Annotated in this window: 44 protein-coding genes (1 of these 44 running past the window's edge); 19 read left to right on the plus strand and 25 right to left on the minus strand. The window is 65.8% G+C overall.

Going from position 1 to position 57,671, the window contains the following annotated elements; genetic code table 11:
- Positions 1-39 precede the first annotated feature (39 nt).
- Genes AWB80_RS31880 through tssK form a run of 5 tightly spaced genes read right to left on the minus strand, consistent with a single transcriptional unit; the run spans position 40 to position 8,411 of the window.
- Positions 40-1,335: a serine/threonine protein kinase gene (locus AWB80_RS31880; protein WP_244206843.1), complete on the minus strand. Its 1,296-nt coding sequence runs from the start codon at positions 1,333-1,335 to the stop codon at positions 40-42.
- A complete protein-coding gene (gene tagF / locus AWB80_RS31885) occupies positions 1,332-2,087 on the minus strand; it encodes a type VI secretion system-associated protein TagF (protein ID WP_061178672.1) in 756 nt (251 codons plus the stop codon). The genes AWB80_RS31880 and tagF overlap by 4 nt, the downstream gene beginning before the upstream one ends.
- Positions 2,084-5,713, minus strand: a complete 3,630-nt coding sequence (gene tssM, locus AWB80_RS31890) for a type VI secretion system membrane subunit TssM (RefSeq protein ID WP_061178673.1) — start codon at positions 5,711-5,713, stop codon at positions 2,084-2,086. Before tssM ends, tagF begins: the two co-directional genes overlap by 4 nt.
- A 1-nt stretch (position 5,714) precedes the next feature.
- Complete coding sequence (locus tag AWB80_RS31895) at positions 5,715-7,031, minus strand: DotU family type VI secretion system protein (protein WP_061178674.1); 1,317 nt, start codon at positions 7,029-7,031, stop codon at positions 5,715-5,717.
- Positions 7,032-7,064: 33 nt separating this feature from the next.
- Positions 7,065-8,411 carry a type VI secretion system baseplate subunit TssK gene (gene tssK, locus AWB80_RS31900; protein WP_061178675.1) on the minus strand — a complete coding sequence of 449 codons (1,347 nt, stop codon included), beginning with the start codon at positions 8,409-8,411 and terminating at the stop codon, positions 7,065-7,067.
- A 358-nt stretch (positions 8,412-8,769) separates the two neighbouring features.
- Between tssK and AWB80_RS45075 the strand changes: the two genes are divergently transcribed.
- Together AWB80_RS45075 and AWB80_RS31910 are read left to right on the plus strand one after the other, a co-directional pair.
- Complete coding sequence (locus AWB80_RS45075; protein ID WP_244206845.1) at positions 8,770-9,234, plus strand: hypothetical protein; 465 nt, start codon at positions 8,770-8,772, stop codon at positions 9,232-9,234.
- Between the two features lie 10 nt (positions 9,235-9,244).
- Positions 9,245-9,661 carry a DUF4279 domain-containing protein gene (locus AWB80_RS31910; RefSeq protein ID WP_244206846.1) on the plus strand — a complete coding sequence of 139 codons (417 nt, stop codon included), beginning with the start codon at positions 9,245-9,247 and terminating at the stop codon, positions 9,659-9,661.
- Positions 9,662-9,670: 9 nt separating this feature from the next.
- On the opposite strand, the gene tssJ is transcribed toward AWB80_RS31910, so the two are convergent.
- Positions 9,671-10,183, minus strand: coding sequence for a type VI secretion system lipoprotein TssJ (gene tssJ, locus AWB80_RS31915; protein WP_061178678.1), 513 nt, complete (start codon positions 10,181-10,183; stop codon positions 9,671-9,673).
- 172 nt (positions 10,184-10,355) lie between these two features.
- Here tssJ and AWB80_RS31920 point away from each other — a divergent pair, with 172 nt between their 5' ends.
- The 6 genes from AWB80_RS31920 (at position 10,356) to tssC (ending at position 23,682) form a co-directional block, all read left to right on the plus strand.
- The gene (locus tag AWB80_RS31920) at positions 10,356-12,542 is read left to right on the plus strand and encodes a CHAT domain-containing protein (RefSeq protein WP_244206848.1); all 2,187 of its coding nucleotides are present in this window, start codon (positions 10,356-10,358) and stop codon (positions 12,540-12,542) included.
- A 49-nt stretch (positions 12,543-12,591) separates the two neighbouring features.
- Entirely contained in the window at positions 12,592-14,319 is a 1,728-nt protein-coding gene (locus AWB80_RS31925; RefSeq protein WP_061178734.1) for a ShlB/FhaC/HecB family hemolysin secretion/activation protein, read from the plus strand.
- Positions 14,320-14,331: 12 nt separating this feature from the next.
- A complete protein-coding gene (locus tag AWB80_RS31930; protein WP_061178680.1) occupies positions 14,332-20,415 on the plus strand; it encodes a two-partner secretion domain-containing protein in 6,084 nt (2,027 codons plus the stop codon).
- Positions 20,416-20,426: 11 nt separating this feature from the next.
- Entirely contained in the window at positions 20,427-21,452 is a 1,026-nt protein-coding gene (gene tssA / locus AWB80_RS31935; RefSeq protein ID WP_061178735.1) for a type VI secretion system protein TssA, read from the plus strand.
- 162 nt (positions 21,453-21,614) lie between these two features.
- Positions 21,615-22,145 carry a type VI secretion system contractile sheath small subunit gene (gene tssB / locus AWB80_RS31940; RefSeq protein ID WP_061178681.1) on the plus strand — a complete coding sequence of 177 codons (531 nt, stop codon included), beginning with the start codon at positions 21,615-21,617 and terminating at the stop codon, positions 22,143-22,145.
- Between the two features lie 19 nt (positions 22,146-22,164).
- Positions 22,165-23,682 (plus strand): type VI secretion system contractile sheath large subunit, encoded by a 1,518-nt coding sequence (gene tssC / locus AWB80_RS31945; protein WP_061178682.1) that lies wholly within the window; start codon positions 22,165-22,167, stop codon positions 23,680-23,682.
- Positions 23,683-23,898: 216 nt separating this feature from the next.
- On the opposite strand, the gene AWB80_RS31950 is transcribed toward tssC, so the two are convergent.
- From AWB80_RS31950 to AWB80_RS31980, 7 genes are all read right to left on the minus strand, one after another.
- Positions 23,899-24,675 carry a PP2C family protein-serine/threonine phosphatase gene (locus tag AWB80_RS31950; protein WP_061178683.1) on the minus strand — a complete coding sequence of 259 codons (777 nt, stop codon included), beginning with the start codon at positions 24,673-24,675 and terminating at the stop codon, positions 23,899-23,901.
- A gap of 28 nt (positions 24,676-24,703) precedes the next feature.
- Complete coding sequence (tagH, locus tag AWB80_RS31955) at positions 24,704-26,023, minus strand: type VI secretion system-associated FHA domain protein TagH (protein ID WP_061178684.1); 1,320 nt, start codon at positions 26,021-26,023, stop codon at positions 24,704-24,706.
- Between the two features lie 3 nt (positions 26,024-26,026).
- A complete protein-coding gene (tssH, locus tag AWB80_RS31960; protein ID WP_061178685.1) occupies positions 26,027-28,663 on the minus strand; it encodes a type VI secretion system ATPase TssH in 2,637 nt (878 codons plus the stop codon).
- Between the two features lie 87 nt (positions 28,664-28,750).
- Positions 28,751-29,833 (minus strand): type VI secretion system baseplate subunit TssG, encoded by a 1,083-nt coding sequence (gene tssG / locus AWB80_RS31965; protein WP_061178686.1) that lies wholly within the window; start codon positions 29,831-29,833, stop codon positions 28,751-28,753.
- Positions 29,809-31,698, minus strand: coding sequence for a type VI secretion system baseplate subunit TssF (gene tssF / locus AWB80_RS31970; RefSeq protein WP_061178687.1), 1,890 nt, complete (start codon positions 31,696-31,698; stop codon positions 29,809-29,811). The genes tssG and tssF overlap by 25 nt, the downstream gene beginning before the upstream one ends.
- 22 nt (positions 31,699-31,720) lie before the next feature.
- A complete protein-coding gene (gene tssE / locus AWB80_RS31975; protein ID WP_061178688.1) occupies positions 31,721-32,227 on the minus strand; it encodes a type VI secretion system baseplate subunit TssE in 507 nt (168 codons plus the stop codon).
- 18 nt (positions 32,228-32,245) lie between these two features.
- Positions 32,246-32,836, minus strand: coding sequence for a type VI secretion system tube protein Hcp (locus tag AWB80_RS31980; protein ID WP_061178736.1), 591 nt, complete (start codon positions 32,834-32,836; stop codon positions 32,246-32,248).
- Positions 32,837-32,986: 150 nt separating this feature from the next.
- Here AWB80_RS31980 and AWB80_RS31985 point away from each other — a divergent pair, with 150 nt between their 5' ends.
- The 9 genes from AWB80_RS31985 to AWB80_RS32025 all read left to right on the plus strand — a co-directional run bounded on the left by AWB80_RS31985 (position 32,987) and on the right by AWB80_RS32025 (position 44,114).
- A complete protein-coding gene (locus AWB80_RS31985) occupies positions 32,987-33,469 on the plus strand; it encodes an Hcp family type VI secretion system effector (protein WP_061178689.1) in 483 nt (160 codons plus the stop codon).
- A 27-nt stretch (positions 33,470-33,496) separates the two neighbouring features.
- Positions 33,497-35,917: a type VI secretion system Vgr family protein gene (locus tag AWB80_RS31990; RefSeq protein WP_087131756.1), complete on the plus strand. Its 2,421-nt coding sequence runs from the start codon at positions 33,497-33,499 to the stop codon at positions 35,915-35,917.
- A 15-nt stretch (positions 35,918-35,932) separates the two neighbouring features.
- Positions 35,933-36,277 (plus strand): hypothetical protein, encoded by a 345-nt coding sequence (locus AWB80_RS31995; protein ID WP_061178690.1) that lies wholly within the window; start codon positions 35,933-35,935, stop codon positions 36,275-36,277.
- Between the two features lie 213 nt (positions 36,278-36,490).
- Positions 36,491-36,871: a PAAR domain-containing protein gene (locus AWB80_RS32000; protein WP_061178737.1), complete on the plus strand. Its 381-nt coding sequence runs from the start codon at positions 36,491-36,493 to the stop codon at positions 36,869-36,871.
- A 28-nt stretch (positions 36,872-36,899) separates the two neighbouring features.
- A complete protein-coding gene (locus AWB80_RS32005; RefSeq protein ID WP_061178691.1) occupies positions 36,900-40,331 on the plus strand; it encodes a DUF6531 domain-containing protein in 3,432 nt (1,143 codons plus the stop codon).
- Positions 40,288-40,950 carry an SMI1/KNR4 family protein gene (locus AWB80_RS32010; protein WP_143328180.1) on the plus strand — a complete coding sequence of 221 codons (663 nt, stop codon included), beginning with the start codon at positions 40,288-40,290 and terminating at the stop codon, positions 40,948-40,950. The genes AWB80_RS32005 and AWB80_RS32010 overlap by 44 nt, the downstream gene beginning before the upstream one ends.
- 12 nt (positions 40,951-40,962) lie before the next feature.
- Positions 40,963-41,559, plus strand: a complete 597-nt coding sequence (locus AWB80_RS32015; protein ID WP_061178693.1) for an SMI1/KNR4 family protein — start codon at positions 40,963-40,965, stop codon at positions 41,557-41,559.
- A gap of 64 nt (positions 41,560-41,623) precedes the next feature.
- On the plus strand, positions 41,624-42,655 hold the full coding sequence (locus tag AWB80_RS32020) for a pentapeptide repeat-containing protein (protein WP_061178694.1): 1,032 nt from the start codon (positions 41,624-41,626) through the stop codon (positions 42,653-42,655).
- A 43-nt stretch (positions 42,656-42,698) separates the two neighbouring features.
- Positions 42,699-44,114: a DUF2169 domain-containing protein gene (locus AWB80_RS32025; protein ID WP_061178695.1), complete on the plus strand. Its 1,416-nt coding sequence runs from the start codon at positions 42,699-42,701 to the stop codon at positions 44,112-44,114.
- Positions 44,115-44,126: 12 nt separating this feature from the next.
- Here the strand turns inward: AWB80_RS32025 and AWB80_RS32030 are convergent, their stop codons facing one another.
- From AWB80_RS32030 to AWB80_RS32075, 10 genes are all read right to left on the minus strand, one after another.
- On the minus strand, positions 44,127-46,385 hold the full coding sequence (locus AWB80_RS32030; protein WP_160147493.1) for a M48 family metalloprotease: 2,259 nt from the start codon (positions 46,383-46,385) through the stop codon (positions 44,127-44,129).
- Between the two features lie 7 nt (positions 46,386-46,392).
- Positions 46,393-46,878, minus strand: coding sequence for a hypothetical protein (locus tag AWB80_RS32035; protein ID WP_061178697.1), 486 nt, complete (start codon positions 46,876-46,878; stop codon positions 46,393-46,395).
- 227 nt (positions 46,879-47,105) lie between these two features.
- Positions 47,106-48,320: an SAM-dependent methyltransferase gene (locus AWB80_RS32040; RefSeq protein ID WP_061178698.1), complete on the minus strand. Its 1,215-nt coding sequence runs from the start codon at positions 48,318-48,320 to the stop codon at positions 47,106-47,108.
- Positions 48,317-49,087: a DUF1365 domain-containing protein gene (locus tag AWB80_RS32045; RefSeq protein ID WP_061178699.1), complete on the minus strand. Its 771-nt coding sequence runs from the start codon at positions 49,085-49,087 to the stop codon at positions 48,317-48,319. The genes AWB80_RS32040 and AWB80_RS32045 overlap by 4 nt, the downstream gene beginning before the upstream one ends.
- Positions 49,084-50,385: an NAD(P)/FAD-dependent oxidoreductase gene (locus tag AWB80_RS32050; protein ID WP_061178700.1), complete on the minus strand. Its 1,302-nt coding sequence runs from the start codon at positions 50,383-50,385 to the stop codon at positions 49,084-49,086. The genes AWB80_RS32045 and AWB80_RS32050 overlap by 4 nt, the downstream gene beginning before the upstream one ends.
- A 91-nt stretch (positions 50,386-50,476) precedes the next feature.
- Positions 50,477-51,073, minus strand: coding sequence for a lipocalin family protein (locus tag AWB80_RS32055; protein WP_061178701.1), 597 nt, complete (start codon positions 51,071-51,073; stop codon positions 50,477-50,479).
- On the minus strand, positions 51,070-52,173 hold the full coding sequence (locus AWB80_RS32060) for an SAM-dependent methyltransferase (protein ID WP_061178702.1): 1,104 nt from the start codon (positions 52,171-52,173) through the stop codon (positions 51,070-51,072). The genes AWB80_RS32055 and AWB80_RS32060 overlap by 4 nt, the downstream gene beginning before the upstream one ends.
- A complete protein-coding gene (locus AWB80_RS32065; RefSeq protein ID WP_061178703.1) occupies positions 52,170-52,973 on the minus strand; it encodes a DUF1295 domain-containing protein in 804 nt (267 codons plus the stop codon). Before AWB80_RS32065 ends, AWB80_RS32060 begins: the two co-directional genes overlap by 4 nt.
- A gap of 90 nt (positions 52,974-53,063) precedes the next feature.
- Complete coding sequence (locus tag AWB80_RS32070) at positions 53,064-53,798, minus strand: anti-sigma factor (protein WP_061178704.1); 735 nt, start codon at positions 53,796-53,798, stop codon at positions 53,064-53,066.
- Complete coding sequence (locus tag AWB80_RS32075) at positions 53,795-54,400, minus strand: sigma-70 family RNA polymerase sigma factor (RefSeq protein ID WP_061178705.1); 606 nt, start codon at positions 54,398-54,400, stop codon at positions 53,795-53,797. Before AWB80_RS32075 ends, AWB80_RS32070 begins: the two co-directional genes overlap by 4 nt.
- A gap of 96 nt (positions 54,401-54,496) precedes the next feature.
- Here AWB80_RS32075 and AWB80_RS32080 point away from each other — a divergent pair, with 96 nt between their 5' ends.
- Positions 54,497-55,036 (plus strand): SRPBCC family protein, encoded by a 540-nt coding sequence (locus AWB80_RS32080; RefSeq protein WP_061178706.1) that lies wholly within the window; start codon positions 54,497-54,499, stop codon positions 55,034-55,036.
- A 6-nt stretch (positions 55,037-55,042) separates the two neighbouring features.
- On the opposite strand, the gene AWB80_RS32085 is transcribed toward AWB80_RS32080, so the two are convergent.
- Positions 55,043-56,101, minus strand: coding sequence for an extracellular catalytic domain type 1 short-chain-length polyhydroxyalkanoate depolymerase (locus AWB80_RS32085; protein ID WP_061178738.1), 1,059 nt, complete (start codon positions 56,099-56,101; stop codon positions 55,043-55,045).
- 34 nt (positions 56,102-56,135) lie between these two features.
- A complete protein-coding gene (locus AWB80_RS32090; protein ID WP_061178707.1) occupies positions 56,136-56,552 on the minus strand; it encodes a hypothetical protein in 417 nt (138 codons plus the stop codon).
- A 296-nt stretch (positions 56,553-56,848) separates the two neighbouring features.
- On the opposite strand from AWB80_RS32090, the gene AWB80_RS32095 reads away from it, so the two are divergent.
- A protein-coding gene (locus AWB80_RS32095; protein ID WP_061178708.1) for a hypothetical protein crosses the window boundary here: on the plus strand, positions 56,849-57,671 show its 5' portion. Its footprint extends 1,040 nt past the window's final position; 823 of the gene's 1,863 nt are visible here — the first part of the coding sequence; its start codon is at positions 56,849-56,851; the stop codon falls past the right edge of the window.

Below are 57,671 nucleotides of genomic sequence, written 5' to 3' on the forward strand. Positions count from 1 at the left end.
GCCTGAGCAAGGCAGATGTCGAAGCGATCAAGCTCGCCGTCAGCGAACTCGCGCAGATTGCCCGGCCACGACCGCCGATGCAGCCACGACCGCCGAGGCCGGCGCACTCGCCTGACTGACCTCACTGGCCGGACGGTCCGAAGACGGCGCATGCGCCATGAACTTCGGCGCGAACCATCCGAGCGCGGCGGCCATCGCGAGCAGGCATGTCGCGCCCAGCGCCCAGCCGATGCGCCGCCGCCCCGCCGATGCGCCCGCGCCGCCGGTCGCGCGTGACTGCTGCGCATCGTCGAGCGAGATGCCGAGTTCGGCGGCGAACTGCCGGTCGGTCTGCGGCCGGTTCGCGGGCGAGACCGCGAGCGCGTGATCGATGGCCTTCAGAAAGCGGTCGGAATAGCGGCCCGCCGCGAGTCTCGCGAGCGGCTGATAACTGTCGCTCACCACGCGCCCGACCGATGGCGGCGGCGTCCTTCCGGTGATCGCGAAATACACGAGCGCGGCGAGCGCGTAATGATCCGTCCACGGCCCTTGCCTGAGCGACGGCACTTCGGCGTACTGCTCGATCGGCGCATAACCCGGCTTGAGGATCACCGTGAGCGCCTGCGTCATGTCGCCGATCACGCGCCGCGCCGCGCCGAAGTCGAGCAGCACGGGCCGATGGCTCTCCTCCAGCAGGATGATGTTGTCCGGCGCGATATCGCGATGAAAACAGTCCGATGCGTGCAGCACCGCGAGCGCGTCGATGAGCGGCGTGAGCAGCGCGCGCAGCCACGCTTCGTCGGGCGGCTTTTTCATGGCCTTGAGCGCGTCCTTGAGCGTCACGCCCTTGTAGTAGGGCATCGCCATGTAGGCGGTGCCGTTGGCTTCCCAGAAGCGGTACACCTTGACCAGCGACTGATGATCGAAGCGCGCGAGCAGGCGCGCCTCGTCGTTGATGAAGCTCTTGAGGCCGGCGCGGAACATCGCCTCGTAGCGCCCGGATTTGACCTGCACCTGGGTCGTGCCGACGCGCGAGGCGAGCGCCGCCGGCATGTACTCCTTCACCGCGACGTAGCGGTCGAGCGAAGTATCGAACGCCAGATAGACGATGCCGAAGCCGCCTTCGCCGATCAGCCGCACGATCTCGAATTCGCCGAGCCGCGTGCCGGGCGGCAGGATGTTGTGCGGCGGCGGCGCGTCGGATGCGTTGGGTGCGTCGAGCGCGGGTGGGTTCGGTGCGCTCGCACGCGCGCCGCTCACGATCACCGTCTTGTCGTCGCCCGGATTGGTTTCGGTCTTTTCGCCCTTGCCGGTCGTGCCGCCGTTCGTGTCCGGGATGCGGCCGGTCGCGTTCATGATCCGCAATCCCGCAGCAGGGTGGTGAAAAGCGCAGCGTCCGGCAAACCGTACACGGGCCAGATGGTGAACGGGCGCGGCGAAGGTTCCTGCGGATCGTTCGGGTCACGGGCCTCGTCGTGCGCGGTCTGCGCGGCGGTCCACATGCTCATGCCGTAGACCTCGGTCTGCCAGACCGGCGCGAGCGTGCGGGCGAGCGCGTCGGGCAGCGACGCGGCCGACTGCACGATCCACGGTTCCTGCAGCACGGCGGCGCGCGTGGCGGCGCGCACCGGCTGCGGCACCGGCAGTGCGGCGAGCTGCGCGTCCAGACGTTCGATGCTGTGATCGAAGTCGAGCGCGGCGAGCGCCACGCCTTCGATCGCCGACAGCCATTGCCAGAGCGCGGCGACTTCGCCGCCCGTCGACGGCGCCGCGGGCAGCGACGCCGCCACGGTCAACGGAAAATGCCGCCCGACCCGATCCACCGACGCCATCACGACACCCGTCCAGCAGGTGCCGAGCGTCGGCGCGATGGCGCCCGGCATCGCGAAAAAGCGCCACACCGGACAGGTGAGATAGAGCGAGAGCCACGCGTCGCCGAGCGCATGCTGCGTTTCCGCGACGCGCTGCGCGAGCCACGCGTCCCAGGGCGCGACGAACGCATCCGAAAGCCGCCGCGCCGCGAAATCGCCGAGCGAGGGCAGCTTGCCGTACCAGCCCGCGATCGTCGCGCCGTCATCGGCAAGCGCAATGCCTCCCGCGTCGCTCATAGCCGCTCCGGACAGGAAAACGCGCGCAGGTCGGCGAGCCGGAACGGATTCTCGACACTGTTCGCCGTCACTTCGAAGCGCGTCTTGCGCCCTTCGACATCGAACGTGACGATGAAGCGCTCCGGCTGATCGGTCGGCTGGACGTCGAGCCGGTCGAACATGCGGAACAGCGCCCACGGTCCTTCGAACACCAGATTGCTCGCGCCGCTCGTCGGCGGCGGCGTCAGTTGCAGGCTCACGCGGCCCGAACCGCGCGTGCCGGGCCACTGGATGGCCGTCGCGATCTGCGGGCCGTGCGCGTAGGTAAGCACCTGCCCGTCGACATCGAGCGTGAACGAAAGAATCGTCGGGTCCATGTCGAGCGGCTTGAACTGCAACGCGAGCGCGGGCGTCTTGCCGCCTGCGCGGAAGAACACACTGCGAATCGTCGCCGCGCGCTCGAACTGCGCGAGCCCGGCGGGGCTGATCTGCGACGCCGACGAATCGGACTTCTTGAAGGCCCACGGTTTCGCGGAGACATCGACGTCCGGCGCGAGGTTTTTCTGGAAAAAATCGTCGAACTTGCCACCCGGCGCGAACAGCGCGCCGAAGTCCTCCGGCAGCACGTCGCGCGCGGAGTTCGGCCTGAACGGATAGCGCCCGCTCACCGCGCGATCGCAGAACGCCGAGATCGACTCCTTAAGATCCGCCGACAGATTCACGCGCCGCGCCTGCTGCGTCTGCGCCGCGCCCTGACTGCCGAGATCGAGCAGCGCGGTGCGGATCGGTTCGGGCATGCGCGCCGCCTGCCCGCGCAGCTTGGCCGGCGCGTCCGACGGCGGCGGCGCGGTCTTCTGCTGCAAGGCTTCGTCGGTGGCGCTGAGATAGGTGTAGACGTCGTTGATGACCGCGAGCGTCTGCGTGATCGGCGCAGGCTGCCCCGCGCCCGGACTCGTGACGAGCGCGCGCAGGCCGGTGAAGCGGTCATCGACGATGCTTTCGAGCTGCGCGCCCGGCGCGACCGGCGCAATGCGCGTGGGATCGGGCCCGCCGATGATCTTCAGCAGCTTCTCGCGCGCCGCGCCGAGCTTGTCGTTGGCGCGATCGACGACGGTGGTTTCGTTTTCCGGCCGGGTGCCGAGCGTCGTTTCGCGCGACGCCGCCTTCGAGAGCGTGGCGAGCGGCGAATCGGGCGCGGACAGGATGCGCGCGATCTGCGTCGATTGCGACAGCGTATCGGCATGCACGATGCGGATGTCGTTCAGGAACTCCGTCCAGATGCGCGCGTAGTCCTGCAGATACAAGAGCCGCACGTCTTCGGTCAGGCGCTGCATCGCCGCCGGATCGCCGCGCGGCAGGCCGCTCTGATCGCGGATGCCGAGCACCCACGGCTCTTCGGCGGCGAGCTGCGCGGCGGTTTCATCGACGGCTTTCAGAAACGCCTTGTGATAGCCGTCGAACGAATAGAGGCCGGGCACGCCTTGCGTGAGCGGTGCGCCGCTTGCCCGCACGAACACGAGCGACGCATTCGGCCCGCCCGCGCGCGCCACCGTGAACGCCGGATATTCCGCGCCGACGCCTTGCTGCTTCACGCGCCCGTAGACGCGCTGCGCGAGCGTGCTCGCCGCGAGCATGCCGCGCAGATGCGCGACGAGCCGCTCGTCGAACGGCAGATTCGGATGCACGACGCCGCGTGCGAACAGCGCGTCGAGATGCCCGGCGAGCGCGGCGCGCTGCTCGTTGCCGACTTCACGCGGCAGCGAGCGGTCCCAGTCGGTGACGATCCACGCCTTGAGCGCATCGGCATCCTGATGATCGGGCTGGTTCAGCATCAGATAGGCCTTGAGCGCTTCATAGCCGTAGCCCGGATTCGACGGATTCGCGCCGCGCGCCTGTTCCTCGATGCGCGCGGCGAGCTTCGGCAGGAACAGATCGGTCAGCAGACGCTCGTAGGCGTCGTCGGTGGCGTCGTCGAGTTTCGCGCCTTGCCACAGGCCCCATTGCATCGAGAGCGGCGGATGCGCGGCATCGACCTGCGGCGTCGAGGCGAGATGACGCACCGCCGAGAGTATCGGCAGCAGCGCGACGAGCGTCGTGCCCGCCGCCGAGGTTCCCGCGACGGCTTCCCTGGCCGCGTGCGCCGCCTGATCGACGCTCGCCACATACGCGCGATTGCGCAGATAGCTCGTGCCCCACAGCGCGAGCACGCAGACCGTCACGGCCGAGATCGCCGCGTACGCGCCGAGCCGCCACAGATACCGCCGGCGCGCCCATTGCAGGTTCGATCCGGCGAGACCCTGTTCGGCGAACACGACCTGCGTCAGCAGCCGTTCGAGAAAGAAGCTGCGCCCGCTCGACGGACGCGGCGGCTGCACGCCTTGCTCGATACCGAACGCGCGCGCGAGCGAGCCGAGCACGCGATCGATCGGATGGCCTTCCTGCGTGCCGCTCGTGAAATAGACGCCGCGCACGAGCGGCACGTCGTCGTGCTTCGACTGGACGAAGGTCGAGCGCAGCGCGTCGGCGAGCAGAGGCTTCAGCGCCGCGAACTGCTGCGGAAAACCCATCATCGCCGCGCGCTGCGCGAGGCCGCTTTCCGCGTTCAGGCGCTCCGGCAGACGCGCGACGAGCCGCGCTTCGAGCGCGTCGAGTTCGGCGTCGATGCGTGCGCCGAATTCCGCTTCCGTGAGCGGACGCTTCGGGTCGTAAGGGAAGGTGAAGCCGAAGACCTGCGCGCGCTCCTCCTTCGACATGTCCGCGAAGAATTCCGTGAAACCCGCAAGCAGATCCGTCTTGGTGACGAGCACATAAACCGGAAAGCGCGTGCCGAACGCCTGCATCAGCTCGCGCATGCGCGCGCGCAGCGTCGCCGCTGTGTCGTCGGCGCTCGCGGGCGTCGCGGCGAGCAGATCGGGGACGGCGAGCGTCATCAGCACGCCGTTGATCGGCTGACGCGGGCGCGTCTTCTTCAGCAGCGCGAGAAAGCCCTGCCAGGCGGTCTGATCCGTGTCGCGGTCGCTTTCGTGGGTCGTGTAGCGACCAGCCGTGTCGATGAGCACGGCGTCGTTGGTGAACCACCAGTCGCAATTGCGCGTGCCGCCGACGCCGCGAATCTTGTCGGTGCCGAATCGCTCGGCGAGCGGGAAGCGCAGGCCCGAATGAACCAGCGCGGTGGTCTTGCCCGCGCCCGGCGCGCCGATGAACATGTACCACGGCAACTGATAGAGATATTGCCTGCCCGACAACGTGATCCAGTCGCGCCAGCCGGGGCGTCCGCCGGAAGCGCTGATGCGCGCTTCGCGCAGCACGGCGAGCGCCTCGTCGAAACGCTTGCCGAGCGTCGCGACTTCCGCTTCGCCCGCGCTCGGCGCGGCGGTTTCGCGGCGCGGCGCATCGCGATGCGCGGCGAGCCCCGCCGACAGCGCGGCCTGCGTGCGCCGCGCGCGCCACGCGACCCAGAGCCGCCGCAACACGAGCAGCAGCACGACACAGCCGATCGCGATGAAACGCGCCGTCGGCGTTTCGAGCGGATAGGTGCGCGCGAACGACAGCAGCGGCCCGGCGATCCAGATCGCGGCCGAAATCAGCAGCAGCCCGACGATCAGCAACAGCAACGGATGAAACAGGATCGCGAGGAGTTTTTTCATGTCAGGACCCGGGCTTCGCGAACAAGGTCACTTCGACGCGCCGGTTGCGCGCGCGGCCCGCGGGCGAATCGTTGGGCGCGACGGGATCGGCGTCGCCTTTGCCTTCGGCCTTCAGACGGGCGGGCGGCACTGTCGCGGCGAGCAGATCGCGCACGTTCGCCGCGCGTTCCTGCGACAGCTCCCAGTTCGACGGAAAGCGCCCCGAGCGGATCGGCCGGTCGTCCGTGTGGCCGGTGACGAGCACGTTGCCGGGCACCGCGCCCAGCGCCGCCGCGATGCGCCCGATCAGCGGCCGCGTTTGCGCGGACACGTCGGCGCTGCCAGGGCTGAAGACGTTGTCGCCGTGCAGCGTGACGACGGAGCGATCGACGCGATCATCGACGGCGACGAGGCCATCGCGGATGTCCTGCGCGAGGAATTCGGCGAGCCGGGGCCGCGCTGCCTGCGTGACGACGAGCGGCCGTTGCGCGCCCGCGCGGATCGACGCGAGCGTGTCGAACGGCGGGTCCGAAAGGCGGCCGAGCTGGAAGCTCATCGCCAGCCAGGCGGCCACGAGCAGCAGCAGCGCGAACGCGCCGACGACCCAGACCGGCAGCACGTCGGTCGTGCGCCGTCGCGCCGTCGGCACGCCTTGCCAATGCGGCGACAGCGCGCGCTCGGGCTCGCCGCGTTCCTTGCGAATCAACTGGTAGAGCCGCGTGCGGATCGCGTCGAGGGTTTGCGCGCCTTGCGCCGCCACGCGATAGCGTCCCTCGAAGCCGAGCGCGAGCACCATGCTCGCCAGTTCCAGCAGATGAAGATGCTGCGCGGGCTTTTGCGCGAGCCGCGCGAGCAACTGGAAGACTTTTTCGCCGCCCCACGCCTCGTTGTGGAACGTGACGAGCAGGCTTTGCCGCGCCCACACGCCCGCGCCCCACGGCGTGCCCGAGGCGGCTTCGTCGAGCATCGTGCAGACCATGTAGCGCGCCGCCGTCACCTGTTCCGTCGCGATGCCGCCTGCGCGCGCTTCGGTCTCGAAGCGGCGCACGCCGGCCGCGAGCGCATCGCGCAGCGCGGCGGGATCGGCGCAGGCGCTCATCGTGCGGATACGCGGTGCGAGTTGCAGCAGCGGCGCACAGGCGGCGACCAGCGGATTGACCGCGCCGCTCTGCGTGAAGGCCGCGTCGAAGGCGCGCTGGTTCGACGCGGGCGCCGCGCCCGGCGCGAACGGGCCTTCGGTGCCGCCGCTGCCCCCGCCGCGCCGTCGCGCGCCGGGGTTGGGCTTGATCATCGTCTGGTCGGATTCGAATCCGGCGAAGGGATCGTCGTCGTTCGTCATGTCGTTTCGATGACCTCGGTGTCCTCAGTGTCCTCAATGGCGGATGGCCCAGAACTCCAGCTCGAGCGCCGGAAAGTCGCCGGCGATGTACATCGCCAGATTGCCGGTCTGCTCCAGTTCCTTCCACAGCTCGCCGCCGCGATCCAGCTCGAAGTAGGAGAAGCCCGCGTGAAACGGCAACTGGCGCGGCGCGACCGGCATCGCGCGCAGACCGATGCCCGGCAGCGCGAGATTGACGAGATCGCGCAGCTTTTCGGCGGGCGCGATCTTCACCTGCGTCGGGAAGCGCGTGCGCAACGCTTCGCCCGGCATCTGCGCGTTGGCGGCGAGCACGAAGCCCGCGCTGCGCACGAGTTCGAGGTCGTTGATCATCGCGACGCGCACGCCGGGCTTGCGGCTTTGCAATTCGATCGCGATGGCGTCCGGCTCGCGCACCAGATTGAGCACTTGCCGCACGTCGCGCATGAGCGGTTCGAACGACGTGGCGACATCGTCATGGCGATAGGGCGGATACGCGCTCACGCGACGGCGCTCGTCGAACGCGGCGAGATCGCCGGCGAGCGCGAGCGTCGTCTGATACAGGCGCTCGGGATGCAGCAGCGGCACCTGCAGCAGATGCGCGTACTGCGGCTCGAAGCGGTTGAGTGTCTGCAGCAGCAGAAAATCCGCGATTTCCGCGACGCCGCCGCGCCCCGGATTCGCGAGCCGGCTCGCGAGGCGGTCCGCATGCTGATGCACGAGTCCGGCGAGTTCCTGCGCGTAGCCGAGCAGGCGCGGGTTCGCGTGTGCATGGAGCATCGGCGGGATGAAGGCCGGATCGAGCAGCACGCGGTTGTCGGCACGCCGTTCGGACACGCGTGCGAGGGCGATGGTCGCGAAGGCATCGGTGGCGTCGCGCGCGAGCATGAGGCGCACGTTCGGCGCGCCGACGCGCATCTGCGCGACGCGATCCGTGCTGGTCGTGACATCGGCGACGGCGGTGTCGGTGGTGCGAAAGCGCAGGTTGTCGTTGGCGTTGGTTCCGTCGATCGGACCGTCGGCGTCGAACTCTTTTGCGCCGGCTCGCGCGAGCGGCAGCGCGAGCAGCACGATTTCATCGCGCGTGCCGATGGGGATGTCGAGCGGCGGCGGCGCGGGGGCGTCGTCGGGAAACGAGAACGCGGTGCCGTCGGGCAGCACGCCGAACGCGGACGCGAGCGCGATCTTGCCGAGCCCGAGGGCGATGTCGTCGAGCATCACGGCAGCCCAGCCCCACGACCACGCCTCGGTCGCGCGCGCATGCGAGCGCACGAGATGCTCGATGAAGCGGTCGTGCTGCTGGAAATGCTGAGGCTCGAGGAACAGTCCCTCGGACCAGATCATCCGTTGGTGCCAGGTCATGGTGGCTCGTATCCGCTTGGGCTTGTTGCGGTGCCGCGCACGGCGGAGCCGGGCGCTACGTTCAGAGAACGATCGAGGGAGGGGATTTTGGAAGTGGGGCACCATGCGCGGCGGGTTGCGCGTGTCGTCGCGCTCGATAAATCTCCCGGACGGGTGAACGCCTGCGCATGCCTTCGTGCTACCCATTACGCCTTCGACATCGACGGAGGAGAAATTGGGAAACAGATTCAGACTCGACGATTGGCGACTTCCCCCGATAGGTGAGCGCAGTTCCTTGCTTCCAGGCAAAGACGATGAGCGCAGCGCCGCTCGAGCGCTGACACGCTCGTTGCGTTCAGGCGTGCGGTGTGGATGGGGCGTGGGAGCCAGTGGCGCAGATGTCGACGCTCCAGAGCGGCGCTCCGGCCCGACCTTCACACCGTCTCAGCTTTATGGCGGCGCCAGGGCGGCAAAGAGAATTGCTCCGCTCGTGCGCCCGACATTGCCAAGACTGCCCGCCGAAGACGGTCTCGCCATCTGGAATGCCGAGCCGGGCGACGTGTTGCCGGATGGCAGGATCGCCACGGCGTTGAGCGTCGCGCAGCCGTTCGAGTATGTGGCCGGCCAGATCGGCGGCGTAACAGACGAATTGGCCGTCACGACACGCAACCCGCGTTACGCGGCCCAAATGCTCGGCTATTCCAGTCAGCAGTTCAGAGAGATGGTGCACAGATTCAAGGATGAAAACACGATCGGTCCGACCGACGACCTGACTTGGCATGACAATGGGGACGTATATTTCCAGAACATCTACATCGACAATTTCCATGGCTACAAGGATTAAGACGACGGGCGTGAGCGCTGAAGTTCGGCTCGCCTACGCTAGCTTCACTATCGGGGGCGAAGGTGTCGTACCTCAATTCTGGACCGACTACTTCGGGGTGAAGCCCTCTGTCGCCAAGTCGAAAGGCGATCCGATCCGGGGACCGGGCGGTTTAGGCACGATGGGGCGTCGAACGGGCGTATGGAGTGTGAGCAGTGCGTCGGTCATATCCAGCGACCAACTCGCGCCGCATCTTCGATACCTGACGAGTTACCTGGCCCTTCCACGTGCTGATCTTCGCGTGCTACTCGAGCAGGCTGGCGTGTCGGCGCGCATGTTCTGCTTTTGGGTTAACGAATCAGGCGATCGCATCCCCGACATACCCGCCGACATTCGCAGCACGATGGAAGCCATCGGCGGGACCATCGAGATCGACGAGTATCGGTAGACCGAACCCTCACTTCCCACTCTTCTTCCCCGCCGCCGGCGCAGGCTGCACCACAATCGAAACATCAGCAGCCTCAACCCGCACGTTCATCACCGTCGTCTGATTCAGCGGCACCGGCGCGCTCGCGCGCCAGCGTGATCGCTCGATATCCCGATAAGCCGCCACCACCGCGACGAACTTCGTGCCCGGCTGCACCGTCTGTTCGACGCTGCGGCTGTCGCCCGGCCTGAGCAGAAACTCGTTCTTCGCGTTGAGATCGCCGCCGAGCGTCGCCTGATCCTTTCCATAGAGCGTGAAAAAGTCGGCGCTGTCGAAGGCGGCGGTCGTCTTGAGTTCGTACACGCGCACGACGACGGGCGACGGCCGCCCCGTGCGATCGGGATTGACGCCATCGAGCGCGTTCACGCTGATGCGCACGACGGTCGGCGCGGGCGGTGGCGGCGGCGACTTGCAGGCAACGACCAACGCGCAAAGCCACAGCCCGCACAGACGCAAACCAAAGCGCAGATACAAGCGGTCCATGATCGGATCGAACGCCTCGCATGAGAGATCTGTGTGACTGCCAACAGATCAAAAAACGAACGATACCACCGCGTTTTTCAAAACAGCGACGGTGTTTCGTCTAGTCAAGGCACCGCGCCGGCTGCCCGCCGGTTGTGCCGGTGCAAGGCGACGGTCTTCGAGGAGCGCATTCGTGAAACCGATCGAGCGGATCGCGCCGGCCCGTGTCATGGCCGGTGCGCGCATGTCCACGAACAGCGCTGCATGGCGGCTTGGCGCGGCGCTCGCGCTGCTCGCGGCGCTGACCGCCGCCGCGCCGCGCGTACTTGCGCAAGGCACTCAGAATCAGGCGCTCACGCCCGCCGCGCGCCAGGCCGAAGCCCGCGTGCGCGACGCCGAAACCATCGCCACGCTGTCACAGGAAGGGCGGCTCCTGCTCGCGCGCGATCAGGTCCGGCTCGATGGCTACGCCTACTGCAGCATGTCGGTGGCGGCGGCCGAGCGCGGCGATTTCCGCGAGAGCATCGAGGCGGCGTCGCGCGCGCTCGTCGTCGCGGGGCAGACGGACAACGCCAATCTCGCCGCGCTGTCGCGCCGCGATCTGGCCATCGCCTACAGTTACGCGGGCGATCTCGACGACGCCGAACGCTACGCGAAGGAAGCCATCGCCGCCGGCGCGAAGAATCCCGAACAGGTGCTGGCGCCCGCGCACAAGGTGCTCGGCGACATCGCAGCGCGCCGTGGCGATCCTGCCGCGGCGCTCGCGCAATATCGCGCGGCGCTCGAAACCGCTTCGGCGCGCTATCGGCCGATGGTGCTGCTCTCGATCACCAACGCGCAGATCGCGACCGGCGACGCAGCGGGCGCGCGCGCGACGTTCGAGCAGACGGGCGGCGTGCAGGAGACCCTGCTCGCGCCGTTGCGCAAGCGCATCGAAGGCAATCTGCTGCTCGCCGAAAACAAGCCGCAGGCGGCGCTCGACGCATTCGCCGCGAGCGCGACGAAAGGCGGCTCGGACGCGAGCTACGACAACCTGTGGTCGCATGAAGGCATGGGTCGCGCGTACCTCGCGCTCGGCGATCGCCGCAAGGCGCGCGACGCATGGCTCGCCGCGCTCGACGAATCCGAATCGATCCGCGCGCGCTTTCGCAGCGACGAGTTCAAGACCGGGCTCTTCTCCGATACACAAACCGTCTTCGAGGAAACGATCGCGCTCGTCGTCGAGGACGGCGACTATCCGCTCGCGTGGACGCTCTCCGAAAAAAGCCGCAGCCGCGCGCTGCTCGATGTCGTGCGCAACCGGCTCGCATCGAACGTCGACGAAACGCAACTCAATGGCCGCGCGCTCTCGCTCGACGACGTGAAGAGCGCGCTCAAACCCGGCGAGGCGATCGTGGAATTTCACGGCCTGCCGGACCGGATGATCGCGTGGGTCGTTCGCAGTGACGGCCTGCAGGGCTTCACCTTGCCGATCGCGCGCCGCGACATGACGCTCGCCGTGAGCGATTTCCGCAGCGCCATCATCCGCGGTCGTCCGCAGGCGCTGACGTATGGCGCGAAGCTCGACGCGCTGCTGATCCAGCCGCTCGGCGTGCGTCCCGGCGAGCGGCTCGTCATCGTGCCGAACGGCGCGCTGCACTACATGCCTTTTCAGGCGCTCAGGAATGCACAGGGATTCCTGATCCAGCGCCATGCGATCGCGCTCGCGCCCTCGGCGAGCATCGCGGTGCAGCTCGTGCGGCGCCCGCAGCGCATCGCGAGCAATCTCGTCGCGTTCGGCAATCCGCGTATCGCGCCGGAATTCGATCTGCCGGGCGCCGAAGCCGAAGTCCGCGCGATCGGACCGCTCTTCGCGCAGCGCGAGACCTTTCTGCAAGGCGACGTCACGCGCAAGACCTTCAGCGACAACGCTCCGGCGGGCCGCATCGTCCATGTGGCGACGCACGCGCAGGCCGACACCATCGATCCGCTGCATTCGCGCGTGCTGCTCGCGCCCGCCAGGCAACCCGCAGACGGTCCGGACCCGATGCTCGCGCAGGACATCTACAACCTCAAGTTCGATTCGGTCGCGCTCGTCACCTTGTCCGCGTGCGAGACGGCGCTCGGGCGCATCGAGCGCGGCGACGAAATCATGGGCTTCACGCGCGCGTTCTTCTACGCGGGCGCATCGGCGCTGCTCGTGTCGATGTGGCCCGTCGCCGACGAATCGACCGCGCTCACGATGCGCACGTTCTACGGCGCGCTCACCAAAGGCGAGGAAGCCATCGACGCGATGCGCGACGCGCAACTCGCGGTCCTCGCCGACAGCAAGTTCGCCCATCCGTTCTACTGGGCGCCCTTCGATTTGATGGGCAACTGGCGGCTCTCGGTCGCGCGCTGAAGCGCAACGGCCCGTTTCGCCCGATGAGGATGCAGCAGTGAACGACGCCATGAAAGCCGAATCCTTTTCCCGTCTTGCGCGCGCGGCCGGCGTGACCATCGCCTGTGCGGGCGCGTGTGTGGGTCCATTGCAGGCGTGGGCGCAGCAGGTGCCGATGCCCGGCACGCAACAGGTGCCGAGCGCCGGCACGCTGCTCAACGAGCAGCCGCGTCCGTCCACGGCAGCGCCGCCGCCCGGCACAGCGGGCGCGCTGCCCGCGCCGCCGGCCGCCGCGCCGGAAGCGCCGGAAGGCAAGAAGTTCACACTACGAAGCATCCATCTCGCGGGCAACGAAACGCTGCCGTCCGACATGCTGCTCGCGCTCGTCGCCGACAGGATCGGCCAGGAAGTGTCGATCAACGATCTCAACGCGATGAGCGCGCGCATCGCGCAGGCGTATCGCGAACGCGGCTTTCCGCTCGCGCAGGTCGTGATTCCGCCGCAGGACGTGACCAGCGGCGACGTCACCTTCACCGTGCTCGAAGGCAAGATCGGCCGCGTCAGGCTGACGATGGCGCCGGGCGCGCCCATCAAGGAGTCGATGGTGCGCGCGCGGCTCGCGGCGATCGAGCCGGGCAAGCCGCTCAGGCAGGCCGAGCTCGAACGCACGATGCTGCTGCTGTCGGATCTGCCGGGCATTCGCGTGACGTCGGCGCTGGAAACCGGCAGCGCGCCCGGCACCGTCGATCTGAACGTGACCGTCGAGCCGACGCGCCGCTTCAACTTCGCGGTCTCCGGCGACAACTACGGCTCCGCGCCCGCCGGACGCTGGCGGCTCGGCGCGGTGGGGCGGCTCGCGTCGCCGTTCGGCATCGGCGACAACCTCGACATCAATCTGCTCGCCGCCGAGCGCGCCGATACCGTGTATGGGCGCATCGGCTACGACGCGCCCGTCGATGCGAGCGGCACGCGCGTGGGCATCGCGTATTCGCATCTGTACTACTACCTCGGGCAGGACTTTTCGGCGTTGCAGGCGCATGGCGATGCGGATGTCGTCACCGCGTCGGTCTCGCATCCGCTGATCCGCTCGCGCAGCCAGAACCTGCTCTTGCGGGGCGCGCTGGAATATCGCTCGCTGACCGACAAGATCGACGCCGTGAGCTTCGACAATCCGCAGAAGCTGTATGTCGCGAGCGTCGGGCTGTCGTACGAGAGCCGCGACAGCTTTCTGGGCGGCGGCTTCAACAGCGCGGACGTGCAGTTGGCGTTCGCGCATCTGAATATCGACTCGGCGCTCGCGCAGGCGATCGACCAGAGCCCGGTCGGGCGCAACACGCAGGGCAACAGCGTGCGCCTGACCATGCAGGCCAACCGCCTGAACGCGATCACGCGCAACACGAGTTTCTTCGTCGGTGTATCGGGGCAATGGGCGAACCAGAACCTCGACAGCTCCTCGCGTATCACGCTCGGCGGTCCGCGCGCGGTGCGCGCGTATTCGCCGTCGGAATCGGTGGTCGACGAAGGGCTGATCGCCACGGCCGCGTTCCGTTATGCGGTGATTCCGTCGCTCACGCTGTCCGCGTTTTTCGATATCGGCGTGGGGCGCTACAACGCGCGCTCGATTCCGGGACAAGGCGCCAACACCGTGACGCGCAGCGGCCCGGGCCTCGGGCTGTTCTGGACCGGACCGTACGGCATCACCGTCGATGCGAGCATGGCCTGGCGCACCACCCGCGCCGACACCACCGGCGACGACAAGCTGCCGCGCGTCTACGTGCAGGTATCCAAATCGTTCTGAGAGGAGTTCGACATGAGCGACATCACCTGCCTTCGGACCCGCCGACATCGCCGGGAGTGGGAGCGCGCGATCCGGCGTTTCGCGAAACGCGCGGCGCGTCAGGCCGGGCTCGATATCAAGGCGTCCGCGCTGTTGCCGCTGCTCGTCCTGATCGCGTCGCCGGGCGCGCTGGCGTTGCCGGTCGGCGAGCAGGTGCAGGCCGGCAACGTCACGATCAATCGGCCGAACGCGAGTTCCATGACGATCACGCAAGGCTCGCAAAAGGGCGTCGTGAACTGGAACGGCTTCTCGATCCAGACCGGCGAGCGTGTCGATATTTCTCAGCCGTCGGCGCAGGCGGTGCTGCTCAACCGCGTCGTCGGCAGCGAGGCGAGCCGCATCGCCGGACAGCTCAACGCCAACGGCCAGGTGTTTCTCGTCAATCCGGCGGGCGTGGTGTTCGCGCGCGGTGCGTCGGTGAACGTGGGATCGCTGGTGGCTTCGACGCTCGGTATCTCGACCGACGAATTCCTCGCGGGCAAGTATCACTTCAATCAGGGCGCGGCGCCGGGCGCGAAGGTATCGGTGGAATCCGGCGCGAAGATCACGGCGGCGTCCGGCGGCGCGGTCGCGCTGCTGGGCGCGCAGGTCGACAACAGCGGTTACGTGAGCGCGACGCTCGGTAAGATCGCGATCGGCGCGGGCAGCGACATCACGCTCGATTTCGCGGGCGACGGCCTCACGATGCTGAAGGTGAACAAGGACGTCGCGAACGCGCTCGTCAGCAATGCCGGCACGCTCGAAGCGGACGGCGGCGTGATCGTGATGTCGGCGCGCGCCGCCGACGACGCCACCGCGAGCGTGCTCAACCAGACGGGCACGGTGCGCGCGCGGACCGTGGCGTCGCGCGGCGGGCGCATCGTGCTCGATGGCGGAACTTCGGGCGAGACGGACATCGGCGGGAGCATCGACGCCAGCGCGCCGCAGGCGGGCAAGGGCGGGCAGATCGACGTGACGGGCTATCATGTCGCGGTGAACGACGGCGCGCGCATCGACGCGAGCGGCGCGCAGGGCGGCGGCCGCGTGCGCGTGGGCGGCGGCGCGGCCGGCAAGGCGACGGACATCGCCAACGCGCAGGCGCTGTGGATGAGCCCGAACGCGCACGTGAACGCCGATGCGCTCGTTGCCGGCGACGGCGGCAATATCGTGATGTACGGGACCGAGGCGGCGCGCGTCTACGGCGAGCTTTCGGCGCGCGGCGGGCCGCAGGGCGGCAACGGCGGGCTGGTCGAGACGTCCGGCGAGTATCTGGAGACAAACGGCAAGAACATTCACGTCGACGCACCGATGGGCCACGGCGGGCAATGGCTGCTCGATCCGGCGAGCCTCCAGATCGTGAACACGATTCCGTCGAGCGTAAGCACGAGCACGAGCACGAGCACGAGTGTGAGTACGAGCGTCAGCACGCCGATCCTCACGCTCAGCACCGGCCTGAGTCCGCTCGCCGTCACCAACCCCGCGGTCTTCGCGCCCGGCGCGACCGACACGCTGGTGCTCGCCAGCGACATCACCTCGCAACTGAATCAGGGCGTATCGGTCGCCGTGTCGACGAGTTCGGCGGGCACGGGCACGTTCAACGGCGCCATCACGATGCTGGGCGGCACGGTCATCACGAAAACCGCGCCCGCCGCGTCCGCCGATGCGACGCTCACCTTGAGCGCCTACGGTTCCATGACCTTGCTCGGGCGCATCGGCGGCGCGGCGGGCCCGCAGGACGCGACGCCGAACGCGCCGCCGAGCGGCAGGCTCAACGTCGTGCTCGACGCCAACAAGAGCAACGCGGCGCCGGGCACGAACAACATCGTGCTGTCCGGTGCGACGATCAGCACCAACGGCGGCTTTCTGACCATCGGCGTGAACGCGGCGGATGCCGGGACGGCGGCGGCCGCGAACAGTTTCGATGGCGCCGCGATCGGCATCAGCGGATCGCGGCTCGATACGACCGTGCCGCCAGGGCCGGGCGGTCTCGCGAGCGGTTCGGTGACGATCAACGGGCGGGGCGCGCTCGACATTCCCAGCGTGATATACGGCATCAGCGATGCGTCGGTCGGCTTGCCGAAGAACACGCCGCTCGCGGCTGTCACCATCGACAGTTCGAGCATCGCGACGTCCGTCGGCGCGATTTCCATCAACGGCGAGGCCGGCAATGCCGCGCCGCTCGCATTGGGCGGCGTCTCGATCAGCGGCGCCACCCAGATCAGTTCGGTGAGCGGCAATATCGCCATCCGGGGCGTCGCGCAAGCGGTGCCGAGTCTGCCGGCGAGCGTATCGACGGGCGTCTCGGGCATCGGCGTCGCGCTGATTCCGGCCGGCGTCAGCACCGTGCAGAGTCCCAGCGTGCAGTCGCAGTCCGGCAACATCAGCATCGACGGCACCGCGCCGGACGTGCAAGCCTCGACATCGGTCAACGGCGCGGGCGTGCGTCTCGAAGGCGCCAGTATCAGCACGGCGAGCGGCAGCGTGTCGGTGACGGGCCGCGCGAGCGCCTATCCGGCGAACGTGTCCACCGGCACCAGTTTCGTCGATGGCGTCGACATCATCGGATCGACGCTCACTTCCGGCGGCCGCATGCTGGTGCAAGGCACGGTGCAGCCCGGCGGCGTGATCGGCGGAGGCGTGTCGATCAGCGGCAACGCCAACGCGCCGACGGCGATCACGTCGAACACGCAGGACGTGCGCATTTTCGGCGTCGGCAATGGCGTGCCGGGCATCGCGTTGCAGGGCGGGCTCGTGGCGGGCAACACGCGGCAGGTCGATATTCGCGCGCTCGCCGGCGACATCGATATTCGCGGCTCCACCACCAACCAGCCCTTCGACGCGGTGTTCTTTCCCGGCGTGCAGATGAACGACGCGACGGTGACGGTGCAGGGCAACAACCATCTCCTGTCGATCACCGGCAGCACGCCTGGCAGCGCGGCGGGCATCGGCATGAACAACAGCGTCGTGTCGGCGGGGCGCGATCCGGTCGCGTACCCCGGAACCGCCGACACCGGCAACACGCTCGTGCTGCGCGCCGACAACGGCGGCAACACGCCGCCCGTCACGATCACGACGACGCCGATCGCTCAGCAGCCGGCGGCGGCGACATCGCTCTACGCGCCGGGCGGCTCGCTCGTGTTCGTGCCCGGCAGCATCGATCCGCTGACGCTGAACATCGTCGCGGACAACGCGAGGGCGATCAACGTCGGCGGCGGCGCGACAGGCTTCACGCTCACGCAGGCGGTGCTCGGTCAGATATCGCCGAGCGTGCCGCATGTGATCGTCGGATCGTCGACGCATACCGGGCGCATCACGCTCAACAGCGCCACGCCGACCACGGGCATCCAGTCGCTGACGCTCGCCAATGGAGGCGCGGGCAGCGGCGGCATCGGGCTGCCGCTCGGTTTTCTGTCCGGCAACGTGCTGACGTTGCAGTCGGCCGGAACCGTGACCGAGGGCGCGACGGGCATTCACGCGGCGCTCGACCTGGTCGGTCCGGGCGACTTTCAGTTGACGAGCGCGGGCAACGGCGTCGGGACGCTCAGTCTCAATGGAACCCGCAACGTGCAGTTCACGACCGCGGGCAACCTCGCGCTCGAAAATCTTACGACATACACCTTCGACGGCGTCACCGGGCGGAGCGTTGCGCAGACAGGCACCGGCGCGACGCTGGCCGGCAACGTGAATCTGCGCACGACCGATGGCGGCGAGGGCGGTCCGGGCGACATCTTCGCGCAGGTGCCGATCGCCCAGAACGCCAGTGGCGCTTCGACCCTCGCGTTTCATTCCAACGGTGTGCTGAACCTGCAGAACGACATCACGTCGAATGGCGGGCCGCTCGATATCGTCGCCGATGCGCGCGTGGGAATCATCGCGCTCGGCAACGCGGGCGAAGGGCCGGACGTGCGCCTCAGTTTCACGACGCGCGGCGGCAACGTGACGATGGGCACGCAAAACGGCGGCGCAAGCGGCTTCGACGGCGCGACCGTGCAGATCCAGTCGGTCGATATCGACACCACCCGCGCGGGCGCGGCGGGCGGCAATGTCACGCTGCATGGCATCGCGCCGGCCTTCATCTCGAACGGCGATGGCCAGGCTTTCCCCGCCGCGGGCACGCCCTACGGCGTCGATCTGAACGATGCGAAAATCTTCTCCGGAACGGGAACGATCGAGGTGCAGGGCCAGAGCCTCAACCCGGCGACGAACCCCGGCGGCGGCGTGATCCTGCGCAACGCAGGCAACAACGCCAGCGTGAATCCCGCCGCGACGCAACTCGTCTCGTCCGCCGGCGGCAACGCCATCCGTCTCTACGGCACGGGCAGCGGCGCGAACAACCACGGCGTCGCGATACTCGACAACACGTCGATTCAGGCGCCCAACGGAACGGTCGACGTGCGCGGCGCGGTGACCGGCGCGAACGCCAATGGCTACGGCGCGCTGCTGCGCTACGGATCGATCTCGGCCGCGAACGTGAGCGTCGCCGGCTCGACCAGCACGGCCACGCCGGGCATCGGCATCGGCGCGGTGGCGCTGCCGGGCAACCCGGACTTCGCCGCCGGACCATTCTTCATCAACGCGGGCGCGGCGGGCGCGGTCATCCTGCGCGCGGCGAACGACGGCACGGCCACCAGCCTGATCGTGCGCAGCGGGCCTTCATCCATCGCGGCGCCGGGCGGCACGCTCGGCATCGCGGCGGCATCGGTGGACCCGTCGAGTTTCGCCGTGACCGCGCAGAACGGCGTGCCGATCACGCTATTCGGCACGAACGCGACGCCGGGACTGTCCATCGACGCCACGAGCTATCAGGCGTTCTCGCCCGCGTTCCAGACGCTCGTGCTCGGCTCGTCGACGCAGACCGGGCGCATCACGGTCGAAGGGCCATGCGCGGGCGGCGCGAGCTGCGCACAGCGGCCCGCCGTCGCGACCGGGCTCACGTTGCAGAACACGGGGGCGAACAGCCAGGGCATCGACCTGCCATCGGGCATTGCGATGCCCGGCAAGACGCTCGCGCTCGATTCGTCCGGTCCCGTCACCGATCCGGGCGGCATCCAGGCGCAGACGCTGCTGCTCGCGGGCGGCGGCGACTTCGATCTCGCCGACGCGGGCAACGACGTCAAGGTGCTCGCGCTCTCCGGCGCGCACGACGTGAAGTTCTCCAGCGCGGGCGACTTCACGATCGGCACGGCGAGCGCGAGCGGCGTCGATGGCGCGACGGGCAACGTCGCCAGCATCGGCGGCACGCAGGCCTTCGTGACCGGCGATCTGACCGCGATCTCCGACAACGGCACGATCGCGCTCGGCACGCCCGGCGCGCCGACGCAGCTGAGCGCGGGCGGCAGCATCGACCTCGTGATGGAAAAAGGCGTCTTCCGGAACGATGCGGGCGGCACGCTCAGCGCGGGTAACGTGTGGCGCGTGTGGGCGATGACGCGCAACGGCGAGAACCGCAACGGCATCGACCCGGGCGGCGCGCTGCCGAACTTCTACGGCTGCGTCTACGGCGGACTCTGTAGCTGGAACGGCCAGCCGTCGCAAGCCGTCGTGCCGGCCAATGGCAACCACTTCGTGTACGTCGACCGGCCGACGGCGACCATCACCATCGGCAATCAGACGCGCGGCGAGGGCACGGCGAACGGCCCGTTCGGCTTCGACATCAGCGGCCTGCTCGGCGGCGATCAGCGCGGCTCGGCGATCGTCGCGGGGCCGCTCCGCTCGTCCGCGACGACGACCTCGCCCGCAGGCGCCTATTCGATCGACGGCGCGTTCTCGTCGCCGGTAGGCTACAACGTCGTCGTGGCGCCGGGCACGCTGACCGTCACGCCGATGCAGCTTCAGGGCGCGGTATTCAACCGCACCGGCCTGCAGCCGCTGTTCACGGCGCAGGAGCAGACCTTCGTCTATGAGAGCAATCTGGGCGGCGTCAACATCTGCGTCGGCACGAACGAGCCGATCGTCGCGCTGCAACAGTCCGAAGGCCCGGCCGACACGCTCGCGGCGGAATGGAAGCGCGTGCGCTCGCGGCCGAATCTGAACAACTGTCTCGTCGTGAACGGACAGCACGGCTGCGGCGAATTCTGATGGGAGCCGCGATGATCGACGTCGAACCGTTGCTCGCGCCGGCCGTGACGATGCCGCCCGCGGGCATCGATCTCGAATACGACGCGGCGTTTCTCGAATTCGAAGCGCTCGCGCGCGGCATGCCCGAGCGTCAGTTCGACACGCTCGCCGAGCCGCCGCCGTGGCACGACGTGCTGGAGCAGGGCGAGGCGCTGCTTGCGCGCTCGAAGGATCTGCGCGTCGCCGTGGCCTGGACGCGCGCGGCGGCGCGCGTTCATGGCATCGCGGGTTTTCAGGCGGGCATGCGGCTGCTGACGGGGCTGTGCGAGCGCTATTGGGACAGCCTTTTTCCGCCGCTCGACGCCGACGAAGACCACGACGCCGCGCTGCGCATCAACGCGCTCGCGCCGCTCGCCGATGCGTACACGCCGTTCGCGCAAACCGAGACGCTGCTGCACGATCTGCACGAATGCGAGGTGTGCCGGGTGCATGGCGAGCGTCTGACCGTGCGCGACATGCTGGTGGCCCAGGGCCGGCTTGCGCCGCAGGAAGGCGCGAGCGCCGCGACGCTGCCGCGCGTGGAAGGCATGCTCGCCGATGCGCTTGCGCAGCATCCCGGCATCATCGGCGAGGGTGTCGATCTGCCGCGCGCCGTGCAGGCGTTGTCGGACGTCTTGACGGAGAAGCTCGGCGCGGAACGCGCGCCTTCGATGAGCGCGCTGACGCTCGCAACGCGCCAGGTCGCCGCGCAGTTTCGTACCTTCGTTCGAACGGATGACGCGTTCGCCGAAGCGCCGGCAACCATGACAACGATGCAAGAAGCGCCCGCGCATCGCCCGACGGCGCGCCCCGGCGAGATCGCGACACGCGAGGATGCCGTGGCCGCGCTCGATGCCGTGTGCGCGTTTCTCGAACGCACAGAACCGACGAATCCGGCGCCGCTCCTGATTCGCCGCGCGCGCGGACTGATGGGCAAGGATTTTCTGGCGGTCATGCAGGACCTCGCGCCGGACAGTCTTGCGCAGATTCATCTGATTGCCGGGACGAGGCCGCAGTGATGCATTGAACGGCCTGGCCGCCTGCGTCCAGCATCGTGTGGACGCGAGGCGTTTTCTCGACGCCGCCATCGCCTCGCGAGACGCATCGAAATAAGTCTTTTCAATCCGGCCGCGCCTCGTTCGTTTTAAGAGCGTGGCTCGTGCTCACGCGAAGGAGGCGTCATGGCAACCAGCAGTCAGAAATTCATCGGCCGCAACCGCGCGCCGCGCGTGCAGATCGAATACGACGTCGAAACCTACGGCAGCGAGAAGAAAATCCAGCTTCCGTTCGTCATGGGCGTGATGGCGGATCTTTCGGGCAAACCCGCCGAAGCGCTGCCGCCGGTCGATCAGCGCAAGTTCCAGGAAGTCGATATCGACAACTTCGACAGCCGCATGAAGGCGATGCATCCGCGCGTCGCGTTCCAGGTGCCGAACAAGCTGACGGGCGACGGCAACATCAGCGTCGACATCACGTTCGAGAACATGGACGACTTCTCGCCTGCAGCCGTCGCGCGCAAGGTCGATGCGCTCGCGAAGCTGCTCGAAGCGCGCACGCAACTCGCGAATCTCGTCATTTTCATGGACGGCAAGAACGGCGCCGAAGAACTGATCGCGCGCGTGCTCGACGATCCCGCGCTGCTCAAGACACTTGCCACGAGCGCGCCGGCCGCGCCGGACAGCGCAGCCGCGCCGTCCGCCGCCGCCGAATGAGCCCTGAAAGGAAACGATCATGTCCGACATTCCGCAGTCCGCCGCCACGTCCGCTGAATCGCCGTCCGCGCTACAGGGCGCGACGCTCGAAGGCGACGATCTCTCCGCGCTCCTGAACCGCGAGTTCCGCCCGAAGAGCGACGAAGCCAAGTCCGCCGTGCAGACCGCCGTGCAGACGCTCGCGCAACAGGCGCTCGCGCAGACGAAGATCATTTCCGGCGATGCGATCCGCTCCATTCAGGCGATGATCGCCGAGATCGACGCGAAGCTCACCGAACAGGTGAACGAGGTCATGCATCATCCCGACTTTCAGAAGCTCGAAGGCTCGTGGCGCGGGCTGCACTATCTCATCAACAACACCGAAACGGACGAGATGCTCAAGATTCGCGTGATGAACATCTCGAAGAAGGATCTCGGCAAGACGCTCAAACGCTTCAAGGGCGTCGCGTGGGATCAGAGCCCGCTCTTCAAGCAGATCTACGAGCACGAGTACGGCCAGCTCGGCGGCGAGCCGTTCGGCGCGCTGATCGGCGATTACTACTTCAATCAGACACCGCCGGATGTCGAACTGCTCGGCGAAGTATCGAAGATCGCGGCGTCTGCGCATACGCCGTTCATCGCCGCTGCCGATCCGAGCCTGTTGCAGATGGACTCGTGGCAGGAACTCGCCAATCCGCGCGATCTCACCAAGATATTCGGGACACCGGAATATGCGAGCTGGCGTTCGTTGCGCGCATCCGAGGATTCGCGCTATATCGGTCTTGCGATGCCGCGTTTTCTGGCGCGTGTGCCTTACGGCGCGCGCACCGAGCCCGTCGACGAATTCGACTTCGAGGAAGACACCGGTTCCGCCGATCACACCAAATACACCTGGGCCAACTCGGCCTATGCGATGGCGGTGAACATCAACCGTTCGTTCAAGCTCTATAGCTGGTGCTCGCGAATTCGCGGGGTGGAGTCGGGCGGGGCGGTCGAAGGCTTGCCCGTGCACAGCTTCCCGACCGACGACGGCGGCATCGACATGAAATGTCCGACCGAGATCGCCATTTCCGACCGGCGTGAGGCGGAGCTTGCGAAGAACGGCTTCATGCCGCTGATTCATCGCAAGAACTCGGATTTCGCGGCGTTCATCGGCGCGCAGTCGCTGCAGAAGCCTTTCGAATATGAGGATCCGGATGCGACCGCGAATGCCGCGCTTGCTGCGCGCCTGCCGTATCTGTTCGCTTGCAATCGCTTTGCGCATTACCTGAAGTGCATCGTGCGCGACAAGATCGGCACCTTCAAGGAACGCTCAGACATGGAGATCTGGCTCAACAAGTGGATCACGCAGTACGTGGATGGTGATCCGGCCAACTCGTCGGAGCATACGAAGGCGCAGAAGCCGCTCGCTGCCGCTGAAGTCAAGGTGCAGGAAGTGCCGGGGGCGCCGGGGTATTACACGTCGCAGTTCTTTTTGCGGCCGCATTATCAGTTGGAAGGGTTGACGGTGTCGCTGCGGTTGGTTTCGAGGTTGCCTTCGGCTAAGCAGGCGGCTTGAGATTGCTTGTTTCAGGCGTCGATGCCCGCGCGCGGCATCGCGCGCGAGTTGAACTCTGCTCTCTACCGTGCGCTCCTTGACTTCACTTCGTCTCAACCTCAGAAGCGAAGTATGAGGTCGCATAGCCCATAGCGCGGCCGGTGTGAAGTTCCGGGTCATAGAGTCGGCCCGGCACAGGGCCAGCGCTGATCGTGCCACACGGGATCCGGCGAAAAATCAGTAAGACATCCGAACAGTCCGCATCGCATCTCCAACCCACACCGCGCTCGCGGTAAAGTTGTCCTGATTCGGCCGCGCGGCCTCGCGCAAACGCGCCACCATCCGATCGAGCCATTCAGCGGGCGTCTGCGCGCGTCCGATCTCATCGATCATCATGGACTCGTCGAGATATTCCCAAAACCCATCGGTGCAAAGCAGAAAAGCGTCTCCATCGGCGATAAAAAAAGGCTCATCCGATGCCGCGATCGACAAATCCTCCGCCGTGCCGAGCGCCGAGAACAGCACATTGCGCCGCGGATGTCCACGCACGTCGCGCGTGTCGAGCAGATTCGCATCGATCATGCTCTGCACGAGGCTATGATCCTGCGTCTGCACGACGGTTGCGCCACGCCTGAAGCAATACAGTCGCGTGTCGCCGCAATGCGCCCACGCCGCCACACCGGCGGCCGCGTCGATGCCGAGCAGCACTGCCGTCGAGCGCATCTGCGCAAGCTCGGGATCGTGCTCCTGCGCATCGATGATGGCGTCGTTGGCGCGCAGCAGCACGCGCAACAGATTCGGCCCGCTGAGCGCGATACCCGTCGCCGCCACGCGCGTGAGTTCCGCGAGCACGGAATCGACCGCGATGCGCGACGCTGCATCGCCGCCGCCGTGACCGCCCGCGCCATCCGCGACCACGCTCGCGAACAGCGCCGCGTGCCGCCATTGTCCGTAGGCGTCCTCGTTGCGCGACCGGCCGCCGACTTCGCTCACGTTCGCGGTTTGCAGTTGCATGGCGTGTCTCTCGTTCGCGTGGCGTTCGTTACTTCCGGCCGTGCCGTTTCAGTTCGTCGATCTGCGCTTCGTAAGCGGCGACGAACGCGCGGCCGAACAGCGTATGGAAATCTTCGGTGGCTTCGCGCGAAAGCTGGCCGTACATCTCGATGAACAAGTCCCAGCAGCGCGCGCGGCGGTTCAGTCCGGGCAGAAAGCCATCGAGCATCGAGCGTCCGGACAGGCGCGCCTCGATGCGTTGCGGCTCGAACCGCTCGAACACGCCATCGAGCGCGGCGCGCATTCCCGCGACCATGCCGACCTGATGCGCCCGCAGATCGGCGTAGGCGTCGTCGAGGGCTTCGGCGGGCGGCATGAAGCCGCGCATCGGCGGATTGAGCAGATGCGCGAGCGCGGCCTCCACGTTTGGCGAGAACTTGAGCGGATTGTTGTCCGATGCCGCGATCATCGTCGCGCCGGTGCGCATCTCGCGCTTGAGCGCGGCGCGCGCGGCGAGCAGTTCGAGCGTGCCGCGCGTCGCTTCGCGCAGCAGTGTGCCGACGAGCTGCATCAGCTCGGGCGTGAGCGCGTCGATGCGCACGCCGGAGGCGTCGAGGCCCCGCAAAAAGGCATCGACGAGCGCGCGGTCGTCGGCCGGCTCAGCGGGCGTTGCAATAGGCGAGGGCGATGCGCGCGGCCTCGGTGGCGTGAACGCGCTGCGCAGCTCGGAACCGGCATCGGGCCGCGTGGCGGGCGTCTCGGCGGGCCGCGCCGCGCCGGTCAGGCTCGCGAACGGATCGGCGTCGTGCGCGGTGTTGGGCTGCGTGAGCGGTTCGATCAGGGAATCGGTCAGCGCGTCCTTACCGGACGCGCCCGGCGCGAGATCGAACAGCTCGTCGATGGAGCGTTTCGACGCCGGATCGTCGAAGCCGAAATCGAAATCGTCGGCGGGAGCGGGCGTGCGCGCGGGTGAGGACGTTTGCGGAGCCGCATCGAACAGCCCCGCGAACGGATCGTCCGAAGCCACGTCCGATTCCGCCGTGACCGTGTCGTCTTCGCCGGAGACATCGGCGCGCAACTGATAGCCGCCGATCTGCACTTCGTCGCCGTGCGCGAGCGCCACTTCCTGGCCGGGATCGAGCGGCGCGCCGTTGACGAGCGCCGGATTGCTGCCGCGGTCGATGAGCAGGAAACGCCCGTCGCGCCACACGATCTGCACGTGCAGGCGCGACACGGTGCGCTCGGCGTCGTCGAGCACGAGACGGTTGGTGACCGCGCGGCCGATGGTGCCGCCTTCGGCATCGAAGTTCGCCGCGAGCGGGACGCGCGGCGGTTGTCCGTTATGAAGCGTCACCGTGAGTGTGAGCATGGTTCAGTCGAAAGCGTAGACGAAGTCGCCCGCGCTCGCCGAAAGCCGGATGCGCGCAAGCGCACCGCCTTCGGTCAGGCGCGTCAGATATTCCTTCGAAATGCGCGGCAGCACGGTGTTGGTGAGCAGCGCATCGATCACGCGGCCGCCTGATTCGGCTTCGGTGCAGCGCGAGACGATGAGCCGCACGGCGTCATCGTCGTAGTCGAACGGAATGCCGTGATTGTCCGCGACGCGCCGGCGGATGCGCTCGAGTTGAAGGCGCACGATATCGGCCATCTTCGCGTCGGAGAGCGGGTAATAGGGCACCGTGACGAGCCGCCCGAGCAGCGCGGCGGGAAACACGTCGAGCAGCGGAGCGCGCAAGGCGCGCGCGAGTTCATCGGGCGCGGGCACGCTGGCGGGATCACGGCACATCGACATGATCAGATCCGAGCCGACGTTCGACGTGAGCAAAATGATCGTGTTCTTGAAGTCGATATAGCGGCCTTCGCCGTCTTCCATCCAGCCCTTGTCGAAGACCTGAAAAAAGATCTCGTGGACGTCCGGATGCGCCTTCTCCACTTCGTCGAGCAGCACGACGCTGTAGGGGCGGCGGCGCACCGCTTCGGTCAGGATGCCGCCCTCGCCGTATCCGACATAGCCGGGCGGCGCGCCCTTGAGCGTCGATACGGTGTGCGCTTCCTGAAACTCGCTCATGTTGATGGTGATGACGTTCTGCTCGCCGCCATAGAGCGTCTCGGCGATGGCGAGCGCGGTCTCCGTCTTGCCGACGCCCGATGTACCCGCGAGCAGGAACACGCCGATCGGCTTGTCGGGATTGTCGAGCCGCGCGCGCGAGGTCTGGATGCGCTTCGCGATCATGTCGAGCGCGTGGCGCTGGCCGATCACGCGGCGATCGAGCGCATCGGCGAGATTCAGCACGGCGGCAAGCTCGTTTTTCAGCATCTTGCCGACCGGAATGCCGGTCCAGTCCGCGACCACGCCGGCGATCACGCCCGCATCGACGCTCGGCAGGATCAGCGGGGCGTCGCCCTGCAAGTCCGCGAGACGCGCCTTGAGTTCCGCGAGGTGCGCGAGGCGTTCGTCGCGGGACGGCGTATCGACGGCTTCGCCTTGTTCGCGCAGCGAGGCGCGTAGCGCGAGCAATTCGTCGACCACGCGCTTCTCTTCGTCCCAGCGCGCTTCCAGAGCGCCGAGCGCATCGTGTTCGCGTGCGAGCAGCGCGGCGACATCGGCGGCGCGCGTGCCGACATCGACGCCGGCATTCGCCTCCCGCGCGACGATCTGCGCTTCCACGTCGAGCGCTTCGATGCGGCGGCGGCAGTCGTCGACCTGCGCCGGCGTCGCGTGCTGGCTGACGGCGACGCGCGCGCACGCGGTGTCGAGCAGCGAGACGGCCTTGTCGGGCAACTGCCGCGCCGGAATGTAGCGATGCGACAGCCGCACGGCCGCTTCGATCGCCTCGTCGAGCAACTGCACGCGATGATGCCCTTCGAGCACCGCCGCGACGCCGCGCAGCATCCGCACGGCTTTCGCCTCGTCCGGCTCGTGCACCTGCACGACCTGAAAGCGCCGCGTGAGCGCGGGGTCCTTCTCGATGTGCTTCTTGTACTCGGCCCAGGTGGTCGCGCCAATCGTGCGCAGATCGCCGCGCGCGAGCGCGGGCTTGAGCAGATTCGCCGCGTCGCCGGTGCCTGCCGCGCCGCCCGCGCCGACCAGCGCATGCACTTCGTCGATGAACAGGATCACCGGCTTCGGGCTCGCCTGCACTTCCTCGACGACCTGTCGCAGACGCTGCTCGAACTCGCCCTTCATGCTCGCGCCCGCCTGCAGCAGCCCGAGATCGAGCGACAGCAGCGCGACTTCGGCGAGCGGCGGCGGCACGTCGCCGCGCACGAGACGCTGCGCGAAGCCTTCGACGACCGCCGTCTTGCCGACGCCGGCCTCGCCCGTGAGCAGCGGATTGTTCTGCCGCCGCCGCATCAGGATATCGATGAGCTGGCGAATCTCGTCATCGCGGCCCGTGACGGGATCGAGCTTGCACTGGCGGGCTTTCTCCGTGAGATCGGTAGCGTATTTCCGCAAGGCTTCCTGTTGGCCCATGCTCGCGGGTTCGGGCTCGCTTCCGGACAACTGCGCGCCCGGCTCGTCTTCGCCTTCCTCGACCGAATCCGCGACGATGCGCGCGAAATTGTCCGACAGGTCTTCCGCCTTGATGCGTTCGAACTGCCGCGACATGGCGAAGAGCACGTTGCGCAGCCGCTGCGTTTTCAGCATGCCGACCAGCAGATGGCCAGTGCGCACCTTCGTCGCGCCGAACAGCAGCGTGCCGTAGACCCAGCCGCGCTCGATCGCATCGGTGACGTGCTCGGAGATGTCGGAAATCGAGGTCGCCCCGCGCGGCAGACGGTCGAGCGACGCGGTCAGCTCGCGCGCGAGCACGGCGGCGTCCACGCCGTAGTGCGCGACGATGCGCTGCCAGTCCGAGTTCGGCGTCTCCAGAATCTGCATGATCCAGTGCGCGAGCTCGACATACGGATTGCCGCGCATCTTGCAGTAGACCGTCGCGCTTTCGACGGTCTTGTAGCCGAGCCTGTCCAGCTTGCCGAACAGCGCGACACGACTGATTTCCGCCATCGCGTTTCTCCTCTCCCGACGCACGTGCCTCCATCCGATAAGACGGCGCAACGGCGGGAATTTTGCAAGGTGCTTTCGATGCGCCTGTCACGCGAGATGCGCGTCGGCATCGAGCGCGAGATCGGCGCAATCGGCGGCGCGGCCGGCGAGACCGAGCCAGGCCGAATAGCCGAGCCGGCCGTAGCGGCCGATCTGCGCGGTCGGCACTTCATCGGCGGCGAGGATGAGTTGCGCGTCCCACGCGAGTTCGCCGTTCAGATGTCGGCGCACCACGGCGACGAGCGTCGGCAGCGCGGCGCCGCCTGGCAGCAGCGACTCGAACTGCGCGAGCGACAGCGGCCCGATCACGAGACGAAACGCGTGCTGACGATCCCACACGGCGCGGCCCAGCACCGCGCCGCGTCCGAGTTGCGCGAAGCCGGATGTCTCGCCCGAAAAGCGCGCCGCGCGATGCCGCAGCGCGGTGCGCTCCTCGCGTTGCAGTGTCATCCAGTGCCCGCGATACGGCTCGATGCGCACCGGCACGCGCAGCAGCGCAGCCGCGATCGCTTCGAGCACCTCGGCGGGACGCGTCTGCATGTTCCAGAGGCCCGCGAAATGCAGCTTCGCGTGATCGGAGACGGCGTCGCGCTCGCGATTCGCTGCATCGGCGTGTCCGATCAGCGCGCCCGCATAGAACGCGAAGCGGTCGTGTCCCGGCCGGTCCAGCGCCGTGACCGGCCGGCCCTGCGCCCACGCGCGATAGAACAGCAGCAGGAAACGATGCAGCAGCGTATCGAGCAGACGCGCGAAGGCCTTGTCGCCGTGATGCAGCGCGCGTTCGCGGGCGAAATCGGTCAGATGCAGCGGCAGCGGTCCGTTCGGGCCGAGGTAGCCGAAGAAGCGCTGTTCGAGGCGCGGCGCGTGTTCGTCGTGGGTGCGTCGCAGCGCGGCGAGCGGCGCGGGCGCGAAGGCGAGCGACACGTCCTGCGCGAGACGCAGCGGCTCGTCGGCGGGGCGCGCGCCGCAGCCGAGGCGCGGCAGATGCGGCGTCAGCGCTTCGAGGTGCCGCATCAGCCGATAGAAATCGTGCCGATGCGGCGCCTCTGCAACCGCATCGAACAGATCAGGCAGCGCGTCGGTCGGCTCCTCGCGCGCCGCCGCGCTCAGAAGATGGCTCTCGTGCCGCATCGCGGTGGACGTCGCAGGATTTCGCCGCGCGTGCTCGTGGAAAGCGCGGTCTGCACGAACGCATTGATCGACACGTAGCGCGCGAAAAAGCGCTCCAGCACGCAGCCGAACAGCCACGCGCTGCCGCCCTGGAACGCGAGATCGTCGACCAGCACGTCGATCATCAGGCCGCGCCCGAACGCGATCGGACCGGGCATCGGCAGGCGGCGCACGACGCCTCGCGCATCCACGGCGACGACGCCCGCGACCTGGCCGCGTCCCGCGCGGTCGATCTCGGGCACGTGCAGCATCAGCAGCGCGCGCAGTGCGGCGGCCGCTTCGCGCGGACCGTGGCCCATCGACAGATAGTGCAGCGACAACTGATCGATGAGCCGCCAGCTCTGGCTGCCATCGAGATTCGCGGGCGCGGGCCGCGACGGGCCGCTCACGCAGGTCACGGCGCTCACCGGCGCGGCGATGTCGAGAGAGAAACCGTTGCCCGCGCCGCCCTGCGGCATCATCAGCGGCAGATCGCGATTGGTGCAGAGTGTGGCGAACGCCAGTTGCCGCAGCGAGCCGCGATACGGCGCCGCGTTCGGATCGACGATCGACACATACGTCTCGCTGCCCACGTATTCCGTGCGCGCGCCGCTCTTGCGCCGCCCGGCCGGCACGATGCGCGGCTCGCGCTCGGTCGTGAAGTACGCCGCGTCGCCGGGGCGGTCCGCGAGAAAGTCCGCGTAGAACGGATGGAACGTCTGCTCGGTGTCGTCGCTCTGGCCATAGCCGGACACGCCGGTGACGGAATGCACCTCGAAGTCGAGCGGATGCGTGCGGTCCGGCACCACATGGAAACGCGCGGCGGCTTCCGTCACCAGCGCGCGGTCCGCCTGCTTCGGAAACAGGTTGATCGCGGGCACGCAGTCGAGCAGCACGTTGTCTTTCGTGACGATGCGTTCGAGCGATGCATCAGCGGTAGCGAGCAGGAACGTCAGTTCGATTTCGCGCGTCGCGAACGACGGCAGCACGTCGGCGAGCCCGGCGACGCGTGCGAAACGGAAGCGCTCGGGCAGCGCGAAGTATTCGTGCAGCAGGCGATAACCCTGGAAAGCATTGGGCGTGACGGGCAGCAGCGCTTCATCATCGCCGAAGCCGGCTGGCGCGACGGCATCGCCGGGCAATGCGGCAAGCGTGCGGCTCGGCCGCTCGGGCGTCGAGACGACCACGGCCAGCGTGCCCGCCATGACCTGTTCGTAGAGGCGATAGGCCGTTTCATCGGCGCCCGCGAAATACAGGCTCAGCGCATCGAGACGCAATGCGTCGAACGAGACGCCTTCGGGCGTCGCGAGCCGGATACGCAGCGCACCCTTCAAGCGATGCGCGAGCGCCTGCGTCGCGGGCAGCGCGGCGAGCGGCAGATCCTGCATCTGCGCGAGGTAGCGCGCCTCGGTCAGCTCGATGGGCCACAGCGTGAGCGCGGCGCCCGTGCGGAATGTGCAGTGCGTGTGAGCGGATGCGCCGGACGCGACCGGCGCGATGAGTGCGGTGTCGCGCGGCACCGTGAAGCCTTCGGCGAGATTCGGGCTGGCGAGATCGGGCGCGAGGCGGGCGATCAGCATCGAAGGCGTCGGACACGCGGCCTGCGGCAGCACGACATGTGTGAGCTGCTGCGTGAAGCGCGGAAACTCTTCTTCGATTTTCAGCTGCACGCGCGCGGCGAGAAATGCGGTGCCTTCGAGCAGCCGCTCGACGTACGGATCGGCCACGTCGATGCCGCTCATGCCGAGCCGCGCGGCGATCTTCGGAAACTGCTCCGCGAACTCCGCGCCCATCTCCCGCAGATGCGCAAGCTCGGTGTTGTAGTGACGCAGAAGGCGCGGGTCCATGTGCGGTCTCTTCAGGCGGCCGTCAGCGCGGCAGTTCCATGACTGTGATGCCGCCTTCCTCCAGATCGATCTGCGTGCGCAGCGCGAACTCGAGCGGCACGGGCTGGGCCCACAGCAGACCGCGGATCACGAGCGCGATCTGATTGTGCATGTCGAGCACGGAGCGATCGAGCACGGGCTCGATCTCCAGTGTCGACGGATCGATGCGCGGCTCGAAGCGCTCGATCGCGACGCGGATCGCCTGTTCGAGCAGCACCGTGTCGATGGTCGACGCGAAGCGTCCCGACAGACACGGCAAGCCGTAATTGAGCACCGACGCGAACGCGTGCGGAAAACTGTCCTCGGCGATCGCATCGCCGAGATTCGTCGTGTTGAAAAGCCACGAAACATCGCGCAGGACCGCCGCGCGCAGGCCGCGATGCGTCATGAAGCGCTCGCCGGCGGGATCGGCGCGCGTGCCGGGATCGTCGTCAATCAGGCGGTCGAGCAGCGTGGGCTGCAGGCGGTCGGCGGCGCTGGGCTCGTTCATCGGCTCGTTCCTCGCGTTTCAACTCACGCGCCGCGCGGAGACATCCAGCGCGAAGGTCACTTCCGCGCCGCGGCTGCCCGTTGCGGTTTGCGGTGCGCAGGTCATCGTCAGTTGCTGCGCCGAGATTTCGAACACCTCGCAGGGCCGCGCGAAACGCGCGCTCGTGAAGATGTGATAGTTGCGGAAATACGCCTGTTCCAGCTTCATCGACAGATATTCGATCTGCACGCCGTTGTCCGCGCCCGCCGCCTTGAAGCACTTGATATGCGCGAGCGCGAGCAATTCGGCCTGCGCGCACAGCTTCGCGATGACGGGCGACGCCGAGTCCACGGTCTTGATGACGCCGAGCGCGGTCACGCGCATGTCGCTCGCGTTGAGCGCGGCGGCGTGCGGCGCGGCGTCGTAGCCTTGCGCCCAGCGCCAGCCGTGGATCTGCATCGGCGTATCCCAGTCGCCGCGCTTGTTCGCTTCGCCCTTTACAGGCGTGTTGCTGCGCTTGGGGACGACGTGCAGAAACATGTCGTCTGAATCCGCGAGCGCGAGCAGATCGAACTGACGCAGGGCGTCGAGCGAGAGGGTGTTGTCAGGGCGCGGGTCGGCGGGCTGCATCGTGCTGTTCCGGTTGGACGACGGTCCGGACATAAGACGGCGCACGCCGTGCGATTTTGAAGTTCAAAAATGGCCGGCGCGGTTCGTCTAACCAGTGGATTGCATGCGCCGGGGCGCGCGCAACGAATGCCGATCACGAGGGAGGATCACATGGCTACGACCGACTGCTATCTGAAGATCGACGGAATCGACGGCGAGTCGAAGCACAAGGGCGCGGAAGGCCAGATCGAGGTGCTGAGCTTCAACTGGGGCGTGACCAACGCGAGCAATCCGATGACAGGCAGCGGCAGCGGCATCGGCAAGGCGTCGCCGGGCGTGTTCCAGTTCGTGCACCAGTACGACAAATCCGCGCCCACGCTCAAGAAGAGTTGCGCGAGCGGCAAGCATATCGGCAGCGCGAAGCTCACCGTGAGCAAGGCGGGCGAAGGGCAGAAAGAATTTCTGACCGTCACGATGAAGCAGGTGACCGTGACGAAGGTCGCGTTGATCTGCCTGCCCGGCGGCCATCCGGAACAGACCGTCGATCTGAGCTACGCGGACATCGAGTTCGAGTACAAGCCGCAGGACGACAAGGGCGCGCTGGGCGGCGCCGTGAAGTTCGGTTGGGACGTGCGCAGTACCGAAGTCCGTTGACCTTCCCGCCGACAGACCGGTGCGCCGATGCCCTCCGACGCCGTAGCGCAGAAGCCCCTCGCCAGCGTCGACACGCCGCTCGGCGATGACCTGCGTTTCCTGAGCCTGCGCGCGAGCGCGGAACTCGGGCGCATGCCGTGCTGCGAGCTGACGCTCGTGTCGAAGCGCGCGGACCTCGACTTCAGCCGCATCCTGGGCAAGCACGTGAGCGTGTCGCTCAACGTGCCGAAGGCGAAGCCGCGCGTGTTCGGCGGCTATGTGGTGGGCTTCCGTCAGACCGGCATGCGCAGGCGGCTGCATGTCTACGAGGCGGCGGTGCGGCCGTGGCTGTGGCTGCTCGCGCGGCGCAGCAACTGCCGCATCTTTCAGAACAAGACGGTCGAGGAAATCGTGAAGGCCGTGTTCGCCGATCCCGTCTACAAGGGACTCGAATTCGGCGAGATCAAATGGAAGGCCAGCACGCGGGCGCATCCACGGCGCGAATACTGCGTGCAGTATCGCGAATCCGATTTCAACTTCGTCAGCCGGCTGCTGGAGGATGAAGGCATCTACTACTGGTTTCAGGACAAGGACGGCAAGGAATCGCTGATCCTGACCGATACACTCGCCGCACACGAAAGCGTTTCGGGATGCGAATCATTGCCGTATGGCGCGGTACTGGCCGCCGCGCCCGATATCGAATACATCAGCGAGTGGCGCACGCATCACGCGATCGAAACGCACAACTGGCTGCTCACCGATTACGACTTCAAGAATCCGTCGCGGCCATTGCAGAAGCAGGCCGCGAAGCAGATGCAGGGCTTCGATGCGTTCGCCGGCCTCGAAAATTTCGACTATCCCGGCGGCTATGTCGAAGCAGATCACGGCGAGAGCCGCGCGAAGTCGCGCGCCGACGAATGGCGCGTGGAAGGCAGCGCGCCCGGCGATCCGGACATCAACTGGCATCAGGTCGAGGCGCGCACCAACGGCAGGAGCGTGCGCACGGGCGCGTTGCTCAAGCTGACGCGGCATCCGCGCGCTGACCAGAACGCGCAGTATCTCGTGACGCGCACGCGTTATGAAATCGACCTCGCCGATTACGAAGCCTTCGAGGGCGCGCAGACGAATCGCTGCGAATGCTGGTTCTCTGCGATCGACGCGAAGCAGGCCTTCGCGCCGGCCCGCACCGCGCGCAAGCCGTTCGTGCAGGGGCCGCAGACGGCGATGGTCGTGGGGCCGGGCGGCGACGAAATCTACACCGATCAATACGGCCGCGTGAAGGTGCAGTTTTTCTGGGACCGGCAGGGCAAGCGCGACGAGAACAGTTCGTGCTGGATTCGCGTGTCGCAGCCGTGGGCGGGCAAGGGTTGGGGCGCGGTGGCGATTCCGCGCATGGGTCAGGAAGTGATCGTCGATTTTCTGGAAGGCGACCCGGACCGGCCGATCATCACGGGCCGCGTGTACAACGCCGAGCAGATGCCGCCGTATGACTTGCCGGCGAACATGACGCAGTCGGGCATCAAGAGCCGTTCGAGCAAGGGCGGCAGCGCCGCGAACTGCAACGAACTGCGCTTCGAGGACAAGAAGGGCGCAGAGCAGTTGCTGATTCATGCCGAGAAGAATCAGGACATCGAAGTCGAGAGCGATGAATCACATTGGGTCGGGCATGACCGCAAGAAGAACATCGATCACGACGAGACGACGGTCGTGAAGCACGACCGCACCGAGACGGTCGGGAACAACGAGAAGATCGAGGTCGTCGTCGATCGCAAGGAGAAGGTGGGCAACAACGAGACCATCGCCATTGGCGCGAACCGGACGGAGACGGTCGGCGGCAACGAGAACATCACCATCGACAAGAACCGCACGATTCTCGTCAAGATGATGGAAACCGCCAGCGTGCTGCTGCAGCGCACGCATTTTGTCGGCATCAACGAAACAATTACCGTGGGCGCGGCGCAGGAAGTGGTGATCGGCGCGTATCAGACGGTGAAGGTCGTCGCGTATCAGAAGGTGAGCGTGGGCGCGGATCAGACCGTGAATGTCGCACGCAACCAGAAGACGAAAGTCGGCGGCGATCAGACGCTCGGCGTCACCGGCGGCCGGACCGTGACGGTCGGCAAGGACATGGGCGAGACCATCGAGGGCGCGCAGTCGAGCACGGTGAAGAAGGCGCGCACGACGTCGGTCACGGAAGACGATACGTTGACGGTCGGAAAGAATCTCAAGATCAGCGCGGCCGATTCGATCACGCTGGTCACGGGCGATGCCAGCATCACCATGAAGAAGGACGGGACGATCCAGATCAAGGGGAAGGACATCAGTATCGACGGATCGAGCAAGATCACGTCGACCGCGGCCAATATCAGTTCGGAAGCGTCGGCCAAGAGCGTGACGAAAGGCGCCGCGGTCGAAGTGGAAGCGTCGGGCATCAACACGATCAAAGGCAGCCTCGTGAAGATCAACTAGGGACGGGCCGACAAGATGAGCGTCGAACTCCGCTTTCTCATGGCGGCACTCGCAGCGTGGCGTCTGGCTTCCATGCTCGCGAAGCACGACGGACCGGGCCGTGTTCTCGTGCGCATCAGAGATGCCGCGCACCTGAATATCGGAGATGGCGGTGTCGCGTGCACGAAATGCATCGGCGTATGGGTGGCGATACCGTTTGCCTGGTTCGTCTGCAACGACATCGCCGGATGGATCGTCGCATGGCTCGCGCTCGCCGGCGCGACGGCGTTGATCGAAGACTGGTTGCAGCCGGCGTTCGAATGGAGGGAGGCTCGCAGCGATGAGTTGTTGCCGACAGAGCCGGACCGTCGCGCTGAGTGAATGGCATCGGGTCGCGGTGCGCTATTCGGGTGGACGAACCCTGGCCGTCAGAGGGCCGGTGACCGGTGCGGAGTACGTCGTCTCGGGAAGCCGCCGCATCGTCTGGATGGATCTTCGCGACGCCCTCGTATTGACGCGAACACGGCTTTTCGCGCTCGATCGCGCCGCGCCGCACGCGCCCGGCGAACCGGGCGAAACATCAGGAGCATGATCATGGGAAAACCCGCGGCACGGATCGGCGATACGACGAGCCACGGCTCGCCGCTCCTGGGTCCCGGTTGCCCGACGGTTCTGATCGGCGGAAAGCCGGCGTGGCGGATCGGCGATCAGCACACCTGCCCGATTCCGAATGCGCCGCCACCCGCGGGACCGGGGACGCCGCATGGACCGGGCATCACGACGCTGGTGCCGGACGGCGGCTCCGGCATGTGCCTGATCGGCGGCAAGCCTGCCGCGAGGATGGGCGATATCGTCATGGAGGCCGGCGCCATCGTGCCGCTGCCGCCGCCCAATAACATCGTCTCGGGAGAGGTCACCGTGCTGATCGGAATGGGCGGCGGAGGTGGCGCACCGTACTGTCCTACTTGTTCATGAAGCGGATCCGCACGAAGAGGGCGTGAGCATGTGCAATGTCGATGTCGTCACGGGGGAACTCACACGTGTATCGACCGATCTCGTGCTGACCGGCGCCATTCCCTTCGAATTCTCGCGGATGTATTCCAGCAGCGACGGCACGCCGGGGCCGCTCGGCCACGGCTGGCGAACCAGCGCGAATCTCTTTCTGCAATGGGACGAAAAAGGCGTTGCCTTTCACGACGAGGACGGCGAGAGCGTGAGACTGGCGGTCGTTTCCGGAGAGGGACGCGCGCAAAACGAGGATGCAAGCATCACGCTTCAGAAGGCGGGCGCCTTGCTGCTCCTCGGTCGCGGCGACCGCAAGCGCTATTACTTCGAGGCAAAGCCGCGCGAGAAAGGCCTTTGCCGGATCGATTCCATCCGCGACCACAACGATCGGGCGCTGACCTTCCGTTACGGTGCATCCGGAATGCTCGCGAGCGTGATCGACACTGTCGGGCGCGAGGTGCTGTTTCGTTACGACGACGCGCAACGTATCGTCGGCATCGGCCTCCGGGCAAATGTCGAAGACGCACACGTATCGCTCGTGCGCCGCTTTCTGTATGACGCGGCGAGCGACCTCGTCGAAACGATGGACCAGATCGGACGCATCACGCGGTATGAGTATCAGGATCATCTGATGACCCGGGAAACCGGTCCGGACGGCAACGGCTTCTACTGGGTCTATGACGGCTCCCGGCGTTGCGTCATGTCCTGGCTCGAAGGCGGCGTCAAATTGCGGCGGTTCCGCTATGACGATCGCCGCGGCCGGGTGGAAGTCTGCGATTCGCTCGGACAGCGCACGCTTTACGAGCGCGACGCCGGCAACCGGATTGTTTCGGTGGTCGATCCGATCGGCCGCCTCGTCACGCATGCCTACGATGCGTCTGGCCTTCTGATCGCCACCACCGGCGGTGATGCGTTCGGCCGCGCGGTCAGCGTGTTCGATGAAAGGCAAAACTGCCTGACCGTCGTAAGGGCGAATGGCGCGACCGCGCGCCATTTCTTCAATGAGGCCAATCTGCCGGTTCGTGTCGAAGACGATGACGGAAACGTTTGGCTGAAAGAGTACGACGAACGAGACCGGCTCGTTCACAGCATTACGCCAGGCGGATTCGAATGGCGCTTTTCATATGCGGAAGAAGGCTACGTCAGCCGGGCGATCAATCCATGCGGACATGCGATCTTTCAGGACCGGACCCGCAACGCGATGCGAATGCGGGACGAATTCGGCGTTCTCTATCAGCGCGAGTACGACGCCGTGGGCAACATGGTCGCACTCGTCGACGGTGCGGGCCGGCGCACCGCGTTCCAGTACGATGCGGCGGGCAGACGAACGGGCATTGTTTTCCCCGATGGAACGGCGAGTCACTGCACATATGACGCCTACGACAACATCGTCACGATGACCGATCCGCTGGGCCGTACCGTGCGCATCGATTTCGACGCGGGCGGTATGCCGGTGCGTGAGACCTTGTCGAACGGAGATGCCTTCGAACTTCGATACGACACAGAGCAGCAATTGACTGGAATCGTGAATCTGAATGGCGAGACTGCGAGCATCTGGTACGACGCCGTGGGACGGCTGCGCGGCATCACACTATTCGATGGACGGACCGAGCGCTACGACTACAGCGATTCGGATCGTCTGAGCCAGATCACACGGCCTTCCGGTCGAAGGATACGAATCGACTACGACGACGACGGCGCGGTCGCAAGGCGGATCGCATCGGACGGGACGACTACATCGTTCGCCTATCGCAAAGGACTGCTCGAATCCGCGAGCAAGGGTGACATCCGCTTCGATCGCACATTCGATTTCCGAATGCGCATGGCTGGCGAGACACAGGGCGCTTTTCAACTGGCCTTCGCCTACGACAGAATCGGAAACCTGCTGTCCATCGACGCCAGTTTCGGCCGTTCGACGCGCTGTGACTACGACGGCAGAAGGCGAGTCGTCGCGATCCGCGACTCCGCGCTCGGCGATTACAGATTCGTCCACGACGAAGTCGATCTGCTGAGGCAGACGCACTTTCCGGGCGGAGCGCGCATAGAGAACACCTTCGATATTCAGGATCGACTCGTTCAGGTCGAAGCATTCGACGCTCACGGTCATCAGCGTCTTACGCTCACCTATGCCTACGACGCCGCGGACCGTCTCGTCAGCGAGACCGTGATGCACGCCGCGGAAGTCCGCACCACGCGCTACGCCTATAACCATCGCGACCAAGTCGTGACCGTGTCGCGTCTCGAAGAAATCGTGGAGCGCTACGCCTACGACGCCAACGGCAATATCGTGTCGAGTTCGCGTAGCGGGGCGGCGATCATCGGGCCGGGGGACAAATTGCTTCAGTTTGGCACGACGCTTTTTCAGTATGACGACGACGGCAATCTGATCGAACGTCGCGACGAATCCGGCGTGACGCGCTTTCACTATGACGCGGAATATCGTCTTACGCGCCTGAGCGCGCCGGATGGCAGCGTGATCGAATATGCGTACGACGCCATCGGCCGGCGGGTGCGCAAGCGCAGCGCCGGCCGTGAAACACGGTTTTGCTGGAACGGCGAAACGGTCTATCGGGAAGAGTCCGATGACGGTGTCGTGGATTATCTGTTTCTGCCCGACTCATTCGTGCCGCTCGCCTTCGCGCGCGACGGCCACCGTCTGTACTGTGTGATGGGGCAGAATTGCGCGCCTTGTGCCTTGCTCGATGAGACGGGAAACCTCGTCTGGCTCCGCGATTCCGACGTTCTCGGAAACGAAATGGCCGAGACGCCGGATACGCGCTGCCCAACCGCCTATCTCGGGCAATACACGGAAACCGGCAGTGCGCTTCGATATAACTATCACCGCTACTACGATCCGCGTATGGGCCGATTCATCAGCACCGATCCAATCGGTCTGAGCGGCGGGTTGAATCTCTATCGATTCGTCTCGAACACGCTCACCAGGATCGATCCGCTGGGCCTGTTCGAAATCGAACTCTCCGCACGCTGCGACTGGAACAAGGATCAAAAAGCTGCATTCGAGGAAAAGGTGAAAAGATACACCGACGCGATCAACAAGGAAATAAAAAAAGGGAACGAAGGTATCTTCATCAAGAAGTGTGACCGGATGGCGAAGAACTTGCGCGCAGAATACGAAAAGTGCAAGAGTCCGGAAGGCCCTCCGCAGAACAAGTCGCCGAAAGACAAGGGCAAACCTGTCGACTGCAAGGACGATATCGACCATATCGTGGACTGCCAGATGGGCGGTCCGCAATCAGGCGACGAATTATGCGAGAACCTTCGCCCCGTCAACGCAAGTGTCAACAGAAGCCTCGGGTCGCAGGTGAGAAATCAGTTGAAGGACAAGAATTTCAAGCAGGCCTTGACGGCGGTCAGCATCGTACAGCGTGACTGCAACGGTGAGTCAGTGCGTACGCCGGATTGCGTGTAACGGAGCGCATACCCACTCAGGAGGACTGAAAATGAATGCAGCAGAATTGGAAGAACTGGTGCAACGCGTGCACGAGATCTTCAACGAATACTCGCTGTCCAAAGGGCTCACACCTGGCAGCCTGCCGTACCCGCCCGCCGACCCGGCGGCCCTTGCCGCATTCGACGAAACGCACGCGGACTGGCCGCCCTCGTACAAGGCTTTTCTGTCGCTTCACAACGGCTGGGAAAACTTCGCGCTCGTGTTCACCCTGATCGGAGCCAGCGGGGCACATACCGAAAAAGCGCTGACACGCATCGAATTGACGATGCGGACCTTCAATGAGAAATGGGCCAAACGCTTCGGTTCGCCGACGCCGGAGAAGATCGCGGAATTCGAAGCCGGCGCGGACCTCGACAAGAAAAAGGAGCTGGACGCGGGCATCTATCTGCCGCACATGATGGTCTTCGGCACCGACTTCGCGGGCAGCCTCTACTATTTCTACAACGATGGCAAACCGCGGAAGGAAAGACCGGTCGTCGAGCGCGACGTCTACGGTGAAATCATTTGCGTCTATGACGATTTCCAGGCGTTCCTGCAAGGGACGCTGAAGTTCCACCTGAGATTGCTGAAACGATGAGGCAATGCGGCAATGGATGACGAAAGTTATCGGGCGCTCGTCGGGGAATTGCGAACGGCGCTCGCGAAAAGCACGGCAGGGAAAGACGCAACTGCGTCGATACCTGCCTGGCCGCTTCCCGCGCGCAACGAAGATATCGAGGCCTGGGAGTGTCGCAACGGCGAGTCGATGAGTCCGTCCTACAGGACGTTTCTTCTGATACAGGACGGCTGGCCCGACTATGCGTCCGACTTCACCATTGCCGGCGCGCTTCCTGCGAGATTCGAGGCGGCGTGGCGCGATATCCGTGAGACGGTCGAGATCGAGCGCGAGGAATGGCGGCAGAGCTTCGGAGAGGACACGCCCGAGGCGATTGCCCGCTATGAGCGCGAAGGCTCCGGACTCAACGAACTCGAGACCGACTATTCGCCCTACGTACCGGACAAGATTTGCTTCGGGACGGATTTCAACGGCGGGCTGCTGTTTTTCGATCCCGCACGCAGGAGTCGGCGCGGCGAGATGCAGGTGTTTCGATGGTATGTCGGCGGCGGTACGCAGGCGATCTTCGAATCGTTCGCCGCCATGCTTCGCGCCGATCTTGCGGAACTGAAGGCGCAAGACGATGCATGACCGGCATGCGCGGCGCATGTGTCCATACGCAGTAGGGAACGAGTCGTCAAGCAGGAGTGAAGCGATGCAGAATGCGGGCAACGACGTAACCTCGGACGCCGGGCCAGAAGCGTTTCCGGGCGGTCGTCTCGACCTTTCGGGACGCGATCTGCGTCATGGTTCGTGGAGTGGCGCGGACTGGCGCGGCGCCGACCTGCGCCAGTCCGACCTGTCTCATGCCGACCTCACAGGCGCCACGGTGGATGACGCCGCGCTCGGCGAGGCTCTCATGGCTGGATGCAGACTGGTCGGCACACGATTCGAAAACGCGTCACTGGATAGTGCGGTGTTGCGCGGGAGCGTCGCGTGTCGGGCTGATTTCAGGCGAGCCAGCTTGAAGGAATGCGATCTGGCGCAGTGCGACTTCAGAGATGCGTGCTTCTTCGAAGCGCGCCTGCCCAACGCCGAACTGCAACATGCCCGGCTCGCGCGCTGTGACCTGCGCAATTGCCTTCTCGAGGGCGCCAATCTGGCTTATGCGAATCTGAGCGAAGCCGACCTGCGCGGTGCGGATCTGACGGGGGCCAACCTCAAAGGCGCTCTGTTGTGCGGAGCCGATCTCGGCGGCGCGTGCCTGTCTCACGTGAATCTGACGGAAGCCACGGCGCCTCGCGCCAGGTTCGAGGGAACGGTTTGCGATGGTGCAACGGCCATGCTCGCGGACTTCTCTTTCTGCCGATTCATCCACACGAGAGCAGAGCGCGCGGACTTCAACCGCGCCACTTTTCATGCCTCCCGACTCGAACATGTTTGCGCATCCGATTCATCGTTCGAGTTCGCGGACTTGCGTGATGCGACGATCATCGAAAGCGGCTTTCAACGAGCCTCCTTTGTCGGCGCTGCGTTCGACGGCAGTTCTGTATCGCTTTCCAGCTTCGAGGAAGCCGATTTTTTCTGGATCGAATCGGCGTCGTCATCCTTGATTCAATGCGCCACGACCGGTGCGCGCTTCCCGGATACGGTCAACGTGCGATATGGCCCGGCTGGAATCAGACCTCCGGCTATCGTCGTCGCACGGCTGAGTCGCACTCCCGAACTCCGAAACCCAGGGCAGTGAGTTCCGGCGCCAGCCAGAACCGGATCGACACGTACGCATTCTCATGAAACTGATCGTTTTGGAAGGGCCGGCCAGCGGGCGCGCGTTCCCGATCGACCGGGATGTGAGCCTCGAAGTAGGGCGCGCCCCGCAAGTGGATTTCAGTCTGCCGCAGGATCCGCACCTGTCGCGCCGACATTTTTCGCTCACTTGCGAAGACGGCGGGTGTCGAATTCAAGACCTCGGAAGCGCTAACGGAACCGCACTGGATACGGGGCAACGCGCCACCACGGGCGTGCCCATCCCCGTGCTTCCGGGACAGCGCATCCGCGCCGGAAGTTCGGTGTTCACGCTGATCGAAGAAGACGGTGCGCGAACCCATGTCCCTGGCGTCCCGGGCCTCAGGCTGACGAACGCTACGCCGTTCCCGGCCGCGATGATGCTTTGGGAACATCCGCCGGGCCGCACGAATGTGAGCGTCATCGTCAAGGCGACTTTCGAGATCGGAGCCAACGGCGACATAAAGATCGCGGGCAGGCAGATTCCGGTCTTCAGATCGGATCAGGCCACGGATGAGCGGGCCGAAGCGCAGCCTCGCTTCGAATCGGACATGGTGCCATGGAAGGTCCGGACGGACATTCTGCTCGTCGGACACGCCTATGCTCCCGGAGGTGTCGCCGTCGAAGGTCTCCACGCGCGTCTCGAAGTTGGATCGTTGCGTCATGCCGTCGCGATTCACGGCGATCGCCATTGGTTGTTCGATCCGTTGGCCGGGATCACGCGTCCGGTCATCACGCGGCCAATCCCCTTCACAAAAATGCCGCTGGGATATGAACGGGCATTCGGCGGCTTCGACAAGCGGGCCTCCCGCTATTGTGAGAACAACCTTGCGGGCAGAGGATTCATCGGCGCATGCACGCCGCAGAGCGTTCACGGTGTTCGCTTGCCCAATCTGGAGCGGGTGGATTCCCAGATTCGAAAGTGGGACGATCACCCGTCGCCAGTCGGGTTCGGCGCGTACGGCCGAGGATGGATGCCGAGGCTTGGACACGCGAACCGATTGACGGAAAGCCTCGTCGGCGAGGAGCCATCGTCCGAGACAGTGGATGAGGGGCTGGCGTTCTACAACAGCGCGCATCCCGAGCTTCAGATCGCGGGCTATCTGCGCGGCGACGAAACCGTCACGCTGACGAACCTGAGCGACGTTCCGAAGCTGAGGTTCAATCTGATGCCGCTTCCGCTGCGTGTCGGAATCGCGGGCGTAACGGCGATGGATCACGCCGCTGATGAAGCGCGCACCGCCGTCCAGTCTGACGTCGATGCGATGCAGATCCAGGAAGCGGCGGCGAATCTGGACACGCTGGTGCTCATTCCAGACGAACATAGGTTCTATCAGGTTTTTCGTGCGATCGTGGATCTGTCGAAATTCGGCGAGGACGCGCTCTGTGAGATTTCGATCCGGCTTCGAGCTAGTCCGTAATCCTGCATCGATTCAAACGTCGTGGATCGACTTGATCCATCCCGCGACGACCACGAGCCCGAGCGCGACAATGGCCGCCTTGTGCGCCACGGACATCCCCTGCTGCCGCTCCGCACGGCGAACCTTGCTGACGAGCGCCCCCATCAGACTCGACTCCAGCGTCGACTGCGCGCTCAGTTCGATGGTCACCAGCGCCCCGACGCTCATCACGATGCCCGCGACCGAACCGGCGCACAGTCCATAGAGCGCATTGAACGCGCCGGGCCGCGACGCCGCGATGAACGCCGCCAGCACCGCTGCGCACGCCACGGGAATGATGAGCACGAATCCGCTGCTGCCCGCGCGCTCTGCAATGCGCAGGAGCACGGCGAACGGCGCATAGACAGCCGCGTCGATGCCGCCGGGCAGAAGCTTGCGAAATCTGAGCAGTTCGATCCAGAGACAGAACACGAGGCCGGCGGCGATGCCTGTCGACACTGCGCGCGCCGGACGGAATTCGATGAAGTTCAAGGCGCGTGCGGCGTGCGGTCCGGCGTCGAGAAACACCCAGCCGGATAGGGAGCGTTTGCGGCGCGCGCGCCCGAACCAACGCGAGGACCAGGGAAAGAGCCATGCCGCGAGCGCCGCGACGACCATCGGCGGCGCGATCATGACGAGCGACGTGTAGAAAGTATTGTGAGGCCCGAGGAATACGAGCGAGGCGGACGCGTACGTGCCCCACGCGAACATCGTCGCGACGCCCGCGACGGCGATGCCGCCCGTCAGCATCAGCACCGGCAGGGGCGAGCGGCTTGTCACGGTCACCTCGACCCACGCGGCGGCCGCGCGCGCGATCCAGTCGCAAAACAGCCAGCAGCCGACGAGCGCGAAGACGAGCGCGATGACGTGAACGTCGAGCATCGTCATCGCGTTGTCGGCGGGAATGTGCGGCGTCGTTGCTCCGCCCCAGAGAAACTCCGCGCCGAGCACGATCTGGTTCAGAAAGTACCCGAACGCGAACAGCGCCCCGGCGGCGGCCGTGCCCTTGACGGGATCGCGGCCGTTCAGCACGGCCGCATAGGCGCCGCGCCAGACGCCGGTGCTGAGCGCGCCGATCGCGAAGATCATCACGACGAGCGGCGTGCCCAGCGATATGACGACCGACATGCGCGCGACCGCCGCCGCGGAACCCGCCGGAACGAAGCCGATCAGAAGGCCGTTCGCCGTTTCGATGACGACGCCGGCCGCGAAGCCGATGCCGAGCGCATCCCATTTGCCGAGCCGAAAAAGCGGCGTGGTGTCGACGAGCACGGCGCGCCTGGCTTCGGCACGCGGATGCAGGTTCAGATATGCCCCGGGACCGTGCGTCGGCGCGGCGTTCATGCGCGCGAGCACGCGATCGACCTGCGCGGGCGAACCGTCCCATTGGGACGCCTGAACATCCGCATAGAACTCACGAACTCGCAGCACCGACGCGCCCGAGAGCAGCACGAGCGCGCTCCATAGCACGGTTTTCGCGAGCAGAAAGACGGACTCATGCCACACGCGCTCGGTCAGCGCGACGACGCCGAGCAACGGAACCACGCTCACGATGACGAAGGCGAGACACGCCGAGATCGTCATGAAGGTCTTGTCGATGTCGCGGTTGCGGATGTGCGCCAATTCGTGAAGGATGATCGCGCGAAAGGCGGACGGGTCGGCGTAGAAATAGTTCGCCACGAAATACCCGCTGAGCGCGACGAAATAGTTGCGGCGGCGTCCGAACGTCACCGGCAGACCGCTCGCGAGCGGATTCCATACGAAGACGGGCACGCGGTTCAGTTGCGCTTCCTGACACAGGCTGGTGAGCGCATCGAGCAGGCCGGGAGGATCGTCCTTGTGGATCGGCGTGAGACGCTGCGTCTTCAGCTTCCAGAGAGGAAAGAGCCAGTAGAACACGCCGCCGAGCGCGAGCGTGACGATGATCCCGACGATCTTCCATGTCGATTGCGGCCTGAGCATCGCCATGCAGTTCGCCACCTGTGGGGCGAATTGCGCGCGAATCTCCGACGCTGAGAGCACGTCCTGAGCGCGCAGGCCGGGATCGAATACGCCCGTGACCATGCTCGACGCGCAGGCCGCCAGCGCGTCTCGTCCTTCGAGATGGATGCTTTCCCAGAAGTGTGCGTAGAACTGGCTGCTGACACAGACGATCAGAACGATCAGCAGATCGAACCGAAGCGTGATGTCGGACGGAAAGGGCAACGGATTGAGCCGCGCTCCATGCAGTCCCGAAGCGGCGTCGTTCGACACGATGCCTTCAGTCTTTTTGCAGCACCAGCTGTGCGACGACCGCATCGGCGAGCCGCTGCGCCTGGGCGGATTCGAGACGCAGGCGTTTGCCGGCGGCGATCACGTGCTGATGGACGTCGCCCAACTGTTCGCGGGTCAGGACGGGCGCGGGGTCGGCGCTGGCATCGGCTTCGCTGCGCCGGAACATCTTTCTGACGAGTATCGACACTTCTTCGCCGACGGCGGTCTCCGTCGCCTTGAGCGCGATGCCACCCAGTATCGGCATGATTTCGGAGACGACCTGTAGGATCAGTGGCGTGAAGAGAATCGAGAACCCGTCGGGGCCGAAGCCGAGCGCGGCGTCGCGGTTTTTCGATGCTTTTTTCGCGGCGTCCGGGTCGGCGAACCAGGCGGCGCTGACGGTCTTGAAGAGGGGGAGTTCCTGAGGTGCGATCTGCGTCAGGACATCGCGGGAGAGGTCCCGGATCAGCGTGTGTTCAGCGGCATTGTCCATGAGCCGGTCTCCGACTGCGGAACGCGTGGTGTCGGCTTGAACGTTAGGTTTCGGTTTCGTCGATGTCAAAGAGAATTGGTCGGGATAACGGATTGGGTGGGTGGTTTGGCTGAATGGGAAAGGGACAAGAAGATTCGGCAATGGCTGGCAAATACGGTATCGCAACTAACCGTCTTATCTATCACCGCCAGTAGATTGACGTACCCATTGACCGGCAAGCGCTCGTACTAGCAATCAGCACGCACCACCAGAAAATGCATCACATCCGTGCGCCCCTCATCGAACCCAGCCTCGCAATAAGCCAGATACAACCGCCAGACGCGCACGAAATGCTCATCGAATCCCAGTGCGCGGACCGCGTCGACGCGGGCTTCGAACGCATCGCGCCAGCATCGCAGCGTGCGCGCATAGTCCGCGCCGAACGAAAGCGTCGCGTGCGCCGCAAGTCCCGCGCGCCGTGCCGCGCGCACGAAGCGCTCCGGACTCGGCAGCATGCCGCCCGGAAAGATCGTCTCGCGAATGAAATCGCTCGACGCGCGATACGAGGCAAAACGCTCATCGTCGATGGTGATCGACTGCACCAGCGCCTTCGCGCCCGGCCCGAGACAGCGCTTTAACGTACGAAAAAAAACCGGCCAGAACGCCTCGCCGACCGCCTCGAACATTTCGATCGCCACGACCGCGTCGTATTGTCCGCGCAGATCGCGATAATCACGCAATTCGATATCCACGAGCCCATCCAGTCCTTCACGCGCGAGGCGCTCGACGGCGAACGCGTGTTGCGCCGGCGAGATCGTCACGCCGTGCACGCGAATGCCGAGGCGCGCCGCGTGCCGCGCAAAACCGCCCCATCCACAGCCAATTTCCAGCACGCGCATCCCCGCAGACAGCCCGAGCGTATCGACGATGCGCTGATACTTGCGATCCTGCGCGGCCTCGAGCGAAAGCGCATCGTCACCGTCGAACCACGCGCTCGAATAGGTCCACGTCGGATCGAGCCAGAGCGCGTAGAACGCATTGCCGATGTCGTAATGCGCGTGAATGTTGCGGCGGCTGCCCGTGCGCGTATTGAGCCGCAATCGATGACGCAGGTTATGCCAGCACTGCGCGACGACCCCGCCCGCGACGGTGCGCGCCAGCGCCGCCTCGTTGCGGATCGCGAGCCGCAGCAGCGCGCACGGATCGGGCGTGTCGAGCCACTGCGCGCGATACGCCTGCGCAAAACCGATATCGCCCGCGCGCAGGATCGCACGGCACGCGCGCCAGTCGTGAATGGCGAGACACGCGGCGGGCTGCATGAGCGGATCGCCGAACACGTAGCGGTCGCCGTCCGGCGTGATGAGCACGAGATGCCCGACGCGAATGCGACGCAGCAGACCGAAAAAAATCCGCGCGGACAGCGGCATGGCCGCTTGCGCGGAAAATGACCGCAGCAAGTTCATGTTCGAGCCTTGTGTTTCGTTTCCTTGGAACCGGATGGCTGTTTGCCGTGAAAAGGCACGCGCTTCATCCACAGCCGCAGCGCCTGCCAGTGAATCCGCACGATGACGCTCGCGGCGAACCACGGCTCGCGCAACAGCGTGCGCCATGCGATCGCGCCGTTGAGCGGCCGCGCGGAAAGACTGATCGCAGTGCGGATCACGAGGCCATCGCGGTCGCGATAATCGATCGACACCGACAGACGCTCGCCATGACGTCGCACGCGAAAGGCGTAATCGCCGACGACCTCGCAAAAAGGGGAGACGTGCAGCGTCTTGCGACAGACGAGCACGGTGTCGTCGACGATCGGCGCGTGATCCTTCGCGCTCAGCAGATAGCCGCGATGCTCGCCGAAGGTATTGCGCACATCGGCGTAAAGCGCGCGTAACGCACCCGCGCGATCGTGACAGAACCAGAAGCTCACGGGATTGAACGCGTAGCCGAACACGCGCGGAATTGTCAGCAGATGAATTTCGCCATCGGCGGGGATGCGCGCGTCGGCGAGGCACGCGCGCATCCAGAGATCGAGATCGCAGTCGTCGCGCGCACCGTAATCGCGCCTGAAAAGCGCGAGCGGCCGCACGCGGTCGATGCCGAACCACGCGCAACGCAGCGCATCGAGTTGCGCGACATCGCAATAGACATAGCGCGCCGGATAGTCGAAGCGATGCCGCGCCGGACGCAACCGCTCGTGCATCACGCGGCCAGTCAGCCATTGCGCCGTTCTCATGGCGTGGCCCAGGCCGGCTGCACGCCGAAGTCGCGCGCGACGCGTAGCGCCGATTTCAGGCCATCCTCGTGAAAGCCATAGCCGGTCCATGCGCCCGCGTGCCAAGTGCGGCGCATGCCTTGAATGCCAGGCAGGCGCGTCTGCGCATCGATGGCGGCGAGATCGAAGAGCGGATGCTCGTACTCGTAGCGGCCGAGTTGCGTGCCGGGCGCGGGTTCATCGACAGGATTGAGCGTCACGACGACAGGCGTCGTGAAAGGCAAGGGCTGGAGCTGGTTGATCAGATAGCTCACGCAGACCGGCGCGGCTTTCCCGCGTGCAAGTCCCGAGCGCGCGCCGATGTAATTCCACGCCGACCACACGCGCCGACGGCGCGGCAGCAGCGCGCAATCCGTGTGCAGCACCGCGAGGTTGCGCTGATAACGCACGGCGCCGAGCAGCGCGCGTTCGTCCGACGAAGCATCGTCGAGCAGGCGAAGACTCGTCGGCGCATGAGTGGCGAGCACGACGGCATCGAAGCGTTCGGGGCCGGCAGCGTCGGTCATCACGATGACGCCGTCGTCGTCGCGGCGCACGCCTCGCACGGGTGCGCGCGTGCGCACGTCGTCGAGCGTGGCCGCGATACGTCGAACATAATCGCGCGCCCCGCCCGCGACCGTCCTCCACGGCGGGCGATCGTTCACCTGCAGCAGGGCGTGATTGAGGCAGAAGCGCAGAAAAGTCGAGGCGGGAAAGCGCAGAATGTCGTGCGCGGCGCTGGACCAGATCGCCGCGGCCATCGGCAAAAGATAGTGCTGCTGAAACGGCGCACCATAACCGCCTTCGACGAGCAGTTCGCCGACCGAACAGCGATTCGCGCTCACGCGCTCCAGATGCCTGTGCGCCGACGCGTTGAAACGCAGGATATCGCGCAACATGCCGAGAAACGCCGGCGAAAAAAGATTGCGACGCTGCGCGAAGACGGTGTTGAGATTCGCGCCCGCCCATTCGAGGCGTCCGCCGTCGAGCGACACGGAGAACGTCATTTCGCTGCGATGCGTGGCGACGCCGAGTTCGTCGAAGAGGGCGATGAGGTTGGGATACGTGCGGTCGTTGAAGACGAGAAAGCCCGTATCGACGGGATGATGCATGCCATCGAGCGCGACATCGACGGTGTGCGTGTGACCGCCGAGATAATCGGCCGCTTCGAACAGCGTCACGCGATGCGCGCGCGCGAGCAGATACGCGCTCGCGAGACCGGCGATTCCCGCGCCGATCACCGCGATGCGCTGACTTCCTCCTCGTATCGATACGTTCATTGCCGGGTGGTCTCCTCGCGCCGCCTGGACGCGGTCGCATCTACAGATACGAAAGAACCGCGCACACGGATGCACGCGCGCAGGCGCTTCGTCACTCACGCTGCCCGGGACTCTGAAAGCCGGCCTTGCCGATCTGTTCAGGCGATTGCGGCACGCGCCGGAAACGCGCGGTGTCGTAGCCCATCGCGTCGAGGCGTGCGATGAGCGAGCGATAGACGTCGTCGCTCATCATCGGCTCGCGCGAGAAGATCCAGCCGAGCTTCTTGTTCGGGTAACCGAGGATCGTGTAGCGATAGTCGGGATCGACGTAGAGCGTCAGTTGCGTCACATGAATCGGCCAGAACGGCTGCACGCTCCATTCGCCGCCGTTGCTGCCGGGCTTGACGGTATCGATGAAGTGATAGGTCGTTTCCGCTTGCGCGAAACTGTTCTTGCGGCCATGAAAGATGTCGTCGATCCTGCCGTCCGCGCGCAGCGACCATTCGACATGCGTGCCGACGTAATCGCGCTCGGCGAAGTACGGAATGTTCGCGATCACGTACCAGCGCCCCATGTAGCGCGGTATGTCGACGGCCACGGTTTCGAGCGGCTGATGCGCGCGCGGATTGGGATTCGGCGGGCTCGAACAAGCTGCCATCGCCACGACGACGCCAGCCGCCAGCAACGCGACGACGAGCGCGCGCTTCATGACGCCACCTTCATCGCACGCGGCTTGAACAGCATGTGCGCGACGCCCCATTCGCCGCCGCGCGCATAGCCGAACAGTTCGGCCACCGCCATGTAGAACATGCGCCAGCGCTGAAACCAGATCGCGGCGGCTTCGCCGTAGACATCGCGAAACATCGGCAGGATGCGTGCGCGCGCGGCGTCGAGCGACGCGAGCCATTGATTCGCGGTGCGAGCGTAGTGCGTGCCGTTCACCCACCATTGGCGCGTGATGCGCAGATCGTCCTGGAAATGCAGCAACAATGACGCGGACGGCATCGTGCCGCCGGTAAAGAAGTAGCGCGACATCCAGTCGCCGTCATCGCGCGATGTGAAGTGATACGCGAGCGTCTTATGCGCGAACAGGTGGACAAAAAGTCGTCCGTCACTGGCGAGCCAGTGTGCGATTTTTGCGAGCAGCAGGCCGTAGTGCTTCATGTGCTCGAACATCTCGATCGACAGGATGCGGTCGAACGGTGCTTCGTCGCGCGCGAATTCGAAATCGACGATATCGCCCGTCACGACGCGCAGATTGCCGAGTCCGCGCTGCCGCGCCCGCGCTTCGATGAAGCCGCGCTGCCCATGCGAATTCGACAGCGCGACGATCTGCGCGCGCGGATAGCGCGCGGCCAGCCACAAGGCGAGCGAACCCCAGCCGCAGCCGAGATCGAGAATGCGCTGGCCATCCGCGAGCTGCGCGCGCTCTGCATAGCATTCGAGCATCGCGACTTCGGCTTGCGCGAGGGTCTCGTCGCCGCGCGGATACAAGCCGCACGAATACTTGAGTTGCGGGCCGAGATGGGCCTCGAAAAACGCGTCGGGCAATTCGTAATGCTGCGCGTTGGCGGCTTGCGTATGGATCGCGATGGGGCTCGCGCGCAGTTCGGCGAGCAGGCGTTCGAAGGCTTGAGTGCGCAGTGCGTTGTCGTTCGCGTGCTCATCGACGAGACGCTGGCGGATCAGCAGGCGCATGCCGGCGCGCACGAGCGCATCGGGCACGAGACCACGCTCGCACGCGCGGATGATGCGGCTTTCATCGAGCGCGGGCATGCCGGCGGGCGTGTCGCGGGCGGTGATGTTCATCGGCTGGTTCTCCGCGTGTTCACGCAGGTTTTGCGCGGCCAGGGAATGAGCGCGCTCGTCGTGCGCATGTAGTCGCGATAGCCGTCGCGCGTCGTCGCCAGATGCGCTTCGAGAATTGGAATGCCCGACACCTTCAGCAGCAGCCATGCCATCAGCACGGGCGGCGCAAGCGTGGCCCAGCCCCACGGCAGTTCGATCGACAGCACCGCGTACGCGACCCAATGCACGCATTCGAAGAAATAGTTCGGATGACGCGAATAGCGCCACCAGCCCTCGCGGCACGTTTTGCCGCGCTGCGCGGGATCGGCGGCGAAGCGCTTCAGTTGACGGTCGGCGGCGGCTTCCCCGGCGACCGCGATGAGCCATATCGCGATGAACGCGGCGATGCTCAGCGGGCTCGCCGCATCGGGCGCATAGGCAGGCACGAGGAACGCGACGGCCAGTAATGCAGAAATGAGCGCCTGCAACTGGAAGAAGCCGAACATGTTGCGCGCGGCGCGCGTGCCCCAGCGTTCACGGAACGCGCGATAGCGCCGGTCTTCCGGCTTGCCGTGATTGCGCCGCCACAGATGCCGCGCGAGCCTGGCGCCCCAGAGCACGCCGCCCGCCGCGACGCACGCGCGATTGACCGCCGCGCCCGTCGCACACGCACCGATAAAGAGCGCAGCCGCGCCGAGCGCGGCGGCCCAGACCGGATCGACCATGCCGGCGTTTTGCGTGCGCAACTGCCAGAGCCACGCGGCGGAAAACACCAGCACGAAACCGATGACGACGATAAGGACAGTGACGACGACGGGCATGACGGCTCCGCGAACCTATGTTCACCGAGCCATACGGATGGGACGCGAGATCGGATGCAGCGCGATCGAAAATCGAAAGGACTGCAATCCTCAGGTGGAATGCATCTGGCCGGTCGCGAGCACGGGGCCGGTTGGCGCGCCGGTCGGCGATCCGCCGGGCGGCTCTTCCGACACCGCGAGCACGGCCCGCGCGCTCATCTGCGCGATGATCTCGGGCGGCAGCGTCATCGTCGCGGGTCGATCGGACGGGAAGACGCCGAGCGCGATCGGCTTCGCGTCCGGCGGGATGAGCCACAGTTCCGTCGCGCGGTTCGAGGGCACCGCCACGCTCGCGGCGGGCACGACGACCATGCGCGCGCCGTGCAGATCGACGGTCGCGGTCCAGTGCACGAGGCCGTCCTTGCGCGCGATCGACGCGACCATGTATTCGCTGGGCACGGCGGCTGTGGTCGGCGCTTGCGGCGCTTGCCGCATCCACACGAGGTTCACGCCGAGCAGCACGAGCGCGGCGACGCTCGCGCCCATCGCGAGCCAGCGCCAGACGCTCAGGCTGTCCCACCAGCGCTGGCGTGCGGGCGCGCCCGTTTGCGGCGTCATGAAGCCCAGATCGCGGCGGATACGCGTCCAGACGCGCTCGGGCGGAGCGATCGCGCGGATATCATCCGAGAGCGGCGCAAGCCGTTGTTGCCACGCATCGAGTTCGCGCTGCAACGCGGGATCGCGCGACACGTCCGCTTCGAGCGTCGCGCGCGCATCGGCATCCAGCACGCCGAGCGCGTATTCGGCGCAGCGCAGGTCGTCGTCGTTGGCGGCGGGCGTGTTCATTGTTCGAGGCAGGTCTTGAGTTGCATCAGGCTGCGGCGAATCCAGCTCTTCATGGTGCCGAGCGGCACGGCGAGCCGTTGCGCCAGTTCGCTATACGTTGCGCCTGTGAAAAAGGCTTCGCGCACCGCGCTCTTCTGTTGCGGCTCGAGCCGGTCGAGACAGTGTTCGAGCCGCCTCCGTTCCTCGCTCGATTCGGCCGCGACGGCGGGTGTCGGCGATTCGTCTGCGATTTCGGGCGCGTCGTTTTCGCCGAATGTTTCCTCGCGATGCTGCCGCATGCGGTCGATCGTGCGATTGCGCGCGAGCGTGATGAGCCAGGTGATGGCGCTGCCGCGCGTCATGTCGAAGGTATCCGCGCGACGCCAGACGGCGGCGAAGACTTCCTGAAGGATGTCTTCGGCTTCGCCGCGGTCGTGGATCATGCGCACGATCACGCCGAAGATTCGCGGCGAGGTCGCGCGATACAGTTCGTCGAACGCTTTCTCGTCGCCGTTTGCGACGTTCACGAGCAAGCCGTTCACGTGCTCGCGGCGCAGCCTGTCGGCGTCGTCGGAGGCATTCGCGTCGAAGTTACCGGTGCTGCCTGAGGTGATGTCCGTCATGGGAAAAAATGATCCGGACTGCGATGATGGCTGGGTATGTCGGGCAATATAGCATCGCGTTCGCGAATGCGGACGGCGATATGCGGAGCATGTTCGATGATCAGGACTCTGCTGGTGTTGCTGGCGTCGCTGTTGGTCATCGTCGGCGCGCTTCTGATTCCGTTGCCGCGCGACGTGTCGCCGGAAACGCGCATCGTCAGCGTCGTCGAGATACGGCGTGCGCCCTCGGTCGTATTCGACTTCGTCACGACGCCGGCGCATTGGCCGGCATGGCATCCGTCGTCGCTATCGGTGCAAGGGAAGGTGGACCATCCGCTCGATGTGGGTGAGCAGGTCGTCGAGGCGTTTCGCGTGGCAGGCAGACGCGGCCGCGTCGTGTGGACCGTCAGCGACAAAGCGTATCCAGCGAGATGGTCGATCGATGGTGTGATCGATGGCCGCGCCGCGGGCACGGTCACCTATGCGCTCACGCCGGAAGAGAAGGGCACGCGCTTCGTTCGCGAATTCACGTATCGCGCGCCTTCGCTGTGGTTCGCGCTCGTGAACCGGATCGTGCTGAAGGGCATGATCCAGTCCGAATCCGACGAGGCGGTGACGCGGTTGAAGCGCTTGCTCGAAAGCATGCCCGCAGGCTGAGGACGATCAGTGCCGGCGAGGGTGTGCGAGGAAGAAGCGCAGCATCTCGGCACTGGCATCGGGTCCGCTGGGATCGGTGTAGGTGCCGCTCGGGGAGCCGCCTGACCATGCGTGGGGTGCGCCGTGAATGGTCCATAGTTCGGCGGCTACGCCTTCTCTGGACGTCATTTTTTGGACCGAGTGTTTGCGCGCGCCGAGACCGGCAGCGGACACTGTCTCGTTCGCTGTGAATCCGCGCATCAGTTCGTGGGCGTTGGCGTGATTCACGGTTGCGTCGGCGTCGCCGTGAAATACGATGAGCGGGCATTTTGGCGTTGGTGCGTCGTGCATGCCCGCGCGGCCTGCCTTGGCTTTGACCTTGCCGCCGCGCATCGCTGCGAGCGCGGACGGCAAGTCGTGCGCGCTTCCGACGGGCAGCCCGGAATGAACGCCCGCCGCCGCGTACAGATCCGGATAGCGCTGCGCCATGATCGCCGCCATCGCGCCTCCCGCCGACAAGCCGGCGACATACACGCGCTTCGGGTCCACGCTGTGATTCGCCATGATCTCGCGCGTCATTCCCGCGATCAGCGATGGCTCGCCCTGATCGCGTTGCTGATCGCCCGGCTTGAACCAGTTCCAGCACTTCGACGCATTCGCGCTCTGCGGCTGGACCGGATAGGCGACGATGAAGCCGTGCGTTTCGGCCAGCGCGTTCATGCGCGTGCCGGCGGCGAAATCGTCGGCGTCCTGCGTGCAGCCATGCAGCATCACGACGAGCGGCAGCGGCTCATTGCGATAGCCGCTCGGCACGTAGAGCTTGTAGCTTCGCTGGCCGGCAGTATCGACGTAGCGTCGCGTGCTGAAGTGGCCGCGATCGAGCACGTCGGAGTCGGGTCGCGCGACGTGCGGGTGATGCCGCGGCGGCGTTTTATCGACGTCTGCGTGTTGTTGGGCGCGGGGTGCGGGTGTCCGCTCGCCACGCATGGCGCGCTTCACGACTTCCGCCGCGGCGGCGGCATCGTTGTTGCGAAAGAGGGCGAACGCCTCTTTCATCGAGTCAAGAAAGCCTTCATTGAGTTTCATGTTTTTTTCCGTTATCGGCATGGGAGTGCGGGCGCTAGCGGATCCGGTCCGCCAGCGCGGCCTTGAGTGCCGGTGATGCATGGAGCGCGCCGCGCACCAGAATCGAGTCGATCGTCGCCAAAGCGAGTTCGGGCGATACGTCGGTGGCGATGCTGGCTAGTCCCAGCACCTGGATTCTGAGTCGCTGATTGGCAGCGCGGGCTGCTTCGAGGTCCTGTTTCGAAAAGTGCTGGAGACCCAGAACGAGCTCACGGCGCGTCACCGTGTCCTTGACGACGGGCGCGTGAACCGACAGTTGATTGCGGATTGCGGTGCGGATCAGGTCCGTGCGGTTCGAGTAAAAGCCTTCTTCGACGAGCAGGTCGATTTGGCCCAGATCGATGGGACCGAGGTTGATGGTGATTTTTTCGGTCTCGCCGCCGCGAGGCTGGTTGAGTGGTTCTTTCGACATTTTGGGGTTTGGGGCATCCGTGTACCATCCATATGGATGGTTATAGGCTGATTTTCGGATGGAGTCAATGCTTAGGTTGGGTAGGTCGCGTGAGCTTATATGTTTACATAATGTTAATTATCACATTTTTCATTATCGTCAGATGTTTCACTTAACAGCCATTCATATGCGTTCGCTCCTTCGTACTACCATTGGACGCAATGGTTTTCCGAGTCGGCCTCGCTGTTTTCCCGTTCTCGATCGTGTTGCATTGCTGTTGCGTATCAAATGCCGCTCGGTCATCGAGAAAGAAATCCATGAAAAGCACCTTCCTTTATCTCTCGCCACTGATCGTCACGCTCGCCGCATGCGACGGCAACGATGCCGCCTCTCCATCGTCCGCGACTCATGCCGCGCCAGCACACCAGATAATCTGCGCCGCTCCTACTTTCACGCCCGCGTCCGCTGGCCGCGGCCTGATCACCGCCGACACACCGAACTCCGACGGCACCCGCACCTATCCCATCGACGCGCAGATAAACATCGCGATCACCACTCACGCCCGCGCGGCCGACACGCTCAGATGGACCATCGCCGATACATACGGCAACACGGTCGCAAGCGGCAGTTTCGCCGTGCCCGCCGCTGCGACGACGAGCACGCTCGCGTGCACATCGACGCTCGCGGGCTACTTCCAGATCGCCGCGACGCTCGACCGCGCTGGCGGCCAGGTGAAATCATCCGGCACGCGTCCGGACGGTTTCGCGAGCTTCGGCGTGATCCCGAATCTCGCGAGCGCGATTCCTGCCGTCGAATACACGAAGCAGGACCAGCATCGCTTCGGCATGCAGGGCTTCAACGACTGGAGCGCGGCGCTGTCGTTGCTCGGCATCTCGTGGACGATCGATGATCGCGAGATGGCGCTGATGGAACCCGACGATCGCTTCGAGTTCGATCCATCGACGGACTATCTCGATCCGTTCTACAAGTCCGGCACGGTGATGCGTCTCGTGCGGCTCGACGGCCTGCCCGGCGGTGCGAGCATGCACGGCCTGAACCCCGACCACGCGTATATCCCGAACGATCTCGGTTATTACCGCAACTACATGGCGCGTGTCGGACAGGAAACGGAATCGATCC

The sequence above is a fragment of the Caballeronia pedi genome (assembly GCF_001544915.2).
Classification (GTDB): Bacteria; Pseudomonadota; Gammaproteobacteria; order Burkholderiales; family Burkholderiaceae; genus Caballeronia; species Caballeronia pedi.

Bases quoted from the DNA above. Each gene is read 5' to 3' on its own strand.
- AWB80_RS32060 (WP_061178702.1), bottom strand. From the start codon at position 52,173: ATGAACATCACCGCCCGCGACACGCCCGCCGGCATGCCCGCGCTCGAT.
- AWB80_RS32025 (WP_061178695.1), top strand. From the start codon at position 42,699: ATGAAACTGATCGTTTTGGAAGGGCCGGCCAGCGGGCGCGCGTTCCCG.
- AWB80_RS32000 (WP_061178737.1), top strand. From the start codon at position 36,491: ATGGGAAAACCCGCGGCACGGATCGGCGATACGACGAGCCACGGCTCG.
- tssM (WP_061178673.1), bottom strand. From the start codon at position 5,713: ATGAAAAAACTCCTCGCGATCCTGTTTCATCCGTTGCTGTTGCTGATC.
- tssA (WP_061178735.1), top strand. From the start codon at position 20,427: ATGATCGACGTCGAACCGTTGCTCGCGCCGGCCGTGACGATGCCGCCC.
- tagF (WP_061178672.1), bottom strand. From the start codon at position 2,087: ATGAGCGACGCGGGAGGCATTGCGCTTGCCGATGACGGCGCGACGATC.
- AWB80_RS32045 (WP_061178699.1), bottom strand. From the start codon at position 49,087: ATGAGAACGGCGCAATGGCTGACTGGCCGCGTGATGCACGAGCGGTTG.
- tssG (WP_061178686.1), bottom strand. From the start codon at position 29,833: ATGCGGCACGAGAGCCATCTTCTGAGCGCGGCGGCGCGCGAGGAGCCG.
- AWB80_RS31950 (WP_061178683.1), bottom strand. From the start codon at position 24,675: ATGCAACTGCAAACCGCGAACGTGAGCGAAGTCGGCGGCCGGTCGCGC.
- AWB80_RS32005 (WP_061178691.1), top strand. From the start codon at position 36,900: ATGTGCAATGTCGATGTCGTCACGGGGGAACTCACACGTGTATCGACC.
- tssE (WP_061178688.1), bottom strand. From the start codon at position 32,227: ATGAACGAGCCCAGCGCCGCCGACCGCCTGCAGCCCACGCTGCTCGAC.
- AWB80_RS32035 (WP_061178697.1), bottom strand. From the start codon at position 46,878: ATGGACAATGCCGCTGAACACACGCTGATCCGGGACCTCTCCCGCGAT.
- tssF (WP_061178687.1), bottom strand. From the start codon at position 31,698: ATGGACCCGCGCCTTCTGCGTCACTACAACACCGAGCTTGCGCATCTG.
- tssB (WP_061178681.1), top strand. From the start codon at position 21,615: ATGGCAACCAGCAGTCAGAAATTCATCGGCCGCAACCGCGCGCCGCGC.
- AWB80_RS32090 (WP_061178707.1), bottom strand. From the start codon at position 56,552: ATGTCGAAAGAACCACTCAACCAGCCTCGCGGCGGCGAGACCGAAAAA.
- AWB80_RS31925 (WP_061178734.1), top strand. From the start codon at position 12,592: ATGAAAGCCGAATCCTTTTCCCGTCTTGCGCGCGCGGCCGGCGTGACC.
- AWB80_RS32085 (WP_061178738.1), bottom strand. From the start codon at position 56,101: ATGAAACTCAATGAAGGCTTTCTTGACTCGATGAAAGAGGCGTTCGCC.
- AWB80_RS31880 (WP_244206843.1), bottom strand. From the start codon at position 1,335: ATGAACGCGACCGGCCGCATCCCGGACACGAACGGCGGCACGACCGGC.
- AWB80_RS32065 (WP_061178703.1), bottom strand. From the start codon at position 52,973: ATGCCCGTCGTCGTCACTGTCCTTATCGTCGTCATCGGTTTCGTGCTG.
- AWB80_RS31985 (WP_061178689.1), top strand. From the start codon at position 32,987: ATGGCTACGACCGACTGCTATCTGAAGATCGACGGAATCGACGGCGAG.
- AWB80_RS31895 (WP_061178674.1), bottom strand. From the start codon at position 7,031: ATGACGAACGACGACGATCCCTTCGCCGGATTCGAATCCGACCAGACG.
- tagH (WP_061178684.1), bottom strand. From the start codon at position 26,023: ATGCTCACACTCACGGTGACGCTTCATAACGGACAACCGCCGCGCGTC.
- AWB80_RS32015 (WP_061178693.1), top strand. From the start codon at position 40,963: ATGGATGACGAAAGTTATCGGGCGCTCGTCGGGGAATTGCGAACGGCG.
- tssC (WP_061178682.1), top strand. From the start codon at position 22,165: ATGTCCGACATTCCGCAGTCCGCCGCCACGTCCGCTGAATCGCCGTCC.
- AWB80_RS32055 (WP_061178701.1), bottom strand. From the start codon at position 51,073: ATGAAGCGCGCGCTCGTCGTCGCGTTGCTGGCGGCTGGCGTCGTCGTG.
- tssK (WP_061178675.1), bottom strand. From the start codon at position 8,411: ATGACCTGGCACCAACGGATGATCTGGTCCGAGGGACTGTTCCTCGAG.
- AWB80_RS32080 (WP_061178706.1), top strand. From the start codon at position 54,497: ATGATCAGGACTCTGCTGGTGTTGCTGGCGTCGCTGTTGGTCATCGTC.
- AWB80_RS32075 (WP_061178705.1), bottom strand. From the start codon at position 54,400: ATGACGGACATCACCTCAGGCAGCACCGGTAACTTCGACGCGAATGCC.
- AWB80_RS31990 (WP_087131756.1), top strand. From the start codon at position 33,497: ATGCCCTCCGACGCCGTAGCGCAGAAGCCCCTCGCCAGCGTCGACACG.
- AWB80_RS31930 (WP_061178680.1), top strand. From the start codon at position 14,332: ATGAGCGACATCACCTGCCTTCGGACCCGCCGACATCGCCGGGAGTGG.
- AWB80_RS32040 (WP_061178698.1), bottom strand. From the start codon at position 48,320: ATGAACTTGCTGCGGTCATTTTCCGCGCAAGCGGCCATGCCGCTGTCC.
- AWB80_RS32020 (WP_061178694.1), top strand. From the start codon at position 41,624: ATGCAGAATGCGGGCAACGACGTAACCTCGGACGCCGGGCCAGAAGCG.
- AWB80_RS31995 (WP_061178690.1), top strand. From the start codon at position 35,933: ATGAGCGTCGAACTCCGCTTTCTCATGGCGGCACTCGCAGCGTGGCGT.
- tssH (WP_061178685.1), bottom strand. From the start codon at position 28,663: ATGGCGGAAATCAGTCGTGTCGCGCTGTTCGGCAAGCTGGACAGGCTC.
- AWB80_RS32070 (WP_061178704.1), bottom strand. From the start codon at position 53,798: ATGAACACGCCCGCCGCCAACGACGACGACCTGCGCTGCGCCGAATAC.
- AWB80_RS32050 (WP_061178700.1), bottom strand. From the start codon at position 50,385: ATGAACGTATCGATACGAGGAGGAAGTCAGCGCATCGCGGTGATCGGC.
- AWB80_RS31980 (WP_061178736.1), bottom strand. From the start codon at position 32,836: ATGCAGCCCGCCGACCCGCGCCCTGACAACACCCTCTCGCTCGACGCC.
- tssJ (WP_061178678.1), bottom strand. From the start codon at position 10,183: ATGGACCGCTTGTATCTGCGCTTTGGTTTGCGTCTGTGCGGGCTGTGG.